This window comes from Mesorhizobium sp. WSM4819 (assembly GCF_055811215.1).
The window spans coordinates 1-43,651 of sequence record NZ_JBVVQO010000050.1 but is presented as its reverse complement, the minus strand read 5'-3'; the positions used below and the strand labels follow the sequence as shown (position 1 = coordinate 43,651).

The 43,651-nt window shown below is 58.6% G+C and carries 28 protein-coding genes and 7 pseudogenes; 13 read left to right on the top strand and 22 right to left on the bottom strand.

Annotated features, from left to right (window positions below; genetic code table 11):
* Positions 1–327: 327 nt before the first annotated feature.
* The 4 genes from AC0L18_RS29675 to AC0L18_RS29660 form a co-directional block, all read right to left on the bottom strand.
* Entirely contained in the window at positions 328–2,091 is a 1,764-nt protein-coding gene (locus AC0L18_RS29675) for an ABC transporter permease subunit (RefSeq protein WP_473495337.1), read from the bottom strand.
* A gap of 46 nt (positions 2,092–2,137) precedes the next feature.
* Complete coding sequence (locus tag AC0L18_RS29670; RefSeq protein ID WP_473495339.1) at positions 2,138–3,133, bottom strand: ABC transporter ATP-binding protein; 996 nt, start codon at positions 3,131–3,133, stop codon at positions 2,138–2,140.
* Between the two features lie 251 nt (positions 3,134–3,384).
* Positions 3,385–4,488: an ABC transporter substrate-binding protein gene (locus AC0L18_RS29665; RefSeq protein WP_473495336.1), complete on the bottom strand. Its 1,104-nt coding sequence runs from the start codon at positions 4,486–4,488 to the stop codon at positions 3,385–3,387.
* Positions 4,489–4,693: 205 nt separating this feature from the next.
* Positions 4,694–5,857, bottom strand: coding sequence for a M24 family metallopeptidase (locus tag AC0L18_RS29660; protein ID WP_473495335.1), 1,164 nt, complete (start codon positions 5,855–5,857; stop codon positions 4,694–4,696).
* Positions 5,858–6,249: 392 nt separating this feature from the next.
* On the opposite strand from AC0L18_RS29660, the pseudogene AC0L18_RS29655 reads away from it, so the two are divergent.
* Positions 6,250–7,008, top strand: a pseudogene (locus AC0L18_RS29655) (transposase); the annotation flags it as partial.
* A 453-nt stretch (positions 7,009–7,461) separates the two neighbouring features.
* Here the strand turns inward: AC0L18_RS29655 and AC0L18_RS29650 are convergent.
* The 4 genes and pseudogenes from AC0L18_RS29650 to AC0L18_RS29635 all read right to left on the bottom strand — a co-directional run bounded on the left by AC0L18_RS29650 (position 7,462) and on the right by AC0L18_RS29635 (position 11,911).
* Positions 7,462–8,631: a M20 aminoacylase family protein gene (locus AC0L18_RS29650; RefSeq protein WP_473495334.1), complete on the bottom strand. Its 1,170-nt coding sequence runs from the start codon at positions 8,629–8,631 to the stop codon at positions 7,462–7,464.
* A 1,299-nt stretch (positions 8,632–9,930) separates the two neighbouring features.
* Positions 9,931–11,092 (bottom strand): annotated as a pseudogene (locus AC0L18_RS29645) (IS110 family RNA-guided transposase).
* Positions 11,093–11,238: 146 nt separating this feature from the next.
* A pseudogene (locus AC0L18_RS29640) lies at positions 11,239–11,451 on the bottom strand (oligopeptide/dipeptide ABC transporter ATP-binding protein); the annotation flags it as partial.
* Positions 11,452–11,566: 115 nt separating this feature from the next.
* Entirely contained in the window at positions 11,567–11,911 is a 345-nt protein-coding gene (locus AC0L18_RS29635) for a transposase (RefSeq protein WP_473495333.1), read from the bottom strand.
* A 462-nt stretch (positions 11,912–12,373) separates the two neighbouring features.
* Between AC0L18_RS29635 and AC0L18_RS29630 the strand changes: the two genes are divergently transcribed.
* The 3 genes from AC0L18_RS29630 to AC0L18_RS29620 all read left to right on the top strand — a co-directional run bounded on the left by AC0L18_RS29630 (position 12,374) and on the right by AC0L18_RS29620 (position 16,126).
* Entirely contained in the window at positions 12,374–13,321 is a 948-nt protein-coding gene (locus AC0L18_RS29630) for an aminotransferase class IV (protein WP_473495332.1), read from the top strand.
* Positions 13,322–14,194: 873 nt separating this feature from the next.
* Complete coding sequence (locus tag AC0L18_RS29625) at positions 14,195–15,421, top strand: ATP-grasp domain-containing protein (protein WP_473495331.1); 1,227 nt, start codon at positions 14,195–14,197, stop codon at positions 15,419–15,421.
* Between the two features lie 477 nt (positions 15,422–15,898).
* Entirely contained in the window at positions 15,899–16,126 is a 228-nt protein-coding gene (locus AC0L18_RS29620) for a transposase (protein WP_473495330.1), read from the top strand.
* Positions 16,127–16,384: 258 nt separating this feature from the next.
* Here the strand turns inward: AC0L18_RS29620 and AC0L18_RS29615 are convergent, their stop codons facing one another.
* A complete protein-coding gene (locus AC0L18_RS29615) occupies positions 16,385–16,606 on the bottom strand; it encodes a hypothetical protein (RefSeq protein WP_473495329.1) in 222 nt (73 codons plus the stop codon).
* A gap of 481 nt (positions 16,607–17,087) precedes the next feature.
* Between AC0L18_RS29615 and AC0L18_RS29610 the strand changes: the two genes are divergently transcribed.
* Genes AC0L18_RS29610 through AC0L18_RS29600 form a run of 3 tightly spaced genes read left to right on the top strand, consistent with a single transcriptional unit; the run spans position 17,088 to position 21,899 of the window.
* A complete protein-coding gene (locus AC0L18_RS29610; protein WP_473495328.1) occupies positions 17,088–18,134 on the top strand; it encodes a GHMP family kinase ATP-binding protein in 1,047 nt (348 codons plus the stop codon).
* Between the two features lie 10 nt (positions 18,135–18,144).
* Complete coding sequence (locus AC0L18_RS29605) at positions 18,145–19,203, top strand: cysteine synthase family protein (RefSeq protein WP_473495327.1); 1,059 nt, start codon at positions 18,145–18,147, stop codon at positions 19,201–19,203.
* Positions 19,200–21,899 carry a lyase family protein gene (locus AC0L18_RS29600; RefSeq protein ID WP_473495326.1) on the top strand — a complete coding sequence of 900 codons (2,700 nt, stop codon included), beginning with the start codon at positions 19,200–19,202 and terminating at the stop codon, positions 21,897–21,899. The genes AC0L18_RS29605 and AC0L18_RS29600 overlap by 4 nt, the downstream gene beginning before the upstream one ends.
* A gap of 200 nt (positions 21,900–22,099) precedes the next feature.
* Here the strand turns inward: AC0L18_RS29600 and AC0L18_RS29595 are convergent.
* The 4 genes and pseudogenes from AC0L18_RS29595 to tnpC all read right to left on the bottom strand — a co-directional run.
* Positions 22,100–22,735: pseudogene (locus AC0L18_RS29595) on the bottom strand (integrase core domain-containing protein); the annotation flags it as partial.
* Between the two features lie 46 nt (positions 22,736–22,781).
* A complete protein-coding gene (locus AC0L18_RS29590) occupies positions 22,782–23,234 on the bottom strand; it encodes an Lrp/AsnC family transcriptional regulator (RefSeq protein ID WP_473495325.1) in 453 nt (150 codons plus the stop codon).
* 489 nt (positions 23,235–23,723) lie between these two features.
* Positions 23,724–24,086, bottom strand: a pseudogene (locus AC0L18_RS29585) (transposase); the annotation flags it as partial.
* 89 nt (positions 24,087–24,175) lie between these two features.
* Positions 24,176–24,895, bottom strand: a pseudogene (gene tnpC, locus AC0L18_RS29580) (IS66 family transposase); the annotation flags it as partial.
* A gap of 404 nt (positions 24,896–25,299) precedes the next feature.
* On the opposite strand from tnpC, the pseudogene AC0L18_RS29575 reads away from it, so the two are divergent.
* Positions 25,300–25,980, top strand: a pseudogene (locus tag AC0L18_RS29575) (IS110 family RNA-guided transposase); the annotation flags it as partial.
* 435 nt (positions 25,981–26,415) lie between these two features.
* Here the strand turns inward: AC0L18_RS29575 and AC0L18_RS29570 are convergent.
* The 4 genes from AC0L18_RS29570 to AC0L18_RS29555 all read right to left on the bottom strand — a co-directional run bounded on the left by AC0L18_RS29570 (position 26,416) and on the right by AC0L18_RS29555 (position 30,503).
* Entirely contained in the window at positions 26,416–27,423 is a 1,008-nt protein-coding gene (locus tag AC0L18_RS29570) for a D-alanine--D-alanine ligase family protein (RefSeq protein ID WP_473495324.1), read from the bottom strand.
* Between the two features lie 342 nt (positions 27,424–27,765).
* On the bottom strand, positions 27,766–28,071 hold the full coding sequence (locus tag AC0L18_RS29565; RefSeq protein ID WP_473495323.1) for a hypothetical protein: 306 nt from the start codon (positions 28,069–28,071) through the stop codon (positions 27,766–27,768).
* A complete protein-coding gene (locus tag AC0L18_RS29560) occupies positions 28,068–28,235 on the bottom strand; it encodes a hypothetical protein (protein WP_473495322.1) in 168 nt (55 codons plus the stop codon). Before AC0L18_RS29560 ends, AC0L18_RS29565 begins: the two co-directional genes overlap by 4 nt.
* A gap of 855 nt (positions 28,236–29,090) precedes the next feature.
* Positions 29,091–30,503 carry a helix-turn-helix domain-containing protein gene (locus AC0L18_RS29555; RefSeq protein ID WP_473495321.1) on the bottom strand — a complete coding sequence of 471 codons (1,413 nt, stop codon included), beginning with the start codon at positions 30,501–30,503 and terminating at the stop codon, positions 29,091–29,093.
* Between the two features lie 222 nt (positions 30,504–30,725).
* Between AC0L18_RS29555 and AC0L18_RS29550 the strand changes: the two genes are divergently transcribed.
* The 5 genes from AC0L18_RS29550 to AC0L18_RS29530 all read left to right on the top strand — a co-directional run bounded on the left by AC0L18_RS29550 (position 30,726) and on the right by AC0L18_RS29530 (position 39,124).
* Complete coding sequence (locus AC0L18_RS29550) at positions 30,726–32,258, top strand: acyl-CoA carboxylase subunit beta (protein ID WP_473495320.1); 1,533 nt, start codon at positions 30,726–30,728, stop codon at positions 32,256–32,258.
* Positions 32,259–32,268: 10 nt separating this feature from the next.
* The gene (locus tag AC0L18_RS29545) at positions 32,269–34,272 is read left to right on the top strand and encodes an acetyl-CoA carboxylase biotin carboxylase subunit (protein WP_473495319.1); all 2,004 of its coding nucleotides are present in this window, start codon (positions 32,269–32,271) and stop codon (positions 34,270–34,272) included.
* The gene (gene scpA / locus AC0L18_RS29540; RefSeq protein WP_473495318.1) at positions 34,269–36,410 is read left to right on the top strand and encodes a methylmalonyl-CoA mutase; all 2,142 of its coding nucleotides are present in this window, start codon (positions 34,269–34,271) and stop codon (positions 36,408–36,410) included. Before AC0L18_RS29545 ends, scpA begins: the two co-directional genes overlap by 4 nt.
* A gap of 459 nt (positions 36,411–36,869) precedes the next feature.
* Positions 36,870–37,325 (top strand): hypothetical protein, encoded by a 456-nt coding sequence (locus AC0L18_RS29535; protein ID WP_473495317.1) that lies wholly within the window; start codon positions 36,870–36,872, stop codon positions 37,323–37,325.
* The gene (locus tag AC0L18_RS29530; protein WP_473495316.1) at positions 37,322–39,124 is read left to right on the top strand and encodes a hypothetical protein; all 1,803 of its coding nucleotides are present in this window, start codon (positions 37,322–37,324) and stop codon (positions 39,122–39,124) included. The genes AC0L18_RS29535 and AC0L18_RS29530 overlap by 4 nt, the downstream gene beginning before the upstream one ends.
* Before the next feature lie 514 nt (positions 39,125–39,638).
* On the opposite strand, the gene AC0L18_RS29525 is transcribed toward AC0L18_RS29530, so the two are convergent.
* From AC0L18_RS29525 to AC0L18_RS29505, 5 genes are all read right to left on the bottom strand, one after another.
* On the bottom strand, positions 39,639–39,887 hold the full coding sequence (locus AC0L18_RS29525) for an exopolysaccharide production repressor protein (RefSeq protein WP_473495338.1): 249 nt from the start codon (positions 39,885–39,887) through the stop codon (positions 39,639–39,641).
* A 47-nt stretch (positions 39,888–39,934) separates the two neighbouring features.
* Positions 39,935–40,252 (bottom strand): ferredoxin III, nif-specific, encoded by a 318-nt coding sequence (gene fdxB / locus AC0L18_RS29520; RefSeq protein WP_473495315.1) that lies wholly within the window; start codon positions 40,250–40,252, stop codon positions 39,935–39,937.
* The gene (locus AC0L18_RS29515; protein WP_473495314.1) at positions 40,249–40,452 is read right to left on the bottom strand and encodes a CCE_0567 family metalloprotein; all 204 of its coding nucleotides are present in this window, start codon (positions 40,450–40,452) and stop codon (positions 40,249–40,251) included. The genes fdxB and AC0L18_RS29515 overlap by 4 nt, the downstream gene beginning before the upstream one ends.
* 182 nt (positions 40,453–40,634) lie before the next feature.
* Positions 40,635–40,802, bottom strand: a complete 168-nt coding sequence (locus AC0L18_RS29510) for a DUF269 domain-containing protein (protein ID WP_473495313.1) — start codon at positions 40,800–40,802, stop codon at positions 40,635–40,637.
* 478 nt (positions 40,803–41,280) lie between these two features.
* Positions 41,281–42,435, bottom strand: coding sequence for a TlpA disulfide reductase family protein (locus tag AC0L18_RS29505; protein ID WP_473495312.1), 1,155 nt, complete (start codon positions 42,433–42,435; stop codon positions 41,281–41,283).
* Positions 42,436–43,651: the final 1,216 nt, after the last annotated feature.

Genomic DNA, 43,651 nt, shown 5'->3' with positions numbered 1-43,651 from the left:
ACGGGAATCGGTGATCGCAACGTCACCAGCGTGCCATGGCCGCCCCTCGCCTCAGAGTAAGGGCTGTTCTCTCTCCAGAGCTTTTTGCAGAACCTTCAGGACACTATCCTTTTTGCCCGCCCGGGAGGGATCTAGGCGGCATTGCAGACAACGCGTTGCGCGAGGGCCGGCAACTATTCGTATGCATAGGCCTCAGGAACCGCGAGTCGAAGAGTTGGCCACCCGCGAGGCGGCTGGGCCGGTGCGGCGCGCACGTGACAGCACACGACCCGCTCGTCTGCTATTAACTAAAGGCGGCATCGCAGTTCAGCAGCGCGCACGCTGCCGCTACCCGCTGCTTAAAGAGTTGGCTGAAGTCGCGGCCTCCGGAGCGCGCAGAATTCTTGCACCCGACCGCCATCCCGAAGCGTAGAGGACGATGAGACAGAAAACGGGGAGAAGCGTCAGTAGCGCCGCCACTGCGGCGATTGTGGGATCGATCTGGTGGCGAATATCCTCCCACATCTTTAGAGGCAGAGTGCGGATAGAGAATCCGGCTATCAGCGATGTGATCACGACCTCATCGAAGGAGGCAAGGAACGCGAAAACGCCGCCGCCGATAATCCCCGGCCGGATCAGGGGCAGCGTCACGCGCATGAAGGTGCGTAACGGCCCCGCACGCATGCTCTTAGCTGCCTGCTCCAACTGCGGGTCGAAATTCGCCAGCGCAGCTGAGACCACCACGACAACATAGCCGATGGAAATCACGGTGTGCGCTAAAATGATGCCGGTCATCGATCCGAGCAGCCCAAGTTTCACCAACCCAAGGTAGGTCGCGATACCGACGACGATAACTGGAAATGTGATCGGCGACAGGATCACCATGGTCAGGGAGGTGCGCAGCCGCGGAACTGTGCGGTTAAGGCCGCAGGCCGCAAGCGTGCCGACGATGGTAGACAGGATGGTTACCACAACGCCAATCTGTACGGTAGTCCAGGCGGCGTCATACCAAGACGGGTCGCTGAAGAAGGAGCGGTACCACTGCAGCGAAAGGCCGGCGGGCGGGAATTCCAAAAACTTCCCCGCGCTAAACGACATGATGATGACAAGGAGTTCCGGAAAAAGTAGGTAGAACATCACGAGCACCAGGAACAACTTGCCGATGACCTTCGACGAGGGGCGGTCAATGTCGACCTTGTAGAGCTGTGCCGTCCAGCGCTTCGCTCGACGTTGAGTAAGAAGCTCACTGAGGTATCGCATCAGCACGTCGAATGAGGGTAGCCGACTCAGCCAAGCCCCCCGCGCTCGTTGCGCCGTGCGGCCCTGGGTATCTGAGAGATCGAGACCGACCATGGAGAGCACGACAACGGCGACCGCCAAGAGGATGAAGGCCGAGGCCGCGAGCCGGCCGATATTAAAGGAGGTCTTGACCTGCGACGCTATGAAAGTCGACAGCATGGCGTCTCCCAAGCCACCTAGGGCGGCCGGCGTTATGTAGAAACCGAGGCAGATCACAAAGACCAACAAGGAGCCGCTGCGCACGCCAGGCATGCTGAGCGGAAAGAAAACGCGCCAGAAGGCGGCAAAAGGCCTTGCACCCATGCTGCGGGCAGCCGCCATTAGCGACCTGTCGATACCCATCATGACGCTGACCAGAGGCAGGATCATCATGGGCAGCATAATGTGTACCATGCCGATATAGACGGCCATGCGGTTATAGATGAGCGGCAGCGGACTGGAGATGAATCCGAAATTGAGCAACAGATTGTTGATCAAGCCGCGATCGCCTAGAATCACGATCCATGCATAAGTCCGCACTAATCCGCTTGTCAGATACGGTATGATAACCATTGCTATGAGCGCCATGCGTAGGCGCTTAGAGGCAGCGACGATCAGATAGGCCGTTGGATAACCGATGAAGAGGCAGATTGCCGTGGCCACTAAGCTGATCTCGAGAGTCTGATAGAGTACGCGGACATTAGCCGGCTGAACGAAAAACGTGTGATAGTTAACGAGCGAGAAGGTCGGCGCATTGAGGCTAGCCAGAAACAGCAGAATGATCGGCAGGCCAAAAACTACCAGCAGTAAGGAGAAAGCCGGCACTGTGAGCATGATGGGCATTCGGGCGAATTTTTGATAAGTCCTCATCCGCGTCAGCTCACGCTGTGACAAAGCGAACGTCGGACCGCAACCAATCGAGACGTACCTCATCGCCACGTCGAAAGATCTGCTGTCCCGACACGACATGCTCGCGCGCCACGAGAACCGTGTCCCCGACACGCACATGGTATTTTCTTAACGGGCCGGCGTAAATCATCTCTTCGACAACGCCGGCGACGGATTGTCTTTGGTCCGCGTCGGCGCGATTTGGAGCCGCGAGAGCGGCGACGCAGATTCGTTCTGGCCGGAGCATCGCGAGGGCACCGCCGGGTACGACATCGGATTCGACCTTGAACCCGGGATTGTCGAGGATATTCGCCTCACCAAGAAAGCTGGCCACGAATCGCGTCGCGGGCCGGTCATAGAGCGCCTCCGGTGTGTCGGTCTGCTCAATTCGACCGGCAAGCATGACGACAATCCGATCCGAGAGCGTGAGCGCTTCCTCCTGATCGTGCGTGACGCATATAGTGGTTTTTCCGAACTCCCTGTGCAGGCTCTTGAGCTCGCCCTGCATCTGCTCGCGGAGGTTTCGGTCAAGGGCGCCGAGCGGCTCGTCGAGCAGAAGAAATGGCGGATCCGCGATCAGTGCTCGGGCAAGCGCTACGCGCTGCTGCTGGCCACCGCTCAGTTGCGACGGCATGCGGCAGCCGAAATCCTTGAGGTGCACGCGCTCAAGCATGCGATCAACTTGCGTTGCTCTCTCGTCGGCCTTCATGCCGCGCATCTCAAGCGGAAATTCTAGGTTGCGGCGCACGGTGAGGTGCGGAAAAAGCGCATAGCTTTGGAAGACGATGCCCTGGTCGCGCCGGTAAGACGGCACTGAGGCGACTGACTTCCCAGCAATGAGGATGTCTCCCTTGCTGGGCGCCGCGAACCCGGCGAGTAGCATCAGTGCAGTGGTCTTGCCCGAACCGCTCGGACCAAGAATAGTCAGGAACTCGCCGCGCCGAACCACGAGTGACAAACCTTCGACCGCAGCGACCGCCCCATACATTTTGGTGACACTGCAGAATTCAATCTGAGCGGGAACCCGGGTTTTCTCCAATGCTTCTTCCTCGGCAGTTGGCAGTGTGGCGCTTTTAAAATGTAAAGTCACGATTAATGCTCCAGTAGAGCCGGGGCGCCCAGATGACGGCTTCCAACAGGCGATGGTGTCGGTCAAGGCGGCTCCATCCAAATTTCACGTGTCGGCACGCGGCCGACTGGATGGTCGCCGACCTTTTTTCATGCTGTTTTGATCGGGGATCACTGGAGGATCCACTCGTTCCAACGCTGGACAAGCCGATCGGTATTAGTCAGGCCGTCTGACCCCGCCTCATTGTACCATTTGACATTCAAGGGGATACTTGACGCTGTGTAATCCGGGTGGGTGGCGAACTTTCGACCGAAATCTGCTGGCATTAGTTCATACGCTTTTCGGTTCGCTGGACCATAAGGCATGCGCTGCGCAAAAGCCGCGACTCTATCAGCACGCGTGATGAACTCAATATATCGCTGTGCATTCCGCGCATTCGGGCTACCCCTTGGGATGCCCCAGCTTTCCCAACTTAACTTTGACTGCTTTCGATTGAGCTCAATCTGCGCGCCTTGGTCGATCAATACAGTCGCCCGGCCGTCATAGGACTGCGCTAGATCCACAGTTTTATCATGCATCATCTGCTGGATCTCAGACCCAGTCGTCCACCACTTGCGGATGTGGGGTTTGATCTTGTCCAGGCTGGCGAAAATCCGGTCGATATCCATAGGATAGATGGATTCCGCAGGCACCCCGTCCGCCAATAGAGCTTCCTCCCATGGACCTTCGGTTCCATACTGGCCGGACACCAACGTTCGCACTCCAGGAAAATTGTTGACATCCCAAAATTCCGACCAAGAAGCCGGCCGGGGTTGGCCGGCAGGAAACTTCTCGATGTTATAGACCATACAGTAAGCATAGACCACCGTTCCCACGCTGTAGGGAGTCTTTGCGAAGTCGAATATGGCGTCTATTTCGTCTTTATTATAAATGGAGTAGTCAATCTTTTCGAGATAGTCTTTAGCAGAGGCTTTTGCGTCCATAAATGGGTCTATCACGATTACATCTACTGAAATGCTATTGGTCGACATCATTAGCTCAAGTTGGGTTACGCCGACCTCGTCCGCTACTGTAGTAACTTTTATTCCGGTCTCGGCCTCGAACGGCTTTACGAAGGCTTCCATACAAGCCTTTGCGTAATCGCCACCATTAATCACAACTCGCAGCTCACTTGAGGGCTGCGCAGCAGCGCTACCTGCTTCAAACGACATTGCACCTGCAGTAATAGCCGATGCACTCTGAATGAAACGTCTGCGACTTATCGAAATACTCATTTAGTATGTTCTCCTCATGATCCCCCCATTTAGGGCGGTGTTATGATCTACACTCTTCCGGTGGGACATCTGTATTTCTCATGTTCGGCTTCAACTCGGTCAAGTCGCCAGCCTTTGATAAAATCGAGGACACTTTGACAACCCAACCGTCACGGGGCCCCGTTTGGACGAAAATCACCCCTCCAACGCGGTCCACAAAAACACATCACGCTCGATACAGCGTGTGTGGTGTACTGCTGAGCACCTCCGCGCCACGCTCTGTCACCACTATGTGTTCGCCACAGCCAAAATAGTGACCGCCCTCCCCGACCAGAACGATCGGCACGTGAAAGGTCATCCCGGCCTCAAGGATATGGACCGCACCAGGGCCCAAGCTCAGGTAACCCCTCGCCGACCAATGGATGCCAGTTCCGTATCCAGCCCGTTGTGCCGCAAGACGCGCGCGGTGCCCAGATCGTTCAATAATCTTGCGTGCGGCGGCGTCCACCTCACTCGCCGTCACGCCCGGCTTTATTGCGTCGATCGCGGCACTAAGAGCCTCCTCTGACAGGGCGTGCAGATACTCAGTTTCAGCATGCCGACCAAGCACGGCGCAGCGGAGCAGCCCTGCGGCATACCCATGCTTCGAGCCGGCGACTTCCATAAAGGCAGGCTCGTTGTTTCTGATAGGATGTTTCACGGGTCTGCCATGTGGCAGTCTCGTCCGCTCGCCGAAGACGATGTAACATTCTGGCCAAAGTTCACCGCCAGCCTTGCTGGCCTCGTCCACGATAGTCGCAAGCACTTCCGCCTCAGTTACGCCGTCGCGCAGTGAATGCTGGAACGTGCGCACGGCCAAATCGGTCATTGCCATGGCAGCGCGCATGACCTCAAGCTCCAGATCGCTCATGACCGCCGCAACCGTCGCAACCAAACACGTTGCATCTGTGACCTTCAAATCAGGGAGCTGCGCCTTGAGCGCACTTACATCCGCCGGCGCGAGATTCCAAGCACTCAGCTCTAGCCCGACCCTGCTGGACTGGAGTCCATACCGGCGAAGAACGTCGCAGCACACCTTGGCAAAGTCATCTTCATGAACATAGCAGACGATTTCGGCGACGCAGCTTTCCGCACGTACAGCGTTTAGCTCGAATTCGCGTACAACGAAGGTTGGCTCTCGCCCTGGCGCGAGTAGCAACGGGAACGGCCCGAACCACCCCCCACTCCCATCGTATCCCGTGAGATACTGAAGGTGGCTGTGGGCGGTTACCAGTATTGCGTCGAGGCCGACGCGCTCCATCGCCATAAGCACCTTCTGCTGCCGGCGCTCGTACTCTGATGCCGGGAACGGGACACCGGTTAAAGGAATCGCCGAGAATGTCGCGGACACATTTCACCTCGATTGGTCGCCATGATTATTTCGACAGAAAGTTAACGCGCCCGAATGAGCGGCTGTATCTGGGACAGATTACCACCTCGAAGAAGAGGGCTTGCTTCAAAATGCGGCACCTGCTGAAATGAGAGCGGCACAAAGCCGCTTCATTTGAAATGCATCGTTCGCGCAAGAGACGCTTCTGCGATGGATAACCATGCCAGAGCCCGCCTCAATGTGACGCTGTGCAGCAGGGGCCGCGCCGGCGCGCATGCGACCGCGGCCTTTGACGCGCAGAATCGCTCCGGTCTTCGCGCAGGAACGGCCTGAGTTCTTTCGAGGGTCTGACCTGCCACGGGTAATTTCCTCCATCTGAGATTAGAGTCCGGCCTCGATTGAAGGACGGACTGATGAAGAGAAAGCGGTTTACGGAAGAGCAGATCATCGCGGTTCTGCGTGAGCATGAGGCGGGAGCAAAGGCGGGCGACCTGGCGCGCAAGCATGGGATCTCCGAGGCGACGCTGTATAACTGGAAGGCGAAATATGGCGGGATGGACGTCTCCGATGCCAAACGGCTGAAAGCCTTGGAAGACGAGAACGCGAAGCTGAAGAAGCTGCTCGCCGACCAAATGCTCGAAGCGTCGGCACTGCGCGAGCTTCTTTCAAAAAAATGGTAGGGCCCGCCGCCAAGCGCGAAGCCGTCGCGCATCTGCAGGCCGTCATGGGCGTGTCGGAGCGTCGGGCCTTCGTCGGTGCCGATCGCAAGATGGTTCGCTATCGGTCCCGGCGTCCGCCGGAGACGGAGCTGCGCACAAGGTTACGCGACCTCGCCAACGAGCGCCGCCGCTTCGGCTATCGACGCCTGTTCATTCTGCTCCAGCGAGAGGGCGAGCCATCAGGGGTCAATCGCATCTACCGGATTTACCGCGAGGCGGGCCTGACGGTGCGCAAGCGGCGCGCACGGCGAGGAGCGGTCGGCACGCGGGCGCCGATCCTGGTTGAGGCGAAGCCGAACGCGCGCTGGTCGCTGGACTTCGTCCATGACCAGTTCGCCTGCGGGCGGCGGTTCCGGGTGCTGAACATCGTCGACGAACGTGACGCGCGAATGTTTGGCTGCGATCCCGGCGCGCCGGGCGATCAGTTCCGTCAGTTCACGCGCCACCCGGCGGCCGGAGATCGAGGTGTCGCCCGACTACGTTCGGTGCACATTATGGCCGCGCTATGGTCGAACTGCCCTGTGGATTTGCTCACGACGGTGAGCACGGCGCGGCGGATCTGACTGCCGATCGAACTCCTGTTCACAGCGCGAGGCAGCCCTCCGATGGTCAGAAGCCGCTGGGCGCTCGAAGTTTATATATGGTAGCTATCAGCCAGCTGACGGCAAAAGTCTGCATCAGCCGGCCGAATTTTGAAGCTCGCGGCGAGCCGGGTCGTGCGAAAGATGGGGTTTCTCAGCAGCGCAACTGGCAGGAAACTGCGCCTGAATACCATTCATACACGTACTTTCGCTAGCCTTTGCTATGATAGCGCTTGGTAGAGGGCTCGATCAGGAGGTTCATTCCTTCCCTGGGAGGGAAGGTGTGGACGTACGACGAGGCGTCAAGCATTAATGCGGCCACGCTTCAGACAGCCAGAACGGTCTCGACCAGCGTCACCCAGTATCCGATGCCGTAAGGCAAGGCTTCATCATTGAAATCAAACGCCGGGTTATGACAATCAGGGGTCGGCCCATTGCCAAGCAGAATGTAAGCTCCCGGCCGCGCGTTGAGCATATAAGCGAAGTCTTCCGCGCCCAAACTAACTGTAACCGCTTCGTCCACCGCGGCGGGTCCTACGAGATTTCGTGCCGCCGTGATCGCTAGGCCTGTTTCCTCTGGGTGGTTGAAGGTGGCCGGGACTGACCGAAGATACTTGAACTCGACATCCGCACCGAAACCGCGCGCGATGCCTTGCGCCACCGCCAATATCTCTCGTTCGGCGAAGTCTCGCAAGCCGGGTGCGAGGGTTCTGACCGTTCCGGCAATTTCAACCTGATCGGGAATGATATTGTAGGCCTGTGCAGCGTTTAATTTAGTGACGGAAATTACCAGCGAGTCCAAGGGATCCGTCCTACGCGAGACTAGGCTTTGCAGACCAAGGATGATCTGTGCTGCAATAACAACTGGGTCAATCGTCCGATTCGGCTCTGCCGCATGGCCCCCCTTGCCCTTCACAACGATATCAAAGTCGTCCTGCGAACCCATGATTGGGCCATGGCAGATGCCGAATTTGCCTACTTCAATGCCTGGCTGGATATGCATGCCAAAAACCTGGGATATGCCAAAACGGTCCATGATTCCCTCCTGAACCATCCTAAACCCCCCCGTTGGATATTCTGGCTCTTCGGCCGGCTGAAAGATCAAGGCGACGCAGCCCTTGAAGTTACGAGTAGTCACGAGGTATTTCGCGGCGCCCAGCAGCATAGCCGTGTGCCCGTCGTGGCCGCATGCATGCATTATCCCCTGGTTTTTCGAAGACCAGGGTTTATTTGACTCCTCAACTATCGGCAGGGCATCCATGTCCGCCCTCAGCCCAATGGTGGGACCATCTCCGCCTTCGCCTTGAATGAGCGCGACGATCCCGGTCTCAGCTATGCCCGTTTCAATATGGTTGATGCCGAACGACGCCAGCTTTTCAGCCACGAACTTCGCGGTGTTGTGTTCCTCAAAATAGAGTTCTGGATTTTCATGCAGGTAACGGCGCCACTCAGTTGCCTCGCACTGGAGGTCACGGAACTTTGTAACATTTGTCATGATTCGTCAGGCCTTTCTTGGATGTTCCATCGAACCGCTTCGGAGGGTTGATATCACCTCGGATTAGAATTGTTAGTCCAGCGGTCATCCAGAATGAGACACGTGTGAGGATGCTTGGCGCCAATCTGCAGTGCCTGCTGAAATGCTTGAGCCACAAAGCGATGCACTTTGAAACTCCGAATCACAGGCTGCATTGGGAGCTTGACAGGACCAGATCAGGAGCCATGGTCGATGGCCGCGGTCAGGGTCCACTCGGAAGTCGGTGCGCAGAGACTGGCGGGGCACCTTTAAGGCGCTTGCTCCGCTCCCCATTTCTAGGGCCCTATTCGCCGCCTTCGGCTAAGCTAGGCCGCAGCCGGATCAATCCAACCCCGTTCGCGATTGGCGTGCCAAATGGCTCTGAAAGCCTCTTTATCTTTTCCAAAATCGCTGTGCCTACCGACGCTGGAGCAAGACGTGGGACTCCTCGGTTCGAAACCGTTGCGCGCGGCGGAATCGATCGGATAAGGCCTCAGTTCAGCAAGCTCATTGTGCTCAAAACGGATGATTGCGACAACACTCATGCTGCCGCACTGGAATGGTGATCCAAGATGTTGGTTTCCACGTTGCCGAACGTCACGTCAGCCCCGTGGAATATCCTGAGAACATCAGCAAGGCCTGGGTGATAGCCTCTGGTTACGGCCCGCGCGTAAAGAAGGTCGCCGAATCCGCAACGTTCGTTCGATTGAACCTACCGTATCAAAGCCCCCTTTCCCGCAGGTAGGCAGGTCATCTTCGTGAGAATCCATGTTATCGCAGATTTCACTTGTATGGGGCCATGATTGTCAAGCTTGATCTTGCTTCGTTTCCTCATCTCCTTGTTCGGCCAGTTGGTGACCATCTCCTCGTCCCGACCTTGACTTCGAACTGGCCGCCGCGCGCAGTGACGGTCAAGGATGGGCCGGGGGCCCATCGCGCAGCGGACTTGTCCTTGACGGTCACGAGCACGGGCGGCAGGCTTGAATGATCGGGCGCGCGCCATTCGGCAGCCGACGACAGTTTCCGAGGGGAGTTCGCCATGAGGCCCAGGCGCGAAGGTCGCGCGGCAGACTTGTATGCGGTAGATCGCAATGGGATCTGACCATGATGCAGCATGCGCATCGGTGGCGAAGCTCCGGGGCGGCGGGGCCCATTCTACGCCGGCGGTCCGAAGGACCATGTGTAGCTTCGGGTTGCCGCCACCTCGGATCGTCATCGGCAGACCCCGCTACCGGGGCCGCCAATTGGGTTGTGTTCTCCTCTATCCTGCGTGCCCCCCCATCACGCCGCACGCACGATGACGCCCTGCGGCACCTCGCCCGCGGTGACGAAACGCCACAGCGCAATCAGCAGCTTGCGTGCCAGCGCCACGATCATCGTCTTGCGCGTGGTTTTGCGGCCGTCGCTCGTGCGCGCCTGGAACCATTGGGCCAGGTCGCTGTCCTTCTGGAACAGGAGAAAGCGCCACGCCAACTGGATCATGCCGCGCCGCACGCGGGCATTGCCGGCGCGCGCCAGCCCTTTCTCGCGGCGGCGTTGGCCGCTCTCGTCTGGCGACCCTGTCAGCCCGGCATAGCGCGGCACGGCGCGGCGGTCGCGCAACGGGCGCGACAGGATCTCGTGAACCAGCATGTCGGCGGTCTCGACGCCGATGCCGATGATCCGCGCCAGCAGGCGAACCATCGCGTGACCGTTCGCCGCAGCCGGAGCCGCCGCCAGCCGGCGCAGGCGCTCCTGTTCGATGGCGCGGATCTGCGCGCGCACGAGGTTGAGGCGCTCAAGGAAGCGGTAGAGCTCGGCGCGGGTGTTGTCCGGCAGCGGCGTTCCCTCCGCCGTTCGGATGCTCTCCAGCCTGTCCGCCGCCTGGCGCAGGCTCAGCCGGAAGCTGCGGACCCCGAAGCGGGCGAGGATCGCCTTGACGCGGTTGATGAGCCGCGTCTGCTCGCCGACCAGAGTCCCCCGCTCGCGGTTCGGCCGCCGCGCGTCCTCCTCTTCGAGTGTCGGGATCGCAGCCATGGAGCAATGACGTTTCTCGCCGCGCAGCCAGCCGAGAAAAGCACGCATCAAAAGCTCGGTGTCGAGACGATCGGTCTTGGCGCGGCGGTGCTCGCGCGACACTGGAACGCTCGAGGGATGGATGGCATAGGCATCGATGCCGTGCGCCCGCGCCAGCGCGCCAGCCAGAAGCCGTCGCCGGCCGCCTCATAGGCGACGGCGATCCGCTTGATCGTATGCCCGGCCCGGCCGGCTTCGTCGCGCCAGCGCTGCAGCAACTTCAATAGTGATGGTGCGTCGGCATCGATCTTCTTGAGGGTTGGCGCTTGAAACCCGGAACAAGTGAGGCAATTAGCCATTTCGCCTTGCTCAATTCGATGACGGCGACGATCGTGTTATCCTGTTCGAGAGCGGTAAGGGACCGGCTCGTGTCAAAAGATTGCGACATGGGGCGCCTCCTTCTGATGGTGGTTTTGACAGCGTCGAAGGATGCCACACCCTCGCCGCTCGCCCCATAGCATCCGCTCTACATTGCTTTTCCATGCATTGGGACCGGATGAGGCAAAGCTACATGAGCAGGCGAATGATCGTCCGCTACAACTGGCTGGCCGGCATGCCTGTAGCCGGAGCGCGCACATGGCAGGCCACGATGCGTCCGTCTGCCATTGGCACCGAAGGTGGCACTTCGATGCGGCAGCGCTGGACGGCCAGCGGGCACCGCGGATGGAACGCGCAGACGCTCGGCGGATTTATGGGAGTTGGCACCTCGACCTCGACGGGCGCCTCCAACCGAACGCGCGCCGGATCCTCGGGAGCGTCTCAGCTCTTCAGCCGAAGCGATGACGCTGCAATCCCTTGATGATTGGATCAGACGAGCGTTCTCGACGTCGCGCGCTGGGCCGTCGCCCTCACCAATGCCCGATCACGACGTCACCTTCAACGCGCGAATGACCGCAGACACCGTGCTGGCGTCGGCGCCTCGTCGACATTCACAACGCCACGTCTCAAGCTCGATCACCCCGGCATCTCGGGGCTTTCCGTTGTCGCTGCTTCCGTGGACCCTGGCTACATTTCCGGCGCCGGCAACCGCCGGCACAAAGGCAGGAGAGTTTTGCTGCACCGAATCTGCCTGCTTGCGTGCGTCGCGGCACCAGGCGAAGGCCTGCTGCGGCCTGAGACCATAACGGCGGGCGACCTCGGAAATGATTGCATTCGGCTTCAGCGCCTCGGCGATGATCCGTGCTTTGCCGCCAGCACCGTTGATCAACTCGAAACGTCGAGGCTACGGCTCCGGGTCGAGCGAAGGTCAAGTCCAGACACAAGCCGATCTCCGATCCCAATGTAGAACCGGCAACCGCACAGATCGACACCATTTCCGAAAGATGGTCCGGAACATCGCTTACGTGCGAAGTGCAAGCATCAGTCAAGCATTGTTATAAAAAACGGGTTCACAGCCAGAGCCCCGGCGCCGCTTTATCTCGGGCAGATGGGATCAACTCTGAAGCGGCTATATAATGGAATCGTTTCACTTGTTTCCGACAAGTGACCGCTGCGGCTCACTGATCACCTGATTTTGGTGACCAACGTCGCGACTCTCGCGCCAATATCGTACCGTGGCACGTTTTGGGGCCACTATCATACGCCTTTGGAGCCATTACAAGCCACTTCCGAGGGGAGATATAGTGTAGCTTCTTGGGCTTGCCAAATAACCGGATTGGAAAGATAGAAAATGACACAGCTCTTACCTGTTCTTCCAACTGTCGACGAGCATCATGTAGATCGACGTCTGTATCCGCATGGAGTTGCGTTCATGGACGGGCAATATCTGCCGATGTCCCAGGCCAAGATCTCCGTGCTGGATTGGGGCTTCCTTCACTCCGACGCCACTTATGACACGGTGCACGTTTGGAATGGTCGGTTCTTCCGCTTGGATCTTCACCTTGATCGTTTCTTCAGGGGCTTGAAACAGCTGCGAATGAAGCTACCCTATGATCGTGAGAAAATCGCATCGATCCTCAACAATTGCGTCGCTCTGTCGGGGCACAAGTCGGCATACGTAGAAATGATCTGCACGCGCGGTTCATCGCCGACTTTCAGCCGCGATCCCCGCCAGGCGGACAACTGCTTCATGGCGTTTGCTGTCCCTTTTGGGTCGGTTGCCAACAAGGAACAGCTGGAAAGAGGCCTGCACGTCGCAATCAGCGAAATGGTGCGCATCCCGCCCAAATCGGTCGATCCCACGATCAAGAACTATCATTGGCTCGATCTCGTTAAAGGCCTTTTCGACGCCTACGATATGGGAGCGGAAACAGCGTTGATCTTAGATACGAACGGGCACATTGCGGAAGGGCCCGGTTTCAATGTATTCCTTGTAAAGAATGGATTTCTTAGGACGCCCGCTTTTGGGGTGCTGCCGGGCATTACGCGCCTGACTGTTTTCGATCTCTGCGCCGAGATTGGACTGTCGGCCACGGCTGGTGATATTAGCCGTGCTGAGATCAAAGCGGCGGACGAGGTGTTCATCACCTCGACTGCTGGGGGCATTATGCCCGTAACGCGCCTGGACGAAGGCACGATCGGAAATGGGCAAGTCGGACCCATCACCCGCTGGCTTATGGATCTCTACTGGCACAAGCACGATGATCCGGCATGGTCGACTGCTGTTATCTACCCGTAATCGGAATGAGCCATGCGACAGCAACTTGGCGAGCTGTGCGACGATCCATGCAAACTCCCGAAAATCGAGAGCACCCTTTGGCAGGCGTCGCTTCGCATTAGTGAGACAACCTTACACACCGACCTCCTCGGCTCACCACTTGGCTGAAGCGAACACGGGATTCATATGGTGCGACGACTTTCTCCGCGTCGAGCGCACACTACACAGAAGGCGTCGGCACTCATCGACAGACGGGGGCATAGCGAGGGCCGTCCACAAATGCGTGTCAACGCCCCTGGCCGCAGGTGGCCAGTTCGGGATCGCGCTTGATGGCGAGCCCATTCTGATCCGCCGCATTGCCGAACTGGGCCGGGCTCGGATTATCCGACGTCGATATGGGGCCAAATGGCGTCGAAATTTGTAGCCTGTAGGAGGACCGTCACCTGCGTGAGCATTCGCTGGGTATCCAAGAGAATTTACCACCGCCGTAGGTCGAGATCACCAAGCCAACAGGCGGGGTCAGAAAAGTCAGCTGCGTTACGTGGTCAATAGTCAGCTGGGGCCGCCCGAGCGCTCCGCCTATCAGGTGATAAAGGAGTCCATCAGGAGGGCGCAGCCGTGAGGGTCCCCTTGTCCCGATCAACCTGAATGTAGATTGGATCGGGCGTCTCCTGAGCATCGCAACCCTGCGAAATTCATTGAGACGCTCCGTGCCACACAGCAGCATCAATACGTTGCACAGATCCTTCAAACAAATTCGCAGAAACTTTGCAACCGCACCCCGCCAACAAATAGTACCTTAACCTCAGGCCTGAGGCTCAGGCAAAAGCTAAAAAGCTGATGTCGATTTACGATTTGACCGCCGTAGGGCACGCAACCTCCGAGTAACAGCCAATGACACGAAGAGCATTTATTCTGATTGAAGGCCAGCCAAGAGGTAACGGCCTGCGATACGTCCAAGCGGCCAAGCGTCTTGGCCTTCATCCAATTACGCTGTCGGCTGATCCAGCTCAGTACGACTATGTTGCGGCGGAAAAAAGTGAGGCAATCCGTGTTGATACGGACGATCTCGACGCGCTGACCCGCGAATGTTGCCAGCTACGTACGACGTATGACATTGCTGGCATCACCGGCTTTGCGGGCGCCGACGAGTGGATCTATGCGACGGTTGGCAAGCTCTGCCGGCACTTCGAGCTACCGGGGCCGAACCCCGCGTCTATTGAAAGATGCTGCGACAAATTCGCTCAACGTCAATTCCTCACCGAGGCCGGCATTCCAATGCCAGCTTATCTCGTGTCAGCGAATGCAGCGGACGTAGAAAGCTCCGCCGCGGAAATCGGCCTCCCGGTGATTGTTAAGCCAGCCGTAGGCAGCGGCAGCAGCGGTGTCCGGCTGTGCCGCACTGTCGATGAGTTAGCGAAACATACGTCGTATCTGTTGGGGGGAAAGCACATATGGCGGTCTTCGCCGAGCATACTGGTCGAAGAATTCGCGCAAGGCCCCTATTATCTCGCCCACATAATGGGAAATGAGGTTATTGGGATTGAAGCCGGCGACCTGGGACCTCTACCACATTTTGTATTTCGTGAGAGCAGCTTTCCGGCCCAGCTGACTGATGACCAGCATGAGCATGTCGTTGACGTTTCGCTGAACTGTCTGCAAGCTCTCGGCCTTGGCTGGGGGCCAACTAACGTTGAGTTCCGGTGGACGGAACGTGGCCCAGTCGTCATCGAAGTCAACCCGCGTCTTGCTGGTACGATCAGCCCCCAACTGGTTCAGCTGGCGTACGGTGTCGATCTCATCACCGAACACGTGAAGCTTGCAATCGGTGAGGAACCCAGTTTGCGTAGAAGGAATTCGCTGACCGCCGGCGCGCGGTTCCTGATTGCTGATCGCGACGGCATTCTCGAATGGAGCGGTGACGAAAGTCGAGCAGCTGCTTTACCAGGCGTCGCCGAGGTCAAGTTCTATGTTGGATCCAAAACGCCAATCGTCAGGAACGGCGATTACCGGGACTGGCTCGGACATGTCATCGCCGCATCACCAAGCGTCCCTCGGACCGAGGCGATACTTCAGCGAACGGTAGACTTGATCGATTATTCAATCACACCGTTTCGATAGTTGGCGAATAGGAACTAGCTGCAACTTCTCCCTCTACGCGCTTGCGCAGGTTACGCCATGTACGAGATGAATCGTCGTCGAACATTCTTGCAGATGAGCATGAGAGAGGCAGCGGATCGGTCACAAGAAGCAACTTCGCTTAGGTGGTCGTAATTCCGAAGGCTATGTTGCCGGGACTGTCAGGAATTCTGCGCGCGAGGCCGGTTCCGTCATTGGCTAACGAACCTTTCGCCGGAAACGACGGCGAACCGGGTCCTGCCTCGAACCATTCGCGCGGCGGTCGTTCTTCCATTCCCGGCCGCATGTTCAAAAGAAGATTTGGCAGCTTCATAGGAAGATAGGAAGCGGCATTCCGGACTGTCTTTCGGGAGTGGTCGCGATCTTTGAGGTTGCCGATCCTGAATTAGGATCGGAGATCGGCTTGTGTTTGGATTTGACCTTACGCTTGACCCGGAGCGGCAGCCTCGGCGTTTCGAGGTGATCAACGGTGCCGGCAGTCGGCGTCACTGGTCGTTGGATGACAAAGCGCGGATCATCGCGGCGACGCTGGAGCCGAACGCAATCATTTCCGACGTCGCCGGTCGGTATGGCGTTAGGCCGCAGCAGGTCTTCGCCTGGCGCCGCGAAGCGCGCAAACAGGCCGCTTCGGTGCACAAGATTCTCCTGCCGTTGTGTCGGCGGCTGTGGCGGCGGCGAAACCTGTAGCCGAAGCAGCGGAAACGGGTCACCGAGCTGCCGGCATGATCGAGCTTGAGATTGACGGGATCGCGCTTCACACAGGGCGCCGATACAACGACAGTGGCCGCTGTAATCCGCGAACGCGACGTCATGATCGGGCCGACTAGTGCGGTCAAGGTCATGGTGGAGACGAAGCCAGTAGACTTCCGCAATGTGGAGCGCCGAATTATGCGGAGTCCGCGGAGGCAATTCCTTGTCGCTCGCGGTATTTGAGGAGCGACTACTCTAACATAATCTGCCTATCGGCTGACGGACTTCAGCATGGCTAGCAGCTTGTCGGGAGCGCGGAAGCGACCCGGCTTGAGCGACGGCGGCACCATCGCGGCAAGCGCCTCGAGCTTCTCGGTCGGGATCGGCCCGCAGATAGATTTCCGTGCTTTGGAGGCTGGCGTGACCGAGCCAGAGCGAGACTTTGCGGACATCCCGGGTCGCCTGTAGCGTGTGCATGGCACAGGTGTGCCGCAAGACGTGGGAGTAACGCGCTTGTCGGCGACGGAAGGTTGCATCCGCGCCGCGATGGCGACGTGCAACCAAAACTGTGATCCGGGCGGGGTATGGGTTGATGCAGGCATCAGTCGCGGATGACCCGCGCTGAACGTGAAGCGAACGAACTCACCGACGATCAGGTACCAGCGCACGCAAAGCCTTCAAGATGCCGTCCATTGAACGTCGCAGCTACCGAAATCGCTGGGGCGCTCCATGCCGCGCCGCTGGCAATCAGACGGTGCAACGAAACCCACAAGTAATTTCACAGAACCTTTGCGACCACAAATCGCTGATGCTGATACGTTCGCCCCAAGTCTAAGCTAGGCCCAGGCACACCTAGGTAATGAAAATATCCCAACTGAAACGCGAGCCGTACTGCGATGATCCGAATTCGTCTCATAGCAGGAAAATCGCACTCCAATGCCCCGGACGAGGAAGTGTTATGTCGATCCAAAATTCTATCCACCCACTAGGAAGCGCGGCGTGCACCTCGACTACAGAACTTCTCGAAGCGGCGGCCGATGAATTTTGGAGGCCATACACGGACCACCAGACGTTCGATGGCGCAGATCCGGCTGAGGTTATCATCGAGGACCGGGAGCGGCCAAGGATGCATTCTAGCGACGCTCTTTGTTGCGGCACCTTCGGCGAGTTGCTGCAAGGCCAGCTGCCGGCCGACTCCGCTCCTCAGGACGCTCATTTCTTGATCACGATGCCCATCGCGCTTTTTGCGCGTGCCCATTTCATGCCGCTTCCTGGCACGCGATCTGTAACTGTTTATCCGTGCCATAAAATCAAAGCTAAACGGCTAGCGGAAAATCTCGTGAATGCGCTCGGCACCTCAGGAGGAATCCTCTTTTTACAATCTGAACTTTCCGAAGGCAAAGGGCTGGCGAGTTCGTCTGCAGATCTTGTCGCGGCTGCTCGGTCAATCGCCTGCTGCTTCAAGCGTAGAGTCCGGACATCATTGATCGAGAAGTTAATGGCGGAGGTCGAGCCATCCGACGGGGTGATGTACCCAGGAGTGGTCGCATATCAGCAGCGAGCATGTAACCTTCTCTCCTTCCTTGGACAAATGCCGCCGCTTGCAATCATAGGTGTCGATGAAGGAGGTACGGTCGAAACCATCGACTATGATCAACGGCGAGGTGAAATATCTGCCAGTCACAAAGCAGAATATCACCAATTACTCGACCGCGCACGGATAGCAATACCACAGGGTGACGCGACCATGATAGGCAGAATAGCTACAGCCAGCGCCCTCCTGCATCAGGAGCGGGCTCCAAAGAGGCATCTGAACTCGATGCTGAAAGTCTCCGAAGCCAATGACGCTCTCGGCGTCATAGTCGCACACAGCGGCACAATGATTGGAATCCTGCTCGATCGAATGGCGACCGATTTTCCACAAAAGCTTCGGTCCGTGCTCTCCCATATGTCGCCATTCGACAACTCTCCAAGAATATATCTGACCATGACTGGCGGTCGGTGAGGTGGGCGGAATGGACTCTTCCCGAAAACGCCTGCCATTCACCAGCTATTCTGATGCGTATGCTCTTCCTAGCATTATTAGGTGTGAGACCAACCTTTATCTTGCGCAGTTCGCATTCATGAAGCTTCTCCCAGCGAGATACATCATGGAGCAAGCATTGGCTCGAGGGACCTTGTTGCACGGCATGAAAGTTCTCGAGACCTCGAGCGGAACCTTCGCGCTGGGTTTGGCCGTAGTTTGCCGGGAAGGTGGATTCCAGCTCGAAATCTTCACAGACCCAGTGATGGACAAAGGCCTGGAAAACAGGTTGAAATCCTTGGGGGCCGAGGTCTTCATAATCACCGAAAAAGCGAAGCAGGGTGGCTATCAAAGAAGTCGCCTCGACGCATTGCGGGCCAAAATGAGACAGTTGGGACACTCCTGTTTCTGGCCCAGGCAATACGAAACAACAGACAACCCCGCGGCCTACAAGCCCTTCGCCGATCAGATCACGGCGATGTTGGGCGCCGACGTAACGTTGGTCGGTTCTGTGGGGTCAGGCGGCTCTACTTGCGGAACGGTAGAGCGCCTCCGCCAAAAAGCCCCTAGCGCGCGACTGATTGGAGTGGATACCTTCAATAGCGTCATTTTTGGCCAACAGGATGGCGAACGGAAACTGCGAGGACTGGGGAATAGTCTTATCCCAAAGAACGTGAAGCATGAACTATATGACGAGGTGCATCTCATCTCGGCTCCGCTAGCGTTTACTGCAACGCGAACTCTCCACGAACGGCACGCGGTTTTCGCCGGTCCGACCTCCGGAGCGAGCTATATCGTGGGGCGCTGGCGGGCTCGGCAATATCCAGAAGAGACAGTAGTCGTCATATGTCCTGATGAAGGACACCGCTACGTCGAAGCTGTTTACGACCATAACTGGCTCAAGCAGAACGCATGTCTAAATGAAAGCGTTCTGCTGGATGCGCCGGCAACCGAAAATCACCCCTCGACCGCCCTCCCACCATGGAACCGATACGTTTGGGAGCGGAAAAGCCGGGAAGCTGTCCTGAGCCTTTTGGAGCAAGTTTCATGAACCGAGGTAGCTTCCTTTTCGTAGAGAGCAACACGACGGGCACTGGCGAACTATTGATGAAGCGGGCCCGAGTCCTAGGCTTTGAACCGTATCTCGTGACGCGCAATCCTGCGCGCTACCCATTTCTTAGGGACTCTGTCGCTCAAGTGATCGAAGCTGAAACGAATAGTCCAGACGAACTCGTCGGCGTCGCGTCTAAATTAGCAAGCCTGGCGGCAATATACTCGTCATCGGATTACTTTGTGGAAGCAGCATCAAGTGCTGCGACGGCGATGAGGCTACCGACGGCCAATCCGGACGCTATAGCCATATGCCGCAACAAATGGCTGCAAGCGGCCGAGTTGCAGCGAGCATCGGTTGCAATCCCTGAAACTCGGCTGGCCACTTCCATCAAAGACGTGGACGATATTCTTGCGCACGCTACTCTGCCTCTCGTCGTGAAGCCGGTCTCGGGAAGCGGTAGTAGCGGGGTGAGGTTGTGCGATAGTGCTGCGTCTACCATTCAGGCGTTTGAGGGTGCAAAGGACGTACTGCTGGATCAAGTGGATTTGCGCAGTCCCGACGTCCTCATTCAGCAATATATAAAGGGCAAAGAATATTCTGCAGAGATAATCGCTTACGATGGGGCGCTGCATTGCCTTGGAATTATTGCCAAGCACAAAGGCCCCGCTCCATGCTTCGTCGAGGTAGGGCACGACTTCCCAGCCCCGCTTCCGGAGCTGACCCTCAAGGAACTGGCTTGTTTTGCCGCTCGATCGGTCGCGGCACTGGACCTGGCGTTCGGACCCGCGCATGTAGAATTTGTGGTAACGGAGTCCGGACCGGTCATCATCGAGGTCAATCCTAGGCTGGCTGGAGGAATGATTCCAGTGATGCTGTCGCACGCCTTGGGCACGTCAATCCTTGATATGGTGATCAAACTTTACGCGGGAGAATCTTTCACGCCTCCGCAAGCGAGCCCAAGGGCGGGAGCCATCCGCTTCCGACTTGCTAACTCACCCGGAAAGCTCAAAAAAATGGGCTTTTCTCGTAATCCAGAGTCTACGGTGCCTGAAGCGGGCCTTCTGAAATCTGAGGGGGAGGAAATTCAAATAAACGGCGACTTTCGGGACCGGGTAGCTTACGCCATAGGGGTCGCTGATGAACTCGATGTCGCGGCCGCGGCAGCTGAGCGGATGATCGAGTCTCTTGCGATTGATTGTGAGGCGGCTACTGGAGAGTCGGAGGACAAACAAGTTGCTGGCTCAAGCCAGGCCAGGTGGAACCTTCATCCCGAAGCGATGAAGTTGCTCGCCCCTCCAATAGAAATTTTGCGCGACGGTTGCCTCCTCCAGTACCAAGCGGCCATAGACGAAGCACACCTAGTGATGCTCGCCGACCAGGGCTTAGTTAGCCAGCCAGTCGCTGCCGATCTCCTCAAGCATATCGTGAATCTCCAGGACGAGGGATTTCAGTCTTTGGAGGGCCGCGATGCACCGCGTGGCCTCTATCTCGCCTATGAGGCAGAACTCGTTACCAGAGCTGGCCCGGAAAAGGCCGGCTGGCTGCACCTTGCGCGGTCCCGCAACGACTTGAACGCGACTATTTCTCTCTTGGGTCTTCGGGAAGCCGCGTGTGCAATTTCACGCGAAGTGGGGCTTTTACAGGATGCCCTGCTTCAGCGAACGGGGGAGGCGTCGAGATTTGTGGCTCCGTTGTACAGTCAGTACCAGATCGCACTTCCTGGGTCGCCAGGGCACTACCTGCTCAGCGTTTTCTTCGCTCTGGGGCGGGAGCGCCACCGCCTCCATAGCCTACTAAAGGACATTAGGAATTGCCCGATGGGAGCTGGTGCCGGCGGAGGCACCAGCGTCCCAATAGATCCCCTGAAGACCGCAAAGCTTCTGGGATTCGAATTGCCGTCATTCAACTCACTTGATGCGGTTGCAAGCCGTGACCATCACCTGCAAGGCCTCTCAGCCTTCGCTGGCGTATCAATCTTGCTCAGTCGCGTGGCCCAGGATCTGCAGGTTTGGACGACGCGGGAGTTCGCTCTCATCGACATTCCAAACAATCTTGCTGGGGGCTCTTCCATGTTGCCGCAAAAGAAGAACCCGTTCCTCCTTGAACACATCAAGGGGGCGGCAAGCACCGTCATCGGCGCATATGTTTCTGCCGCAACGGCTACCTGCAAGTCGCCCTTCAGCAACTCGATCGAGACAAGCAATTACGGCTGCTCGCCGCTAGGCGTTGCGCAAGATGCCCTAAATCGGGCCACAACCCTCACGACGCTCATGGTGACGTTCATGTCTTTCAACGTAACGTCGATGCGTGAGAACCTGGAAGACGGCTCATCGATGACCATCGTCGCCGCCGAACGGATGGCGTCGCGAGGCGTTCCTTTCAGGGAGGCCCACACTATAGTTAGCGAAATGACGGAGCGGTTGTCTCAGCATGGCTGCGCCGCGGAGCGCCGACGCGAGCTGGTTAGCCACCTCGCTGATGTGTTGCCCGAGAGCCCCGAAGAGTGCAGGGATGCTCTGCAGTTCGGAGGAGGGCCTGCTATAAGATCAACCGACCACCAGCTTTCCGTAGCAACAACACTTTTCCGGGACATGCAGCTGAGCTGCGAGGACATCCGGGAGCGCTACGCGCGCGCCGAGATGAACCGCAAACAGAGGGTGAAGGAACTCGTCGACGGGCACCAAACAATCTGAAGGGTAGAGATATGGACAACATCCACTGATACTGTCGCGTCGATTCTGCAATGAACGCATTGAGGGCTGCAGGCGGGCACTTCTTTCAATTCCCCCACGTTTGCTCGGTCTGCCCGAGCGAATCCATCTATCACTCAGATGGGTGTTTGCCGCGATCAGCCGCCAGAAAGGTCTGCCGATTGTGACCTGCCACTGAATTTTCATCCGGCTGCAGTTAGAGCCTCGGCGGGTTTTAGGCCGTGTGGCGCGGGTTGAGCAACGGGCGATCGGCGGAGCTGGTCGGGGTTGCGCAGCCGATCGTCCGTTGCGGTGAGATTGGCGGCATAGGCCGCAGGCGTGATGTATCCGAGCGCCGAAGGTGGGCGCGATCGGTTGTAGTCGTCTGCCCATTCGGCGATGGTTGTTCGGGCATGGTCGAGGCCGAGGAACAGGGTTTCGTTCAGCAACTCGTCCCGCATCCGCCCGTTGAAGCTTTCGCAGAAGCCGTTCTGCATCGGCTTGCCCGGCGCGATGAAGTGCCATTCCACCTGATGATCCTTCGACCAGGCGAGGATCGCGTTCGAGGTGAACTCGGTGCCGTGGTCAGATACGATCATGCCCGGCTTGCCGCGCCGGGCGATCAGTTCCGTCAGTTCACGTGCCACCCGGCGGCCGGAGATCGAGGTGTCCGGGATCGCAGCCAAACATTCGCGCGTCACGTCGTCGACGATGTTCCGCACCCGGAACCGCCGCCCGCAGGCGAACTGGTCATGGACGAAGTCCAGCGACCAGCGCGCGTTCGGCTTCGCCTCAACCAGGATCGGCGCCCGCGTGCCGACCGCTCGTCGCCGTGCTGACTGACGCCCAATGGGCGAAGATGGAACCGCATTGCGGCCCCTAAAGCTATACCGTCACCCGCGGCTCGAATTTGACACGGTCAAGCGCGATCATGCTCTTAAACTTTCGGACATTGGGGTTAGTGTAGAGTTTCGTCTTGACGAAGACGTCAAAGGACTCGACGTTCTCAACGGCAACGATCAGTACAAAATCCGCGTCGCCCGTAACCATGTAGCACTGGGTAACTTCCTTAGCTGCGCGCATCGCGCGCTTGAAATCATCGACAAGGTCCAGACGTTCACGGTCAAGCTCCACGGTCACGACAACCGTAAGCGATTTGCCAAGAGCCTTCGGGTCCACGAGCGAAATATCCGCAATGATTACCCCATCCACACGCAACTTGTTCACTCGGCGCATGCATGAGGCGGCCGACGAGCCGACAAGCTTCGCGAGCTCGGCAAAGGAGAGCCGATTGTTCCTCTGTAGCGCTGTAAGAATCCTTCGGTCTAGATCATCCATCGTGCGATGCCGGCCATATTTGGTTAATAATCACACTAAATTTAACATCGCACAGATATTTGCAACGTTTATTGCAATTCCTCCCACAAATTGAAACAGCGTGGGCTCAGTGGTTTCACACATGGCCGAAACACGTCTCCTTCTGAATTAAACTCCTATCGGCCGAAGTCCGTCTATACGCTGACAGTTCACCGCTTCTCTGATACGCATTCCAGCAGATGTAAGCCTGCTCCGGCTTCCAAAGTCTAGTGTGGGCTCGCGGACGATGGTCTGACTCGGCCACGAACCGACACTGATCCAGGCAGGTTATGCCATTGCAGAAGTCGACCTGCGGCAAACAACCATCGAAAATGGGCGACACGACATCCGCCGGTTGCTCTTCATCAGAGCCATGGCCGTTGTCCGATGGGGATTCCGGTCGTGGCTGGGCCTCACAACTGACGCGCCTGCTCGCAGCCATCGGGCCTGATGGCACTTCGAATGCGGTGCTCAGGCGGCCAATGCCCTCAGGTTCTCCTTCTTGTGCTCGCGCAGATGATCCATGTTGAGGTAGCGGGTCGCCTCGAGCCAGTTCTCGTGGATCTCCACCGCCAATGCCCGAACCAGCCGCAAACAGCTCTGCGGGCTGGGGAAGATGCGAACGACCAGGGTGCGCCGCTTGATCTCCTGGTTCAGCCGCTCCAGCATGTTCGTCGACTTCATGTGCTTGTGATGCGGCAGCGGCAGCCGATAGAAGCTCAGCGTCTCCTCGATGTTGTTCTCCACCCAATCCACCAGCTTCGGGTATTTGGCCTGCCATTTGGCGATCCACTGCGCCAGGTCGCGCTTGACCTCGGCTAGGTCGCGCCGGTCATTGCCAACCCGCGTCACAAGCTTGCGTTCGTAATAGCCGGACCGGTAACCAACCCGCTCCGTCGTCCGGATCGTCTACGCCCGCGCGCCGCGCACGGACGGATGGAGCGCTCGACCATGTTGCTGTCGATCTCGATGCGGCCACCGAGAGGCCTTCCCAACGCGAGAGCGTGTAGCGGATCGCCCTCGGCGAGCTTGGTTCTCTGGCTGATCAAGCCGAGCTTTTCGTGCAGCCAGGTTCGAGATCGGCAATGATAACGCGGCTATTTTCCTGACGCATCACACGGCGCTCCTCGGCCGATCGGCCGCGGATGCCGTCCTCGATATTATAGAGCTCGGCGATCCGTCTCAGCGCCTCACTGGTGATCGGCGCGGGACCGGCTGCCAGTTCATAGAAGCGTCGGCGCACGTGTGCCCAGCAGAAGGCGAGCGTGACACCGCTCTTTTCAGCCAGCACGCGATAGCCGCCATAGCCGTCGACCTGAAGGATTCCGGTGAAGCCAGCGAGATGGGCGATTGGACGCTCGGCCTTGCGGTCGGGCGCATAGAACATAGGCGACGCGCGGCGGATCGCCGCCATTCCATGGTCTGTCATCGCGGGCATAGGCCCAGAGTTGGCCTGTCTTCGTCTTGCTGCGGCCCGGATCGAGCACCGGCGCGGTCGTCTCGTCGGCGAAGAGTTTTGGCGAGGACTTCAGCTTGACAAGCAGCCGCTCGTGCACCGGACGCAGGTGCCAGGCGGCGCGGCCGACCCAGTCGGCGAGCGTGGACCGGTCGAGATTGATGCCCTGCCGGGCGTAGATCTGCGCCAAGGTGGTCCGGAAACACAGCTCTGATGTCCGCTGTCAAGGTTTGGAACGTGAGGGTCCGGCCGATCGAGAGGTCGGCTGTTCATTCTGATGATCGCGCATGAATGGAGGCGGAACTGAAGGACGTCGGTGATCAAGCTCTGATGCGCGGATTGGTTACCGTATTCCCGATTGTGCGTCCGGGGCTGTTCCTATCTTACTGCGGGCGTCGGTCGGTCGATTTGCCGGCCACAAAGCGTCTGACGGGCATTCCCCTGCCGTGGTCCCGCCCCCGTCCATGAGCGAAGGATGTGTGTCGCATGCATCGACTAGATCAGGTTGCGTGGCTCCCTGGCAACAGCCCGCATGAAGCCGACCAGTTCGCGGGCCATCGCAGCCACAAGCATCAGAAGGAGAAGCGCAGCATGAAACAGTATTTCGGATTGGACCTCGCGGTAAAAGAGACCGCGATTGCATCGTCGACGAAACCGGCAAGATCTGCCGGGAGATGAAAGTGGGAGCCATCCCGAGCATCTTGTACGGGTGCTCTCGGATCCTGCCTGGACCTTTGAGGATCGGGCTTGAAGCCGGGCCATTGTCGCAATGGCTGTTCAGCGGCCTGGCCCAAGCCGGCCTGCCGGTGGTGTGCATCGAACCCCGCCACATTAAGGCCTTCCTGGAGGCGCAGCCGAACAAATCCGACCGCATTGACGCCCGAGGCATTGCCCAGATGATGCGGGTCAACCTGTTTCGCCCGGCCCATGTCAAGACGCTGACGAGCCAAAAGCGCCGGGCCCTGCTGATGGCGCAAACTCTTGCAGGATAAGCCGACCGCCATCGAAAACGACATCCGCGGGCTGTTGCGCAACTTCGGTCTCAAGGTTGGGATGGTCGGCGCCGTCAAGTTTGAGGAGCGGATCCGCGAGCTCACCGAAGGGATGCCCGATCTGGCCGAAATCGTCGAACCGCTGCTCGAGGCGCGCAGCAAGCTGCGCGAGACGTTTGCCGCGCTCCACCGCAAACTTCTGGCCATCGTCCGCGATGATGCGGTCTGCCGGCGGCTTACGACGATACCGGGCGTCGGTCCGGTGGTGGCGCTGGCCTATAGCCGCGCAGGGCAAGGATTGCAGATGCGTCGCTTGTTTGAGCTTATATTCCTGGAACGAAGGTGACAGGATCAACACGGAACGCCGAGCTGCGGCAACTCGTGGACGGATCCTCAATATCGCTGTACGAGCTCTCAAGGGTTGGCATGGCCGGACCACTTCCCGCCGGTTCGACTGTTCAACGCCTCTTGTTGCCTGGTGAGACAATGGGCTGTGGAGGCCATCAGCTCCCACGGTCAGCGGCATGGTTCTTCTGCCGCTTCCCGCCCATATGGCCGCCGGCGCACGCTTCCATGACATCCGCGCAGGTCGGCTGAGCGTAAGCGGTGTTCTCAGGCCACGGCCTTGAGCTCGGGCACACTCGGGCTCACGCCGCTATATGCGTCGGCCCTTTGCAAGAGGGCCAACCGCCCAACCTGGTATGGCTGACGCTGGTCAGGGAAGGCCGAGGCCAAAACACCGGGTATGGGCGACACTGAGGATGCGATTGATCAAGCTTGAAAAGCTGTGTCCAGCGGCGGTTGCGGCGATGACATAACTGGAGTGCATGCTGAGCGACGGCATCGAGTTTATCTCAAGGACAAATGGCTGGCCGGAGCGATCGATCCGGAAATCGACCCGGGCATAGTCCCGGCAATGACAGGCACGGAAGGTCGCGACCGAAATCTCCCGTAACATCGTCTCAAGCCCGCGCTCGATTTGCGGCGGGCAGATCTTCGGCACCGCTGCGGCCGCCACGTATTTCGCATCCCAATTCATAAGACGCGTTTCGCGGTCGCCGAAGTCCTGCTCCACCGGAGGCAATACTTCGAGATCCTCGTTTCCGAGCAGCGCAACACAGATTTCCCGCCCCTCGACATATTCCTCAACCAGCGCATCTTGCGCATAGTGCGTGACGACCACTTCCACGACCTCCCTCAACTTAGAATGTTCATGTACGAGCTGCAATCCGAGGCTGCAGCCTTCGTGGCGCGGCTTCACTATCACTGGGAAGCGCAGGTCGCCGGCACTTTCGGTGCCGCGACGCATCACACGATAGTTGGGCGTCGGCACACCCTGATCGCGGATGAGCATTTTGGTAATGACTTTGTCGCACGTCAGCCCAAACCCGAGCGGGCTACATCCAGTGTATGGAACACCGGCCATCTCAAGCATGGCAGGAACGTGGGTCTCCCGCTTTTCCCCCTGAATTCCATCAGCCAAGTTAAAAACCATTCCCGAGGGACGGGCTTGCGTATTGGGTGGCATGAAACTCTCGAGCGTGGCGAGCAGCCCTTTATCTCCTTCACACACTAGCGTCTCGTGGCCGCCGTCTTGAAGTGCCGCCACTACGTTTTCTAACGTGCCCTGCTGCGGCCAACCCTGCGCCGGCTGCGGACAAGGCTGACCGAACCGATTAATTACACCATTAAAATCGCTGTTCGTCACGATGGCTACTCGCATGAGTTACTCCTTTGGTGTTTGTCTGCTGTCACGTTCATTCGCTCTGATCTTGACGCTTGGAGCGGGAAGGTCGTCACGATCGCCTGATGGCGATGCCCGACGGAAGCAGCTGCGGCCTTTTGTTCCACTGGGAACTGACATGGCCAGCATCCTTCGGCCAAATCGCCCAATCCAGCAGGCACCTTCGAGATGCAGCCGAGAAAAGACCTTTCCGTTTCGGGATTCCTGTTTTGATGGCCATCGGGTGCAAGGTCGAGGATCTCACTCTTTCCGGTGTAAGGGGGCATGATGTATTTGAATGTTTTGTGCCGCTTAGACGTTGGTTGATGCCGCGAGGAATCTCTATTCCGGGGCGCAGCGCACCTGGAATGCGATGCGCATTTCACCGGCCCTGCCCTGAAAGGGTACGTCGAAACGCTTGGGCTCTAGGGGACTTTTTTGTGCCGAATGAAAATGCGACTTCGGCAGCAGACCATCAAGAATTTTGGCGCGCCTTGCGGGGCTTGGCACGAACGGGTCGCCTGATAGTAGAGCGTTCGTAATCTCAGGATGGTAACCAAGATAGCGCGCACTTCGGGAGAAATCAGTTGCAACCGGAACCAGTACTCCGACTGAAGCTGCAGGACCTTGCGCGCCATCCATCGTCATTGCCAAGCCTCGATGCCGCCCGACAGTGGGGCAAGCAACCAAAGCCGCTTCTGGGCTAAAGACAGCGGCACCCGCGCCGAACGGGGGAAAGCTTCGATCGGCGGGACAGAACTCAACAGTGCAGCGTCTATCACATTGACTTGCATGGTCTGAGCAAGTTTCATATGGACCTCCTCGGTCCAAGACCGCCAGAGCCGGTTATGTTTATAACGAACCTCCACCGTCTCATGCAATCGGCGGGCCAACGAAGAGATTGCGGGACTAAGAGGGCAGAACCATGTGTTTCGGGCCGCCACCTGGAAGACTCGCGCGTCATTGTGTTAGGTTCCGGACATACGGTTGTGGTGGAATCGAGACACTTTCCCCTGACGAAATGACCCTCGGTTATGAGAGGAGGCATCGATGACGGTTGGGATGTCCGCGATTCCTGCATAGTCGAGAAACGATGCAGTGAGAGGAGATGTACTTCAGCCTGAGGAGATGGCAGCGATGCTGCGGCTGCATGAGCTTGGCTGGGGAGCGAAGCGACTGCCTACGGAATTCGGGTGCGCGCGAGCAGGCGGATATCGCCAGGCAGCCTGCCGTAACATACTTCCAGAGCGCGACGAGGAGTTTGTGGGCGAGGTATCCCGGCATGACCAACGTCAGGCCGTAGAAGACCGCAGCGCAGGCACCGTCCGGTTCAGCACCGGCCACGAGATTCTGGCAGATGCACCTGACGCGAACGTCCTCCATGTCAAGCCGGTCCGGGGATCGGCACAATAGCGGATGAACTTCGCTGCCGCAAACCGATGCACCAAATGCCGCGTCAGCGGGCTTCAATCACTAGGGGGTCAGCCCTCAGAGCTTCTGGTATTACGCGGCACGCCTTGCCGCCCACCTTGCTATTCAATTGTCGAAGTCCAGATCGGCTGGTTAGAGGAACATCCGTGACAAGCGTGGAAGTGGCGTGGGACTTGTCTAAGCACGCGGAAAACGGGTTGAGGAGGTGTGGCGCCTTCCGGCGGCCACACTCGAAATCAGCAAATCGTGTAGGGCAATTCACTACGTCGGTTGTGATCGACTGAAATCTCGCGCCTAAGCGGCGGAATGGCGCGTTGGATGCAATCCATTCTCTCACATACGCGGCATGAAACCCCAATAGGCTCGAATGCAGCGATGTTGGAGAAATCCAGTCGATCTGCGTAGACGAAATCGCTGGCATAGGAAATCTCGCATCCGAGCGCGACCGCGTAGCGTCGATGAGGAGAGCCAAATCCGCCCTCGCCTTTGGCAACTTCGGTGGCGATACTGAGATAACGCACGCCGTCTGGCGTTTCCGCCAGTTGGCAATGGATGCGGCCTGGGGCTTCGAACGCCTGATGGGCGTTCCATAACGGGCACGCTGCGCCGTAGCGGGCAAACTGCAACTTCGCGGCGCTGTGGCGCTTGGTGATGTTGCCAGCTCGGTCGATGCGCGCGAAGAAGACCGGAACGCCCTTCATCCGGGGCCTTTGCAACGTCGAAAGGCGATGCGCGACCTGCTCAAGGCTGGCGCCGAAGCGCATTGCTAGCAGGTGCATGTCGTGCCGAAGTTCCTTTGCCGCGGTCAGGAAAGGACGGTATGGCAACATAAGCGCGCCAGCAAAATAATTCTGGAGGCCGATCCTGCATATCTCTGCCGCCTCGGAGGTCCGGAAGCGCGCTCGCTCCATGATGGCGTCGATCTCCGCCCGGTGCTGCAAGGCGCCGATCTGGAATGCCATCTGGAAACTGCGCGTCGACACAGGCGAGTAAGAGTTCAAGTAGAGCACGCGCGCGGAATCGTCGAAGCGTCTGATCACCCGTTCGCCATTGCTGGCGCGCGCAAGACGAACGTGATGATGCTGCTCCAGGTGATCCGCCAGCCTCGTCCCAACATCTCGATCCGGTATACTCAAGGCTTTCGCCAGATGCTCGGCCGCCCGGTCAAGTTCATCGATGTAGTTGTCCACAAAATGAAAGAAATCCCGCACTTCCTCGTAGGGTGTCGGCTCGGCAAAGGCATTGGTTCGGATCAACTGGTCGTCGAAGCTGGCAAGCTGCTCGCTGTTTCGGCGATATGCCTGATGGCAGGTGATCAGTGCATGAGCGAGCGAAGGGGCGTTTTGGGCAACAAGCTTGAGTTCCTGAAATCCGGCTGAAACTCCGCTGAATACGGGGTCAGCAAGTGCCTCGCTAAGTGCAGAGAGCAGCCGGTCGGCCTCACTGCCGCCGATTGAAGCGATATCCACATGGAATTTCTCGGCCAAGGCAAGAAGCACTGCGGCTGACACCGGTCGTTGATTGTTTTCTATCTGGTTCAGATAGCTGGTCGAGATACTCAGCCGCTCCGCGAATACCGCCTGGGTGGCCTTGCTGGCCTCCCGCAGTTCGCGCACGCGGCGCCCAATGAAAAGTTTGGAGTGAGCCATTTGCAAATTCGCATTTTGCTATTCGCAATTTCATACATTTCGCAATCGCACCCGGTCAATCCTTTTCGGTTCCTTGCCGACGTACTAATGCGGAGCGCATATTCCAGTGGAGGCGCTCATGCGACCGTACGGCGAAGCAGACCCGGATTCGAGGCAAAGCCGGCTCACCGAACTGCGGCTGCGGACAGCTTTGAAGATGTTTGAAGAAACCGCTGAGCGCTGATGCGGGCCGTTCTTGAACAACTCGAGGTGCGTCGCGCGCAGGCCCGCCTGGGCGGCGGGCAAAAGCGTATCGATGCCCAGCACGCCAAAGGCAAGCTGACCGCCCGAGAGCGCCTCGTGGTGCTCCTCGATGAAAGCTCCTTCGAAGAATACGACATGTATGTCACGCATCGTGCGACGGATTTCGGCATGGCTGAACAGAAGGTGGCTGGCGATGGCGTCGTCACAGGCTCGGGTACGATCAGCGGCAGGCTCGTTTATGTCTTCTCTCAGGACTTCACGGTGCTTGGCGGATCGCTGTCCGAGACACACGCTCAAAAAATCTGCAAGGTAATGGACATGGCGGTGCGGAACGGGGCCCCGATCATTGGCCTTAACGATTCCGGCGGCGCTCGCATCCAAGAGGGTGTCGCTTCGCTTGCCGGGTATGCCGATGTCTTCAAGCGCAATGTCGATGCTTCTGGCGTAATTCCGCAGATTTCGGTGATCATGGGGCCCTGCGCCGGCGGCGCGGTCTATTCCCCGGCCATGACCGATTTCATCTTCATGGTTCGAGATTCGTCCTACATGTTTGTGACCGGTCCCGATGTGGTCAAGACGGTCACAAACGAGCTCGTGACCGCGGAGGAACTTGGAGGCGCCGCAACGCATACGCAAAAGTCCTCCGTTGCGGACGGGGCTTTCGAAAACGATATCGAGGCTTTGGAAGAGGTTCGGCGGCTGTTTGATTTCCTGCCCCTGAACAATCGCGAAAAGCCGCCTGTGCGACCCTTTTACGACGATCCCGAGCGGCTCGAGTTACGCCTAGACACGCTCGTGCCGGAGAGTGCCAACAGACCCTATGACATGAAGGAGTTGATCGCGGCAATCGCCGACGAAGCCGATTTTTTCGAGCTTCAGGCCGCCTTCGCCCGCAACATCTTCACCGGATTTGTGCGCATCGAAGGCAGGACGATAGGCGTGGTGGCCAACCAGCCGATGGTGCTCGCCGGATGTCTAGACATTGATTCCTCCCGCAAAGCAGCGCGTTTTGTTCGCTTTTGCAACGCCTTCGACATCCCGATCCTAACGATCGTCGACGTGCCGGGATTCCTGCCGGGCACCGCGCAGGAATATGGCGGCGTTATCAAGCACGGTGCCAAGCTGCTGTTTGCCTATTCCCAGGCGACCGTGCCGATGGTCACATTGATTACACGTAAGGCTTATGGCGGCGCCTACGACGTGATGGCGTCAAAACATATTGGCGCGGACATCAACTACGCCTGGCCGACCGCCGAGATCGCGGTGATGGGCGCAAAAGGCGCTGCCGAGATCCTCTACCGGTCTGAGCTCGGCGATCCAGAGAGGCTGGCGGCTCGCACCAAGGAATACGAACAGCGCTTCGCCAATCCATTTATTGCTGCGGAGCGCGGATTCATCGACGAAGTGATCATGCCGCATTCCTCACGCAAGCGGATCGCGCGCGCCTTTGCCGCGCTACGCGGTAAGAGCGTCGAGACACGTTGGAAGAAGCACGACACGATCCCGCTTTGAGTGCGCAAAAATGTTCAAAAAAATCCTGATAGCCAATCGTGGCGAGATCGCATGCCGGGTGATCAAAACCGCGCATCGGCTTGGCATAGCCACCGTCGCCGTGTATTCTGACGCTGATCGCGACGCCTTGCACGTCCGCCAGGCCGATGAAGCGGTTCATATCGGTCCGGCGGCCTCAGCCCACTCCTATCTTCGCATTGCAAACATCCTGGATGCCGTCACCGCCACTGGCGCTGATGCGGTTCATCCCGGCTACGGTTTCCTGTCTGAGAATTCGAACTTCGCCGATGCGCTCAAAGCTAAGGGAGTGGCCTTCATTGGCCCCCCGCCCGTCGCTATTGAGGCGATGGGCGACAAGATCACCTCGAAGAAGATTGCTGCATCTGCCGGTGTCTCAATCGTGCCGGGCCATATGGGCCTGATCGAAGATGCCGAGAAGGCGGTGCACATCGCCGCAGAGATCGGCTTTCCTGTCATGATCAAGGCATCCGCCGGCGGTGGCGGCAAGGGCATGCGCATTGCCTGGAATGAGGTCGAGGCGCGCGAAGGATTTCACTCTTCCCGTAACGAGGCGAAGAACGCCTTTGGCGATGACCGTATCTTCATCGAGAAATTCGTGACCGAGCCACGTCACATCGAAATCCAGGTGCTTGGCGATCAGTACGGCAACATCGTCTACCTCGGCGAGCGGGAATGCTCGATCCAGCGCCGCAACCAGAAGATCATCGAAGAGGCCCCCTCCCCGTTCATCGACGAAGCAACTCGACATGCGATGGGGAAGCAGGCCATCGCACTTGCCGAGGCAGTCGGCTACCATTCGGCAGGCACAGTTGAATTCATCGTCGATCGCGACCGCAACTTCTACTTCCTCGAGATGAACACCCGACTTCAGGTCGAGCATCCGGTGACCGAACTGGTGACTGGCATCGACCTCGTCGAGGAAATGATCCGCATCGCCGCCGGCGAGGAGCTGCGCTTTGGCCAAGAAGATGTGAGGCTGAACGGCTGGGCCGTCGAAAGCCGGCTGTACGCCGAAGACCCGTACCGCAACTTCCTACCCTCGATCGGTCGTTTGACACGTTACCGTCCGCCTACTGAGGGTGCACGTGCGGACGGCTCACTCATCCGCAACGATACCGGCGTGGTCGAGGGCTCGGAAATCTCAATGCACTATGATCCAATGATCGCCAAGCTCTGCACCTGGGCGCCCGATCGGATGGGCGCAATCACCGCCATGGGCGCGGCGTTGGATGATTTCGAAGTGGAAGGCATCGGCAATAACTTGCCTTTCCTCTCGGCTGTCATGGACCATCTCCGATTTCGCGAGGGGCGGCTGAGCACAGCCTTTATCGCAGAGGAGTTTCCGGACGGCTTCTTAGGTGTATCTCCAATCGATGCCGATGAGCGCAAGCTCGCGGCGATCGCCGCAGACATCAACTGGAAACTTCAGCGCCGTAACGTCTTGATCTCGGGGGCGATGCACAATCATCGTCGCAAAGTCTCCAACGATTGGGTTGTCACGCTTGGCAACCATGCCTTTCAGGTCGGCGTGTGCGATCAGGAAGACGGAACCACGGTGTCATTTGATGACGGCTCGGTCCTGAGCATTGCAAGCGACTGGCTGCCGGGACGGCACATCGCGCACTTTCAAATTGGCACCGAAACCACGTCGATCAAAACGTCGCGGTCAGGAACCGGCTACCGGCTGCGCTGGCGCGGAATGGATGTTGTCGCCCATGTGCGCAGCCCAGCTATTGCCGAACTGGCGCGATTGATGCCGACCAAGCAGCCGCCTGACACTTCAAAGCTGCTGCTTTGCCCGATGCCCGGTGTCATCACCGCGATTGCGGTTTCCGAAGGAGAGCCGGTCGAGGCTGGCCAGGTGCTTGCCACGGTCGAGGCCATGAAGATGGAGAACGTCCTGCGCGCCGAACGCCGGGCCGTCGTCAAACGGATCGCCGCCAAGGCGGGCGCAAGCCTCGCCGTTGACGAACCCATTCTGGAGTTCGAATGATGGCTGATCCAAAACTCACGGAGTGGCGCACTCTTGCCGAACGGGAACTGAAGGCCTCAGCCGATATACTCGTCTGGCGCACACCCGAAGGCATCGAGGTCAAGCCGCTCTACACGACCGATGATCTCGAGCAGGTCAACCATCTCGGTTCGCTCCCGGGTCTGAAACCCTTCGTCCGCGGGCCGCGCGCGACCATGTATACCGGGCGGCCGTGGACCATCCGCCAATATGCCGGCTTCTCGACCGCTGAGGAGTCAAACGCCTTCTACCGCAAGGCGCTCGCCGCCGGCCAGCAGGGGGTGTCGGTTGCATTCGATCTCGCCACGCATCGAGGCTATGACAGCAATCATCCGCGCGTCGAGGGCGATGTCGGCAAGGCGGGCGTTGCGATCGATTCCGTCGAGGATATGAAAGTCCTGTTCGATGCCATACCGCTCAAGGACGTTTCCGTCTCGATGACCATGAACGGTGCGGTCATCCCGATCCTTGCTTGCTTCATCGTCGCCGGTGAGGAACAAGGCTGTTCGCGAGCCGAACTATCCGGGACCATCCAGAACGACATCCTGAAGGAGTTCATGGTCCGCAACACCTATATCTACCCGCCCGAGCCCTCGATGAGAATCGTCGCCGACATCATTGAGTACACCGCAAAGGAGATGCCGAAGTTCAACTCGATCTCCATCTCTGGCTATCACATGCAGGAAGCGGGCGCGACACTGGTTCAGGAACTCGCCTTCACGCTGGCCGACGGGCGCGAATATGTTCGTGCGGCTTTGAAGAAGGGCCTCGATGTTGACGATTTTGCCGGACGGCTCTCGTTCTTTTTCGCCATCGGAATGAATTTCTTCATGGAGGCCGCCAAGCTGCGCGCGGCCCGGCTGCTGTGGTCGCGCATCATGGAGGAGTTCCAGCCGAAGAAGGCGTCTTCGCTGATGCTGCGCACGCACTGCCAGACGTCTGGCGTGTCGCTGCAGGAGCAGGACCCCTACAACAACATCGTGCGCACCGCATATGAGGCGCTCGCCGCGGTCCTCGGTGGCACGCAGTCACTGCACACCAATTCCTTCGATGAGGCGATCGCACTGCCGACTGAGTTTTCGGCGCGCATCGCGCGAAACACGCAGCTTATCCTTCAGCACGAGACCGGCGTGACCAAGGTCGCCGATCCGCTGGCAGGTTCCTACTACGTGGAAAGCCTGACCGCCGAACTTGCCGAGAAGGCGTGGGCGCTTATCGGGGAGATCGAGGCCGCAGGCGGCATGACCAAAGCCGTCGTTGCGGGCCTGCCAAAACGACTGATCGAGACGGCGGCGACCCGCCGCCAGGCAGCGATCGATCTCGGCGAGGAGGTGATCGTCGGCGTCAATTCGTACCGGCTGGAAAACGAGGCCCCGATCGAGGCTCTTGAGATAGACAATGCAGCGGTGCGAGAGGCACAGATCCGTCGTCTCGAACAAACAAAGCGTCAACGCGATCCCAAGCGCGTCGACGCGGCCCTTGCCGCGCTTGGCGAGACCGCGGCCAGCGGCAAGGGCAATATGCTCGAAGCAGCAGTCGAAGCGGTGCGCGCTCGCGCCTCGGTCGGGGAGATTTCCGACATCCTGCGCCGGGCTTTCGGCGATCATGTGGCCGTTCCTGAGGTGATCGCGGACGTCTACGGGTCGGCCTTTCGGGATGAACCGGAATACAAGATGCTAGCTTCGCGCATCAAGGACGTTTCCGTCGCGCTCGGCGGCCGGCCGAAGCTGATGGTGGCCAAGCTCGGCCAAGATGGCCATGATCGCGGCGCCAAAGTGATTGCATCGGCCTTCGGCGATCTCGGTTTCGACGTGGTCGCGGGGCCGCTCTTCCAAACGCCGGAGGAGGCTGCAGCAATGGCAGTGGCTTACGACGTTCACGTCATCGGCGCGTCATCGCTCGCGGCCGGACACAAGACCCTGTTGCCGCAACTCGTCGAGGCGCTGATAGCAAAAGGCGCTGAAAACATCATCGTCGTGTGCGGTGGTGTGGTGCCGCGCCAGGATTATCAGTTCCTGATGGGCCATGGGGTCGCCGCGGTGTTTGGCCCTGGAACCCATGTCTTGGATGCCGCGCGTGCGGTCGTCGATCTCCTTGAAGGTAGGCGCCGCAATCAATGAAGACGCTCGTCGTAAAGGACTTGGTAATCAGGCGAGCGCTCTATGCGCGGATATTGCACCCACATGGTAGGGGGAATCAGTGATTCCGCAAATAAAAAACGCGCGAGCCGCGTTCGTCCCTGTATGCGAGCGCGCCGTGTTCGACTATTTGCGATTGCGCCGCGGATTCGATCTATTCGGCCTATCTGTGAAGACTGTCCAATTTCAGTATGACCAGAATCTCAACTCGTGCACGGCTCAGGCCGCCATCGTTCAAGCCTTTCCGGCGCGCGCCGATCCTGCGCGACCAGCATGCCTGCACCCGCAGTGGCTCCAAAGCGAAGCGTTTTCCCGCATCACCCTCGAACATTTGCTACGAACCGGCCGAGCCATCGCACGATGCTTGGTGCCTCGAATGCCTGTGCGCCATTCAGACCACTGCGAGCTCAAACTCACGCTCGACCGTATCGGAGGAACCTGATGTCGCATGAGCTCCCCCTTGGGTCTGAGCGGGCGGAAGAATTCGTTCTGAAGACCGACCAAGCGCCCGAGTTCTGGCAGTTCCTGAACGGGTTACGCGGCGACGACTTACTCATCGAGCTGATCGTCAACGAGCTCGACGCGCGCTCGTCGCGAACCGAAATTCGGTTTGAATTCGACCAACTGGTCTGTCTCGGAAACGGCGATCCGATCGACGCGCCTGGATGGGAGCGGTTGAGCTACATCAAGGGCGCAGGTCACGAAGTCGCGGCCAAACTTGGCATGTTCGGGGTGAAGAACCACGGGCTCAAGGCGTGCTTCACACTCGGCAATACGATTACGCTGCGGTCCGCAGGCCAGCAGATCCTGCAAACACTATTCAAGGACGGAGACGATAAACCTCCTGCCGTCGCTTCTCGGTGCCGCACGGCGAGGCCATCGAATTCGCGGCCGTGACCGACCCGCAGATCGAGCAGGTTTTCAATGAGGCCGTAGCTAGGTTGCCCAAACGACTCCTGGGCGTCATGCGGCCAGGGATGCTCGAGCGATACGAGGTTGTCCTCTCGCACCACAAATTGGGCTCACATACTTTCGTGTTCACGGCGGGCCGTCTGCGCCGGGAATCAGGGCTCGTCACCTACTTTCGGGAGTGCATTGAGATTCTCGCCGATGGGGAGCGGCTGCTCGAACGCGAGCATGCCTGCCTCACGCTATCGACCGAACGGTCAGCCGGCAAAGCTCGGTTTTTCCAGGCGACGGAATACCGATCGGCAGGCAAGCGGCTATTTCCCCGCAGCGGTCTGGTGATCGAAGTGGCATGGGACGTGGACGCCGCCGGCAAGCTCAGACTGAACACGGGACGATTGCGTTATCCCGTTGCGTATCCGGGAGATAAAACCTCCTCAGCGAGCGGAACTGCCGTGCACTACTCAGGGGCGTTTGTCTCTGACACCGAACGGCACGAACTCGCGGCGCAATCGGGCGCGTGGAATAATGCGATTATTGCGGCATGCGATGTGCTCTTCGCCGACGTCCTCGTCAAGCTCCTCATCCCTCGCTTCCGTACGAAAGCACTCGACCTGCTAGGCAACCTCTCCGGTGAACGGCTGTTGACATATGCCAACCGCCTGTTGGACGATCGGGCTTTCCCCGCAATCGACGCGCAAGGCAAGTCTGTCCGCCAAAACCGTGGATCTCTGCTTGCCGTTCCGGCTTACGAAGGCAGGGAGCGCAAATGGTCCGCAGCGCTCGCTAAAGTCGTGCCTGCCTCATTGCCTGTCCTTGACCCGAAGACCCCTGCAGCGCTGATGCAATTGCTAGCAACTCGAAGTTGTAGAGGATGGGATGACAACCATCTGAGATACGACGGGCAAGATGTGCTGGATCGCCTGGAGGCCTCTGACGCCCAGCATTTTCCGTGGCGCAGCGAGGCGGAATGGCTTCGATCGCTAGGCGATCCGGCCATCGCGCGAGCGCATTTCGACGCGCTGCACCCGTTCTTGAACGGCTACGCCGCCGCCGCTCGCCCCAGCGGCTCCACCGCGCGTCTGCCGGACAGCGAGGGCACGACTCATCCCCTGTCGAGGCTGAAGCGTGGCGCGTCCATCCCCTGCGAGCTCCAGCTAGATGTGCCTCCAACAATCCATCCCGAATTGCGCGGACATCCTGTCTTCAAGCTCGAAGGATGGCACCTAGAAGGGTATGCGTTGCGCAACCTACTGCGAGATGGGGATCTCGCTAACAAATCGAACGCGGTTCGAAAGCGCTTCTTCGCTTGGCTTGCAGCCAATCCGGACGAATTGGCCCGCGACGACTGGCCCGCCGTCAAGAATTTGCCGATCTGGCCGGCGGTTCACGGCACCGTCCACACCTTCGACGAGCTATGCTCGCCGGAAGTTAAAGTCGCGACATTGCTCGGTGATAATATTGCCATCCCGGCGCGCGAGCTGCGCGTGCTGTGCAAAAAGCTCGAGGGTAGCCGCGCCCGGCTGACCCTGCGGGAGGATCCGAACACGGCCGAGGTAATGGCCCTCTATTCGGATCGGCTCGCGGCGTTTCCAACCGATCGTCCGCTAGATGCAAACGAGCGTTCCGCGTTTCATGCGTTCGAATCCGCGCTCGCGACGCTAGCCAGTTCGAAGCGGGCAGCAGGGGTGCTGCGCTCGCTACGAGCGACCGCGGTCGGACTCAGCCTCGCGGGTGAAATGAAGCCGGCCAACATGCTCGTCCGTGCAGCGGCGAGACCGCCCGGCTGATGCTCCAGCCAAAGGATTTGCTTGATCGCCCGATCCTCGATCTGGATTCCGTCATGCCGCCGGCGCGAAGCCCGGTCGAGCTTCTCGATTGGCGTTGCTCCAAAGGTGAGCGGATAGCGTTCGAACCTTTCCAGCATGTTTTCTCCAGCAAGAGGTGATCAGGCTGAACCAGCTCCGGCCTCAGTCATGAGCGTGTTTGGTTCAAGCCAGCGGCATCTGAGACCGTGCAGAAGAGCCTCAACATCATCATCAGCGTCTCGTTCGATCGAGACGAAGCAACCCGCAGGCCCGCTTGCTGCGACGTCGCTTGCCTAGGCACTCGAACGGTTCCCTCCCGCCATTGGACGGCTAAGAATTCGCCTCTGCCCACTCAAGCGCACCAATCCTTGAACGGTCAGCTCTATCTCCAGGTTGATCCGAAGTGGCGTGAATCTAAGTTCGAACTTCTCAATTCGCCACAACGGAGCGGCGTAACTACCGCCCATCCGAATAGCTGAGGCACATCGTTCATTGGTCACCTTATGAATATCTGTTGGCTGCTATCCAACTTCCCTGCTCTACCGAAATGCTCCGCCCTTTCACCTGCTCGACAAGCACAGCTGGACCGCCAGGTCAGAAAGAGCACGCTGCCGAAATAAACCACCTGAAGCAGCAGCGAGCAGGCCAGCGTCGCGACGACTGCTAGAGGGATCGAATGCGAAGCTAAGTAAACAATTATAGCGTTGCCGCAAAGGACTAGCCCTAAGAGCCGGCAAAAGATCATGAAGGGCAACTCCGTTCTCCTGGCTTTGTCTCGTCAAAACATGCTGCTCATGCTCCGATCTGGTCGGCCGCGACATGGGTTTGGCAGCTCTTTGGGCAGACGCGGCCGCAAGCTCCGCAACCAATGCATCGGCCGGCATGGTCGGCGACCATGATCATGCGATTGAGCTCGCCTTCGAAATCGTCGTCATCACCGTCGCAGATGCCGAGGATTTCACCCGCGTCATCGACGCCGTAAAGATGCATGACTTCGCGCGAGCAGACCTTGAAACAGCGACCGCAGCCGATACAGATCTTGCCATCTATAGCGGTCAGATATTCCGGCACCCATATGGAGCCGTCGCGGCTGATGAATGTGCTCGTCATCCTAATTTCTTCATTGTAGCGAGCTCTCTCTTGGCACCATCCAACTCGGCATAAACGGCGTGCGTTTTCTCGGCGACCTCTTCTATCTCAGTCCATTTGACCGGGAGATCCTCGGCAAGGTCGCGCAAGTTCGTTTTAGCAATTGCCGCCTGCAGCTGAAGCTTCCGGACTTTCTTCACCATCTCATCCAGGTTCGACATGATCCTCCCTCGAAAATTGGTTTCCTCACACCCGCGCCGTCGGCTATAGCTGCAGTCGCATCGTCGACCATGTACCGGTATCCGCGAGTTTCCCGATAGTCTCAGAGCCGAAACGGTGGACGTCTCGACAAACGATCAACTGCCAACCGTAAAAAGCACGCGCCCCGAAACCCCGAACGGTTTCATCTATGTGCTGGCGATGTCATCACGCCGCGCTCCTCGATCGCAACCACTACTGCGGTGTAAAACATGTTGGGCCTCCACAGCGCGTCCGGATCAGATCGCCAATGATCAAATTTCCGGCCAAGTTCTTTCGTAATGATGAAGTCGGCCAGCAGCTGGGGTCCCATTTGCCTTCGCAGGACCCGTAGTACTCGTGAGCACGAACCAGCCGCACAAGGCATTCAGCGAACGGGGTGGCCAGGGCCACCAGGTCCTCGTTGACGGCAGGGCCAAGCGCTGCGTGAGAGATTTCGTTTTCCTCAATTTCAGTGCCCGTCATCGAAAGACGATTTCTGCGTTCGGGTACGGCGACTTCGCGTCCGCTTGCGCAGCCGACGTCCGGCTTGGCCGGGCCGTTTCCACGTAAATGCGGTCCTTTTGGCCGAACTTGCACAAGTCTTGGACCGTAACGTCTTCCACGGCGGGCCAAATTCGCGTCGAGTACCGCGCCCGCGGCGATCCGGTTCAAGGTCAAGGCCCGAGCCTTGACCTGCTGCGAACGATCCACCCTGTGCTGCATGGACACACTTACAGCGGGCACGCTGCAGAACTGGCGAATTGACCAGGGTTCGATTCCACATGTGATCCCTTTGCCATCTTTGCTCATCATGCGATTGCGCTTTGATTTTCAGGAGCCTTGTTTTGCGGAACCACGCAAAGCTGCGCGTAGCAGGCGTTCTCACCCGTGTAGTTGGCCAGGGCTTGGAGCAATGGGGTAAGGTAGTACTGTTTGATGTGGTCCGGCATCGTCTCCGGATCACCCAGAGATTTCAGTGCCACCTCGATCAACTCGATCGCGCGATCCTTGTTGCCGCTCTCATAATAGTATTGAGCGACCGGGACATACCAACGGAATTTAAGGGGTTCGTCGCCTTGCGGAGGATTTAGTGTCAGGATCTGTTCCGAGAGCTTGTCGCCCATTGCAATGCGCTCAGCACGGGGGAGATGGGAGTTGTCCATTGCGGGATCGAAGAGTTGGTTCAGGGCCATGACCATCCAAGACACGGCCTCGAACTTTTTGTCGATCGCGTCCTCGACTAACTGTCGCACGGCTGGCAAGCCGGTCTGCACGTCGCGCAGCTTGTGAAGGAGTAGATCCACATGAGTTTCCCGGAACCCGATATAATCCGGCATCAAGGCGAGGCCTTCTTCGATGGCCGAGAGTGCTGCCGTCCAATCCTCGGTCTGCATCGCCGGTTGAAGTTTGGCATATATCGGTTTGGTCACCGATAGTTCGCGCGCTGTGCGTTGGTTGCTAGCGATCCGGCCGGTATCGGCCGCTTTGGCTTCATCGCTGCTGCGCCAGCTTCCGTTGAGAACATTCGGTAAAATGTCATCGAGTTCCGACGGGTGTCCGATGAAAGCGATGTGGCCGTCGCGATCGACGACGAACGAGGTGGGAATCCCGAGCGAAGAACTGGCTTCCATCCATAGTCTATTCATTTCGCCTGTGTAATCGAACGCGATCCGATAATTCAGATTCGGGAACCTCTCGGTCAGCCACGCATCCAACTTGGTCCGCGCCTCCTCCGCAGTTGGAGCCTGTTCGCTAGCTGCGACTCCGACGACCTCAAACCCGCGGTCGTTATATTTCTCTTTCAGTTCCACCAAATGCGGCATGGCAGCCACACAGGGTCCACACCAAGTCGCCCAGAATTCAACAAGGTACACCTTGCCGGGCTGAAAATTGGCAATGGGCTCGCCACGCAGCCAGTCGTCCACTTTGATCGGAGGAGCCGGCGACTCCATACGCAACACCATGTTGTTCTCCAAAGCTATTCCACACTTTCCTGGCGTTTATGCGCGTGCTGGTTATTCTCTCAGTAGAGCAACACACCGGTTAGGGAGACCATCGCTCGACTTGCGCATTCGCATGCGGTCAGCCCTCACCCACTATTGCCGCATCTCAACCAGCAAAGGCCGTGCCAGCGCGCCTAGCCCGCATTAAGTGCATGGTTACGCTAGGGAAGACGTACGGGCACCAACACGGCGTCGTCTTGAACCTGACATATTTTCTGCCGCTGTCGGGTTTTGGACACGCATCGCTCATGCGTCGCTTAGGACAGCGAAGAGCTTGGCCGTCTTGCCTGCAGTGAGATCGGCACCGGCTCATCGAGCAACAGCACCTCGGCGCCCTCGAAGATTCGCGGACGACCGGGTTCCCGCGTGCAGCAAATGCCTCCCATCGGGTGCGAGCCGGATACTGCGTATGCTGTTTCGCTAGACGCAGAACCAGCATTCGCGATCCGATTTTTCGCCACAGACCTAGGAAGCATTGCAGGTCCACCACCGCGGGCGGGCGGCTTAGCATCTGCTCCGCTCGTGGGCGAAGCGGATGCCGCCGTCGCCGCGAGCCCGATGATGATGATGATGATGATGCGGCCCAGGCCTGCTCTCCCTTGCTGTTTCCGTCGAGGAGGTCGTGGATCTCACCCGGCCCCATGCGGAACGCAAGTCGCGCAGAACGCGGGGCACGACGTAAATCTTTTCGATTCGGAGGCCTGGATCAGCATGTGTCTGGCTTATCGCTTCTGCCCATCCGCACCGCATCACTGCCTACCACGGGCGGCATTCGACTCGGAAACGGCCATGCCCCGCGATGACAACCCGACACCGGGATCGACAGCTACCCGCAATGGAAGGGCCAATCACAGCCTGGTCGTTGCACAATCTCATGCCCATCACGTCCCCTGACCCAGGAGACGCCTGGCGCGTTATCCATCGGGCCAACCGCCCTGGGGCCGATCCAGGCAATTGAGGATCGAGCATTGGTCGGGCGTAGGCTGGCTTGCGAGTTCGGCCTTTGGTTGGGAGGACCGGCTTAGGACGCGCCTGCGAAACTGGACGTGGCGAGGCCACACTGGAGTATGCCTTCCCTGAAATGGTGCTGCGCTAGGTCATGTCCCACCGCGTGGTGTAGGTCGGCGATAGCGAAGCCGCTCGCGAGCGCGCCCTCAACAGCGCTGTAGCGAGCGAG

Bases quoted from the DNA above. Each gene is read 5' to 3' on its own strand.
- AC0L18_RS29650 (WP_473495334.1), bottom strand. From the start codon at position 8,631: ATGACAAATGTTACAAAGTTCCGTGACCTCCAGTGCGAGGCAACTGAG.
- AC0L18_RS29570 (WP_473495324.1), bottom strand. From the start codon at position 27,423: ATGCGAGTAGCCATCGTGACGAACAGCGATTTTAATGGTGTAATTAAT.
- AC0L18_RS29675 (WP_473495337.1), bottom strand. From the start codon at position 2,091: ATGCTCACAGTGCCGGCTTTCTCCTTACTGCTGGTAGTTTTTGGCCTG.
- AC0L18_RS29665 (WP_473495336.1), bottom strand. From the start codon at position 4,488: ATGAGTATTTCGATAAGTCGCAGACGTTTCATTCAGAGTGCATCGGCT.
- AC0L18_RS29550 (WP_473495320.1), top strand. From the start codon at position 30,726: ATGCGGGCCGTTCTTGAACAACTCGAGGTGCGTCGCGCGCAGGCCCGC.
- AC0L18_RS29555 (WP_473495321.1), bottom strand. From the start codon at position 30,503: ATGGCTCACTCCAAACTTTTCATTGGGCGCCGCGTGCGCGAACTGCGG.
- AC0L18_RS29630 (WP_473495332.1), top strand. From the start codon at position 12,374: ATGACACAGCTCTTACCTGTTCTTCCAACTGTCGACGAGCATCATGTA.
- AC0L18_RS29600 (WP_473495326.1), top strand. From the start codon at position 19,200: ATGAACCGAGGTAGCTTCCTTTTCGTAGAGAGCAACACGACGGGCACT.
- AC0L18_RS29670 (WP_473495339.1), bottom strand. From the start codon at position 3,133: ATGTATGGGGCGGTCGCTGCGGTCGAAGGTTTGTCACTCGTGGTTCGG.
- AC0L18_RS29605 (WP_473495327.1), top strand. From the start codon at position 18,145: ATGGACTCTTCCCGAAAACGCCTGCCATTCACCAGCTATTCTGATGCG.
- AC0L18_RS29615 (WP_473495329.1), bottom strand. From the start codon at position 16,606: ATGCACACGCTACAGGCGACCCGGGATGTCCGCAAAGTCTCGCTCTGG.
- AC0L18_RS29525 (WP_473495338.1), bottom strand. From the start codon at position 39,887: ATGATCTTTTGCCGGCTCTTAGGGCTAGTCCTTTGCGGCAACGCTATA.
- AC0L18_RS29625 (WP_473495331.1), top strand. From the start codon at position 14,195: ATGACACGAAGAGCATTTATTCTGATTGAAGGCCAGCCAAGAGGTAAC.
- AC0L18_RS29535 (WP_473495317.1), top strand. From the start codon at position 36,870: ATGTCGCATGAGCTCCCCCTTGGGTCTGAGCGGGCGGAAGAATTCGTT.
- AC0L18_RS29590 (WP_473495325.1), bottom strand. From the start codon at position 23,234: ATGGATGATCTAGACCGAAGGATTCTTACAGCGCTACAGAGGAACAAT.
- scpA (WP_473495318.1), top strand. From the start codon at position 34,269: ATGATGGCTGATCCAAAACTCACGGAGTGGCGCACTCTTGCCGAACGG.
- fdxB (WP_473495315.1), bottom strand. From the start codon at position 40,252: ATGACGAGCACATTCATCAGCCGCGACGGCTCCATATGGGTGCCGGAA.
- AC0L18_RS29510 (WP_473495313.1), bottom strand. From the start codon at position 40,802: ATGGGACCCCAGCTGCTGGCCGACTTCATCATTACGAAAGAACTTGGC.
- AC0L18_RS29515 (WP_473495314.1), bottom strand. From the start codon at position 40,452: ATGTCGAACCTGGATGAGATGGTGAAGAAAGTCCGGAAGCTTCAGCTG.
- AC0L18_RS29505 (WP_473495312.1), bottom strand. From the start codon at position 42,435: ATGGTGTTGCGTATGGAGTCGCCGGCTCCTCCGATCAAAGTGGACGAC.
- AC0L18_RS29610 (WP_473495328.1), top strand. From the start codon at position 17,088: ATGTCGATCCAAAATTCTATCCACCCACTAGGAAGCGCGGCGTGCACC.
- AC0L18_RS29565 (WP_473495323.1), bottom strand. From the start codon at position 28,071: ATGACGATGGATGGCGCGCAAGGTCCTGCAGCTTCAGTCGGAGTACTG.
- AC0L18_RS29545 (WP_473495319.1), top strand. From the start codon at position 32,269: ATGTTCAAAAAAATCCTGATAGCCAATCGTGGCGAGATCGCATGCCGG.
- AC0L18_RS29560 (WP_473495322.1), bottom strand. From the start codon at position 28,235: ATGAAACTTGCTCAGACCATGCAAGTCAATGTGATAGACGCTGCACTG.